Annotated in this window: 53 protein-coding genes and 1 pseudogene (1 of these 54 cut by a window edge); 30 read left to right on the top strand and 24 right to left on the bottom strand. The window is 69.2% G+C overall.

What is annotated here, in order from left to right; translation table 11 throughout:
- The 4 genes in view from H7I41_RS29145 to H7I41_RS29130 are tightly spaced (at most 29 nt apart) and all read right to left on the bottom strand, a layout consistent with a single transcriptional unit that may run on beyond the window.
- Positions 1-558, bottom strand: partial view of a bifunctional MaoC family dehydratase N-terminal/OB-fold nucleic acid binding domain-containing protein gene (locus H7I41_RS29145; protein ID WP_264016136.1) — the 5' portion only. Its footprint begins 414 nt before the window's first position; the window shows 558 of its 972 coding nt (coding positions 1-558); its start codon is at positions 556-558; its stop codon lies off the left edge, out of view.
- Positions 559-586: 28 nt separating this feature from the next.
- On the bottom strand, positions 587-1750 hold the full coding sequence (gene fadE29 / locus H7I41_RS29140; RefSeq protein WP_264016135.1) for an acyl-CoA dehydrogenase FadE29: 1164 nt from the start codon (positions 1748-1750) through the stop codon (positions 587-589).
- The gene (locus tag H7I41_RS29135) at positions 1735-2760 is read right to left on the bottom strand and encodes an acyl-CoA dehydrogenase family protein (protein ID WP_264016134.1); all 1026 of its coding nucleotides are present in this window, start codon (positions 2758-2760) and stop codon (positions 1735-1737) included. The genes fadE29 and H7I41_RS29135 overlap by 16 nt, the downstream gene beginning before the upstream one ends.
- Positions 2761-2789: 29 nt before the next feature.
- Positions 2790-4031, bottom strand: coding sequence for a cytochrome P450 (locus H7I41_RS29130; protein WP_264016133.1), 1242 nt, complete (start codon positions 4029-4031; stop codon positions 2790-2792).
- A 120-nt stretch (positions 4032-4151) separates the two neighbouring features.
- On the opposite strand from H7I41_RS29130, the gene H7I41_RS29125 reads away from it, so the two are divergent.
- The 4 genes from H7I41_RS29125 to H7I41_RS29110 are packed head-to-tail and all read left to right on the top strand — an operon-like array spanning position 4152 to position 6677.
- Positions 4152-5315, top strand: a complete 1164-nt coding sequence (locus tag H7I41_RS29125; protein ID WP_264016132.1) for a steroid 3-ketoacyl-CoA thiolase — start codon at positions 4152-4154, stop codon at positions 5313-5315.
- Positions 5315-5686 carry a DUF8021 domain-containing protein gene (locus H7I41_RS29120; RefSeq protein ID WP_264016131.1) on the top strand — a complete coding sequence of 124 codons (372 nt, stop codon included), beginning with the start codon at positions 5315-5317 and terminating at the stop codon, positions 5684-5686. Before H7I41_RS29125 ends, H7I41_RS29120 begins: the two co-directional genes overlap by 1 nt.
- A 10-nt stretch (positions 5687-5696) precedes the next feature.
- Positions 5697-6176 carry a nitroreductase family deazaflavin-dependent oxidoreductase gene (locus H7I41_RS29115; protein ID WP_264016130.1) on the top strand — a complete coding sequence of 160 codons (480 nt, stop codon included), beginning with the start codon at positions 5697-5699 and terminating at the stop codon, positions 6174-6176.
- A gap of 48 nt (positions 6177-6224) precedes the next feature.
- Positions 6225-6677 (top strand): nitroreductase family deazaflavin-dependent oxidoreductase, encoded by a 453-nt coding sequence (locus H7I41_RS29110; RefSeq protein WP_264016129.1) that lies wholly within the window; start codon positions 6225-6227, stop codon positions 6675-6677.
- Between the two features lie 37 nt (positions 6678-6714).
- Here the strand turns inward: H7I41_RS29110 and H7I41_RS29105 are convergent, their stop codons facing one another.
- Together H7I41_RS29105 and H7I41_RS29100 are read right to left on the bottom strand one after the other, a co-directional pair.
- Positions 6715-7620 (bottom strand): SDR family oxidoreductase, encoded by a 906-nt coding sequence (locus H7I41_RS29105; protein ID WP_264016128.1) that lies wholly within the window; start codon positions 7618-7620, stop codon positions 6715-6717.
- Positions 7621-7634: 14 nt separating this feature from the next.
- Entirely contained in the window at positions 7635-8411 is a 777-nt protein-coding gene (locus H7I41_RS29100) for an SDR family oxidoreductase (RefSeq protein ID WP_264016127.1), read from the bottom strand.
- Positions 8412-8478: 67 nt separating this feature from the next.
- Here H7I41_RS29100 and echA20 point away from each other — a divergent pair, with 67 nt between their 5' ends.
- The 5 genes and pseudogenes from echA20 to H7I41_RS29075 all read left to right on the top strand — a co-directional run bounded on the left by echA20 (position 8479) and on the right by H7I41_RS29075 (position 12979).
- Positions 8479-9243, top strand: a complete 765-nt coding sequence (gene echA20 / locus H7I41_RS29095) for a (7aS)-7a-methyl-1,5-dioxo-2,3,5,6,7,7a-hexahydro-1H-indene-carboxyl-CoA hydrolase (RefSeq protein WP_264016126.1) — start codon at positions 8479-8481, stop codon at positions 9241-9243.
- A complete protein-coding gene (gene ipdA, locus H7I41_RS29090; RefSeq protein ID WP_264016125.1) occupies positions 9240-10118 on the top strand; it encodes a cholesterol ring-cleaving hydrolase subunit IpdA in 879 nt (292 codons plus the stop codon). Before echA20 ends, ipdA begins: the two co-directional genes overlap by 4 nt.
- Complete coding sequence (gene ipdB, locus H7I41_RS29085; protein ID WP_264016124.1) at positions 10115-10876, top strand: cholesterol ring-cleaving hydrolase subunit IpdB; 762 nt, start codon at positions 10115-10117, stop codon at positions 10874-10876. The genes ipdA and ipdB overlap by 4 nt, the downstream gene beginning before the upstream one ends.
- The gene (gene ipdC / locus H7I41_RS29080; RefSeq protein WP_264016123.1) at positions 10873-11943 is read left to right on the top strand and encodes a (3aS,4S,5R,7aS)-5-hydroxy-7a-methyl-1-oxo-octahydro-1H-indene-4-carboxyl-CoA dehydrogenase; all 1071 of its coding nucleotides are present in this window, start codon (positions 10873-10875) and stop codon (positions 11941-11943) included. Before ipdB ends, ipdC begins: the two co-directional genes overlap by 4 nt.
- 132 nt (positions 11944-12075) lie before the next feature.
- A pseudogene (locus H7I41_RS29075) lies at positions 12076-12979 on the top strand (type IV toxin-antitoxin system AbiEi family antitoxin).
- A 27-nt stretch (positions 12980-13006) separates the two neighbouring features.
- On the opposite strand, the gene H7I41_RS29070 reads toward H7I41_RS29075, so the two are convergent.
- Entirely contained in the window at positions 13007-13210 is a 204-nt protein-coding gene (locus H7I41_RS29070; protein ID WP_264016121.1) for a zinc-ribbon domain-containing protein, read from the bottom strand.
- Positions 13211-13292: 82 nt separating this feature from the next.
- Here H7I41_RS29070 and H7I41_RS29065 point away from each other — a divergent pair, with 82 nt between their 5' ends.
- The 10 genes from H7I41_RS29065 (at position 13293) to H7I41_RS29020 (ending at position 28314) form a co-directional block, all read left to right on the top strand.
- Positions 13293-14405 carry an NDMA-dependent alcohol dehydrogenase gene (locus H7I41_RS29065; RefSeq protein WP_264016120.1) on the top strand — a complete coding sequence of 371 codons (1113 nt, stop codon included), beginning with the start codon at positions 13293-13295 and terminating at the stop codon, positions 14403-14405.
- Between the two features lie 93 nt (positions 14406-14498).
- Positions 14499-15803 (top strand): MFS transporter, encoded by a 1305-nt coding sequence (locus H7I41_RS29060; protein WP_264016119.1) that lies wholly within the window; start codon positions 14499-14501, stop codon positions 15801-15803.
- A gap of 106 nt (positions 15804-15909) precedes the next feature.
- Entirely contained in the window at positions 15910-17373 is a 1464-nt protein-coding gene (locus H7I41_RS29055; RefSeq protein ID WP_264016118.1) for a condensation domain-containing protein, read from the top strand.
- A gap of 17 nt (positions 17374-17390) precedes the next feature.
- The gene (locus tag H7I41_RS29050; RefSeq protein WP_264016117.1) at positions 17391-18782 is read left to right on the top strand and encodes a hypothetical protein; all 1392 of its coding nucleotides are present in this window, start codon (positions 17391-17393) and stop codon (positions 18780-18782) included.
- 97 nt (positions 18783-18879) lie between these two features.
- Positions 18880-20223 (top strand): WS/DGAT/MGAT family O-acyltransferase, encoded by a 1344-nt coding sequence (locus H7I41_RS29045; protein ID WP_264016116.1) that lies wholly within the window; start codon positions 18880-18882, stop codon positions 20221-20223.
- Positions 20224-20251: 28 nt separating this feature from the next.
- Positions 20252-21604 (top strand): hypothetical protein, encoded by a 1353-nt coding sequence (locus H7I41_RS29040; protein ID WP_264016115.1) that lies wholly within the window; start codon positions 20252-20254, stop codon positions 21602-21604.
- Between the two features lie 24 nt (positions 21605-21628).
- Positions 21629-22987: a WS/DGAT/MGAT family O-acyltransferase gene (locus H7I41_RS29035; RefSeq protein WP_264016114.1), complete on the top strand. Its 1359-nt coding sequence runs from the start codon at positions 21629-21631 to the stop codon at positions 22985-22987.
- A 121-nt stretch (positions 22988-23108) separates the two neighbouring features.
- Positions 23109-26051 carry an MMPL/RND family transporter gene (locus H7I41_RS29030; protein ID WP_264016113.1) on the top strand — a complete coding sequence of 981 codons (2943 nt, stop codon included), beginning with the start codon at positions 23109-23111 and terminating at the stop codon, positions 26049-26051.
- 182 nt (positions 26052-26233) lie between these two features.
- Positions 26234-27265: an alpha/beta fold hydrolase gene (locus tag H7I41_RS29025; RefSeq protein ID WP_264016112.1), complete on the top strand. Its 1032-nt coding sequence runs from the start codon at positions 26234-26236 to the stop codon at positions 27263-27265.
- Positions 27266-27492: 227 nt separating this feature from the next.
- Positions 27493-28314 (top strand): alpha/beta fold hydrolase, encoded by an 822-nt coding sequence (locus tag H7I41_RS29020; protein WP_264016144.1) that lies wholly within the window; start codon positions 27493-27495, stop codon positions 28312-28314.
- Between the two features lie 19 nt (positions 28315-28333).
- On the opposite strand, the gene fadA6 is transcribed toward H7I41_RS29020, so the two are convergent.
- The 7 genes from fadA6 to ipdE1 all read right to left on the bottom strand — a co-directional run bounded on the left by fadA6 (position 28334) and on the right by ipdE1 (position 35428).
- A complete protein-coding gene (fadA6, locus tag H7I41_RS29015) occupies positions 28334-29482 on the bottom strand; it encodes a steroid 3-ketoacyl-CoA thiolase FadA6 (protein WP_264016111.1) in 1149 nt (382 codons plus the stop codon).
- Between the two features lie 2 nt (positions 29483-29484).
- Positions 29485-30099, bottom strand: coding sequence for a TetR family transcriptional regulator KstR2 (gene kstR2, locus H7I41_RS29010; RefSeq protein ID WP_264016110.1), 615 nt, complete (start codon positions 30097-30099; stop codon positions 29485-29487).
- Positions 30100-30143: 44 nt separating this feature from the next.
- Positions 30144-31697 carry a DUF4153 domain-containing protein gene (locus H7I41_RS29005; RefSeq protein ID WP_264016109.1) on the bottom strand — a complete coding sequence of 518 codons (1554 nt, stop codon included), beginning with the start codon at positions 31695-31697 and terminating at the stop codon, positions 30144-30146.
- Positions 31694-32725: a HAMP domain-containing sensor histidine kinase gene (locus tag H7I41_RS29000; protein ID WP_264016108.1), complete on the bottom strand. Its 1032-nt coding sequence runs from the start codon at positions 32723-32725 to the stop codon at positions 31694-31696. Before H7I41_RS29000 ends, H7I41_RS29005 begins: the two co-directional genes overlap by 4 nt.
- Positions 32722-33390, bottom strand: coding sequence for a response regulator transcription factor (locus H7I41_RS28995; RefSeq protein WP_264016107.1), 669 nt, complete (start codon positions 33388-33390; stop codon positions 32722-32724). The genes H7I41_RS29000 and H7I41_RS28995 overlap by 4 nt, the downstream gene beginning before the upstream one ends.
- Before the next feature lie 101 nt (positions 33391-33491).
- Positions 33492-34280 carry a (5R,7aS)-5-hydroxy-7a-methyl-1-oxo-2,3,5,6,7,7a-hexahydro-1H-indene-carboxyl-CoA reductase gene (gene ipdF / locus H7I41_RS28990; RefSeq protein ID WP_264016106.1) on the bottom strand — a complete coding sequence of 263 codons (789 nt, stop codon included), beginning with the start codon at positions 34278-34280 and terminating at the stop codon, positions 33492-33494.
- Positions 34277-35428 carry an acyl-CoA dehydrogenase IpdE1 gene (ipdE1, locus tag H7I41_RS28985; protein ID WP_264016105.1) on the bottom strand — a complete coding sequence of 384 codons (1152 nt, stop codon included), beginning with the start codon at positions 35426-35428 and terminating at the stop codon, positions 34277-34279. The genes ipdF and ipdE1 overlap by 4 nt, the downstream gene beginning before the upstream one ends.
- Positions 35429-35475: 47 nt before the next feature.
- Between ipdE1 and fadD3 the strand changes: the two genes are divergently transcribed.
- Genes fadD3 through ipdE2 form a run of 4 tightly spaced genes read left to right on the top strand, consistent with a single transcriptional unit; the run spans position 35476 to position 40093 of the window.
- Positions 35476-37041, top strand: coding sequence for a 3-((3aS,4S,7aS)-7a-methyl-1,5-dioxo-octahydro-1H-inden-4-yl)propanoate--CoA ligase FadD3 (gene fadD3 / locus H7I41_RS28980; protein WP_264016104.1), 1566 nt, complete (start codon positions 35476-35478; stop codon positions 37039-37041).
- Positions 37042-38187, top strand: coding sequence for an acyl-CoA dehydrogenase family protein (locus tag H7I41_RS28975; protein ID WP_264016103.1), 1146 nt, complete (start codon positions 37042-37044; stop codon positions 38185-38187).
- A complete protein-coding gene (locus H7I41_RS28970) occupies positions 38184-39155 on the top strand; it encodes an acyl-CoA dehydrogenase family protein (protein WP_264016102.1) in 972 nt (323 codons plus the stop codon). The genes H7I41_RS28975 and H7I41_RS28970 overlap by 4 nt, the downstream gene beginning before the upstream one ends.
- Entirely contained in the window at positions 39152-40093 is a 942-nt protein-coding gene (gene ipdE2, locus H7I41_RS28965; RefSeq protein ID WP_264016101.1) for an acyl-CoA dehydrogenase IpdE2, read from the top strand. Before H7I41_RS28970 ends, ipdE2 begins: the two co-directional genes overlap by 4 nt.
- 54 nt (positions 40094-40147) lie before the next feature.
- On the opposite strand, the gene H7I41_RS28960 is transcribed toward ipdE2, so the two are convergent.
- The gene (locus tag H7I41_RS28960; protein WP_264016100.1) at positions 40148-41083 is read right to left on the bottom strand and encodes an NADP-dependent oxidoreductase; all 936 of its coding nucleotides are present in this window, start codon (positions 41081-41083) and stop codon (positions 40148-40150) included.
- Between the two features lie 125 nt (positions 41084-41208).
- On the opposite strand from H7I41_RS28960, the gene H7I41_RS28955 reads away from it, so the two are divergent.
- Positions 41209-41703: a MarR family winged helix-turn-helix transcriptional regulator gene (locus H7I41_RS28955; RefSeq protein WP_264016099.1), complete on the top strand. Its 495-nt coding sequence runs from the start codon at positions 41209-41211 to the stop codon at positions 41701-41703.
- A 9-nt stretch (positions 41704-41712) separates the two neighbouring features.
- Complete coding sequence (locus tag H7I41_RS28950) at positions 41713-42879, top strand: pyridoxal phosphate-dependent aminotransferase (RefSeq protein WP_264016098.1); 1167 nt, start codon at positions 41713-41715, stop codon at positions 42877-42879.
- Here the strand turns inward: H7I41_RS28950 and H7I41_RS28945 are convergent.
- From H7I41_RS28945 to H7I41_RS28935, 3 genes are read right to left on the bottom strand one after another with little or no spacing between them, the layout of a single operon-like run.
- Positions 42876-44828 carry an acetoacetate--CoA ligase gene (locus H7I41_RS28945; protein ID WP_264016097.1) on the bottom strand — a complete coding sequence of 651 codons (1953 nt, stop codon included), beginning with the start codon at positions 44826-44828 and terminating at the stop codon, positions 42876-42878. The genes H7I41_RS28950 and H7I41_RS28945 overlap by 4 nt on opposite strands.
- Positions 44825-45571, bottom strand: coding sequence for a 3-hydroxybutyrate dehydrogenase (locus H7I41_RS28940; protein ID WP_264016096.1), 747 nt, complete (start codon positions 45569-45571; stop codon positions 44825-44827). The genes H7I41_RS28945 and H7I41_RS28940 overlap by 4 nt, the downstream gene beginning before the upstream one ends.
- The gene (locus tag H7I41_RS28935) at positions 45568-46953 is read right to left on the bottom strand and encodes an MFS transporter (RefSeq protein WP_276009934.1); all 1386 of its coding nucleotides are present in this window, start codon (positions 46951-46953) and stop codon (positions 45568-45570) included. Before H7I41_RS28935 ends, H7I41_RS28940 begins: the two co-directional genes overlap by 4 nt.
- Before the next feature lie 94 nt (positions 46954-47047).
- On the opposite strand from H7I41_RS28935, the gene H7I41_RS28930 reads away from it, so the two are divergent.
- From H7I41_RS28930 to H7I41_RS28920, 3 genes are read left to right on the top strand one after another with little or no spacing between them, the layout of a single operon-like run.
- Complete coding sequence (locus H7I41_RS28930) at positions 47048-47998, top strand: LysR family transcriptional regulator (protein ID WP_264016142.1); 951 nt, start codon at positions 47048-47050, stop codon at positions 47996-47998.
- A gap of 42 nt (positions 47999-48040) precedes the next feature.
- On the top strand, positions 48041-48820 hold the full coding sequence (locus H7I41_RS28925; protein WP_264016095.1) for an alpha/beta fold hydrolase: 780 nt from the start codon (positions 48041-48043) through the stop codon (positions 48818-48820).
- A gap of 42 nt (positions 48821-48862) precedes the next feature.
- Complete coding sequence (locus H7I41_RS28920; protein WP_264016141.1) at positions 48863-49621, top strand: alpha/beta hydrolase; 759 nt, start codon at positions 48863-48865, stop codon at positions 49619-49621.
- Between the two features lie 6 nt (positions 49622-49627).
- Here H7I41_RS28920 and H7I41_RS28915 read toward each other — a convergent pair whose 3' ends face one another.
- The 5 genes from H7I41_RS28915 to hsaA form a co-directional block, all read right to left on the bottom strand.
- Positions 49628-49897: a hypothetical protein gene (locus H7I41_RS28915; protein WP_264016094.1), complete on the bottom strand. Its 270-nt coding sequence runs from the start codon at positions 49895-49897 to the stop codon at positions 49628-49630.
- Between the two features lie 377 nt (positions 49898-50274).
- Entirely contained in the window at positions 50275-50841 is a 567-nt protein-coding gene (gene hsaB, locus H7I41_RS28910) for a 3-hydroxy-9,10-secoandrosta-1,3,5(10)-triene-9,17-dione monooxygenase reductase subunit (RefSeq protein ID WP_264016093.1), read from the bottom strand.
- Between the two features lie 34 nt (positions 50842-50875).
- Complete coding sequence (gene hsaC, locus H7I41_RS28905; RefSeq protein WP_264016092.1) at positions 50876-51778, bottom strand: iron-dependent extradiol dioxygenase HsaC; 903 nt, start codon at positions 51776-51778, stop codon at positions 50876-50878.
- Complete coding sequence (gene hsaD, locus H7I41_RS28900) at positions 51775-52665, bottom strand: 4,5:9,10-diseco-3-hydroxy-5,9,17-trioxoandrosta-1(10),2-diene-4-oate hydrolase (protein ID WP_264016091.1); 891 nt, start codon at positions 52663-52665, stop codon at positions 51775-51777. The genes hsaC and hsaD overlap by 4 nt, the downstream gene beginning before the upstream one ends.
- The gene (hsaA, locus tag H7I41_RS28895; protein WP_264016090.1) at positions 52666-53850 is read right to left on the bottom strand and encodes a 3-hydroxy-9,10-secoandrosta-1,3,5(10)-triene-9,17-dione monooxygenase oxygenase subunit; all 1185 of its coding nucleotides are present in this window, start codon (positions 53848-53850) and stop codon (positions 52666-52668) included. It abuts the gene before it with no gap.
- 146 nt (positions 53851-53996) lie between these two features.
- On the opposite strand from hsaA, the gene H7I41_RS28890 reads away from it, so the two are divergent.
- Entirely contained in the window at positions 53997-55064 is a 1068-nt protein-coding gene (locus tag H7I41_RS28890) for a ferredoxin--NADP reductase (RefSeq protein ID WP_264016089.1), read from the top strand.
- A 36-nt stretch (positions 55065-55100) separates the two neighbouring features.
- On the top strand, positions 55101-55637 hold the full coding sequence (locus H7I41_RS28885) for a hypothetical protein (RefSeq protein WP_264016088.1): 537 nt from the start codon (positions 55101-55103) through the stop codon (positions 55635-55637).
- Here H7I41_RS28885 and H7I41_RS28880 read toward each other — a convergent pair.
- The coding region (locus tag H7I41_RS28880) for an acyl-CoA dehydrogenase family protein (RefSeq protein WP_264016087.1) at positions 55634-56611 on the bottom strand (978 nt) is incomplete at its 5' end. The genes H7I41_RS28885 and H7I41_RS28880 overlap by 4 nt on opposite strands.

The following is a 56611-nucleotide window of genomic DNA, read 5'->3' as shown; positions in this document are numbered from 1 at the left end:
CAGATCGTCGGGCACCGGCGCCGTGGCGGCCGCTCCGTCCTGATCAGCGGGCCTGAACTTCATGATGCGCCAGTTCATCTCGGCGACAGGATTGTCGTGGTCGTCGCCCGCGGTCCAGGTGATCTTCTGGTTGATGAAGTAGCCCTCGCCGAGCGCTGTGCGCTTCGGCCCGATCACGTCGGTGAGTTCGGCGCTGATGCTGACGTCCTCGCCGGGCCGCAGGTAGCGGTGGTAGGTCTGCTCGCAATTGGTGGCGACGACGCCGACGTAGCCCGCCTCGTCGAACAGGTTCATCATCTTGCTCAGCGGATCGTCGTCGGAGCGGCGACCGTTCAAGCCCGCCATCGTCCAGACCTGGATCATGGCCGGCGGAGCCACGATTCCCGGATGGCCTGCTGCCTGCGCCGCCGCCTCGTCGACGTAGATCGGGTTCGTGTCGCCGATCGCGTCCACCCAGTGCCGGATCATCGGCTGGTTCACCGGATCAGGTCCGACGCGCGGCTCGCTGCGGCCCGCTGCCTTGATCTCATCGATGGCAGCGGAGAAGTCGGCCGTCACCGTGTTGAACTTTCTTCGCGCAAGCGGCTCATCGTGGCACCCTCGGCACCTGCAAGCCCGCCGCCGCGATCATCTCGCGCATCACCTCGTTCACTCCACCGCCGAACGTGATGACCAGGTTGCGCTTGGTCTGGCTGTCCAGCCAGTCGAGCAGTTCACCGGTCGCGGACTCCGCCGGGTTGCCGTACTTGCCGACGATCTCCTCGGCGATCCGGCCCACCTTCTGGATGCGTTCCGTGCCGAACACCTTGGTGGCCGCGGCGTCGGCGACCAAGATGGTCTCGCCGCCGGCCGCGACCTGCCAGTTGAGCAGTTCGTTGATCCGCCAGATGGCCTTGATCTCGCCGAGCAGGCGCTTGACGTCGTCATGGTCGATCGGGGTGACGCCGTCGCCACCCGGCTTGGACGCCCACGCGTGCACCCGGTCGTAGATCGCGGCGACCTTGCCCGCCGGGCCCAGCATGACGCGCTCGTGGTTGAGCTGGGTGGTGATCAGCTTCCACCCGGCGTTCTCCTCGCCCACCAGCATGTCGGCCGGCACCCGAACATCCTCGTAGTAACTGGCATTCGTGTGGTGGGCGCCGTCGGACAGGATGATCGGAGTCCACGAGTAGCCCGGATCCTTGGTGTCCACGATCAGGATCGAGATGCCCTTGTGCTTCGCGGCCTCGGGATCGGTGCGCACCGCCAGCCAGATGTAGTCGGCGTCGTGTGCGCCGGTGGTCCAGATCTTCTGGCCGTTGACGATGTACTCGTCGCCGTGCCGCACCGCCGACGTACGCAGCGACGCAAGGTCGGTGCCCGCCTCCGGCTCGGAGTAGCCGATCGCGAAGTGCACCTCGCCGGCGAGGATGCCCGGAAGGAACTTCTTCTTCTGCGCCTCGGTGCCGTACACCTGCAGCGTCGGACCGACGGTCTGCAGGGTCACCGCCGGCAGCGGCACGTCGGCCCGGGCCGCCTCGTTGACGAAGATCGACTGCTCGACCGGTCCGAGTCCGAGTCCGCCGAACTCCTTGGGCCAGCCCATGCCCAGCTTGCCGTCGGCGCCCATGCGCTTGATGACGGCGCGGTAGGCCTCGTTGTGCCGGTCGGACTCCATCGCCTCGGCCTCTTCGGGCGTGATGAGCGTCGAGAAGTACTGGCGCAGTTCGGCTTGCAGCTGGCGCTGCTCGGGGGTCAGTTCGATGTACATTGCGCTCCCACCAGTTCGAGACGATGCGAGGGACCGCCCAGCAGCCGGGTCAGGTCCTTGATCGTGGAGTAGTAGCGGTCCATCGGGTAGGTGATGTCCATACCCATGCCGCCGTGCAGGTGATGACACGTCTGCATCACCGGCGGCGCCTGTGAGGTCAGCCAGTATCCCAGCACGTCGAGGTCGTCGTCGGCGTCCCTGCCCTCGGCCAGCCGCCACACCACCGACGTCGACGCCAAGGCCAGTGTGCGGGAGGCGATGTAGACCTCGGCGAGCTGGGCGGCGACCGTCTGGAACGTCGACAGCGGCCGGCCGAACTGGTGCCGGTTGGCCACGTAGTCGGCGGTCAGTCGCAGCGCCCCGGCGACGAGACCCGCCGCGAACGCACCCGTCGCCGCCAGCACGAGCTGGTTGACGCGGTGCACCGAGTCCGGTGTCGCGCCGAGCACGTCGGCATCGGGCACCGCCACGGCGTCGAACGTCACCGCGTACTCATCGGAGTGGTTGGCCGCTGGTGTCCTGGTCAGCGTCACCCCGTCGGCCTTCGGCGACACCACGACGACACCGCTGTCGGTGGTGACGGTCAGCCAATCCGCCTGTTCGGCATAGGGAACGCCGATCTTGGTGCCCGTCAGCTTGCCGCCGGAAAGGCGGGTCGACGGACGTTCGGGCAGCGAACTGCCCGGCTCGTTCAGCGCCGCCGTGAGCACGCCACCCTTGGCGACGCCGGCCAGGAATCGGTCCTGCTGCTCGTCGGACGCCAGATCGAGCAGCGGCAACAGCCCGAGTCCCAGCGTCGCGAGCGCCGGGCTGACGGTGCCGTGCCTACCGATCTCGGTGAGCGCGGTGGTGATCTCGGGCAGACCGAGCCCGTCACCACCGAGACGTTCGGGCACCCCGAAGGCGACGACGCCGCCGTCGACCAGCGCCTGCCAACTGTTGTCCCGGCCGAGCGCCGATGTCACCACGTCGGCGACAGCCTGCTGCCCCTCGTCTGGGCTGAAATCCACCCGAATCCTCCTTGATTCAGCGCACGGAGCTAGCGCGTGGCCCCGGTGTAATCGACCTGCCAGTGCTTGATGCCGTTGAGCCACCCCGAACGTAGCCGTTCCGGCTCACCGATGGGCTTGAGATCCGGCATGTGGTCGGCGACCGCATTGAAGATCAGGTTGATGGTCATCCGCGCCAGGTTGGCGCCGATGCAGAAGTGCGCACCGGTGCCGCCGAAGCCCACGTGCGGGTTCGGGTCACGCAGGATATTGAAGGCGTGCGGGTCCTCGAAGACCTCGTCGTCGAAGTTGGCCGAGCGGTACGACATCACCACCCGCTGCCCCTTCTTGATGGTGACGCCACCCAGCTCGACGTCCTCGTTGGCGGTGCGCTGGAACGCCGAAACCGGTGTGGCCCAGCGGATGATCTCGTCCGCCGTGGTGGACGGGCGCTCCTTCTTGTACAACTCCCACTGGTCGGGGTGCTGCGACAGCGCGATCATGCCGTGGGTGATCGAGTTGCGGGTGGTCTCGTTGCCCGCCACCGCCAGCATGATCACGAAGAAGCCGAACTCGTCGTCGGAGAGCTTCTCGCCGTCGATGTCGGCCTGGATAAGCGTCGTGACGATGTCGTCGGTCGGGTTCTTGCCGCGCTCGTCGGCCATCGCCATGGCGTACATGATGAGTTCCATCGAGGACTGCGCGGGATCGACATCGGCGAACTCGGGGTCCTCGCCGCCGGTCATCTCGTTCGACCAGCGGAACAGCTTGTCGCGATCGTCCTGCGGCACCCCGAGCAGGCCGGCGATGGCCTGCAGCGGCAACTCGCAGCTCACCTGCTCGACGAAGTCGCCGGAGCCCGCCGACGCGGCGGTCTTGGCGATGTTCTGCGCGCGCTGAGAGAGCTCCTCCTCGAGCCGCCCGATCGCCCGCGGCGTGAACCCGCGCGAGATGATCTTGCGCAGCCGGGTGTGGTGCGGCGCGTCCATGTTGAGCATCACGCTGCGCTGCAGTTCGATCTGCTCGAACTGCATCTCCTTCGGCCAGACCGGGATCGCCCCGTTCTGCCAGCTGGAGAAGACGTCACTGCGCCGCGACACCTCTTTGACGTCGGCGTGCTTGGTCACCAGCCAGTAGCCCTTGTCACCGAAGCCGCCGGTGCCGTCGGGCACCTCCACCCAGTGGATCGGCTCGGACTTACGCAGTTCGGCCAGCTGCTCGACGGGCAACGCCTCGAGGTTCACGTCGGGATCGAGGAAGTCGAAGTCGGCCGGGATGTTCGGGGGTGCCATAGGTATGCGCTCCTAATTGCAACGTGTTCTAGTGCCAGTAAAACACGGCTACACCGCAGATCAAAGGCATCAGTCGATCCCCGCTTGTCAGACTAATGAAACGTGTTCTAGCCTGGCGGAATGGGTAACCCTGTCATCGTCGAAGCCACCCGCAGCCCCATCGGCAAGCGCAACGGATGGCTCTCCGGTCTGCACGCCACCGAGCTGCTCGGCGCGGTGCAGAAGGCCCTCGTGGAGAAGGCCGGCATCGATCCTGCCGAGGTGGAACAGGCTATCGGCGGCTGCGTCACTCAGTACGGCGAACAGTCCAACAACATCACCCGGGTGGCCTGGCTGACCGCGGGGCTGCCCGAGCAGGTGGGCGCCACCACGATCGACTGCCAGTGCGGCAGCGGCCAGCAGGCAAACGGCCTGATCGCGGGCCTGATCGCCGCGGGAGCCATCGACGTGGGCATCGCCTGCGGCATCGAGGCCATGAGCCGTGTCGGCCTCGGCGCCAACGCCGGACCCGACCGGTCCAGGATCCGCGCCGAGTCGTGGGACATCGACATGCCCAACCAGTTCGAGGCCGCCGAGCGCATCGCCAAGCGGCGCGGCATCACCCGCGAGGACATCGACGCGTTCGGGCTGGACTCCCAGCGCAAGGCCGCCCAGGCGTGGGCCGAGGGCAGGTTCGACCGCGAGATCAGCGGGATCGAGGCGCCGGTGCTCGACGAGAACAAGCAGCCCACCGCCGAGCGCCATGTGGTGACCCGCGACCAGGGCCTGCGCGACACCACCGCCGAAGGCCTCGCCGCGCTGAAGCCGGTGATGGAAGGCGGCATCCACACCGCGGGGACCTCGTCGCAGATCTCCGACGGCGCCGCAGCGGTGCTGTGGATGGACGAGGCCGTAGCGCGGGCGCAGGGCTTCGTTCCGAGGGCGCGGATCGTCAGCCAGGCGCTCGTCGGTGCCGAGCCCTACTACCACCTCGACGGCCCCGTGCAGTCGACGGCGAAGGTGCTCGAAAAGGCCGGCATGAAGATCGGCGACATCGACATCACCGAGATCAACGAGGCGTTCGCGTCGGTGGTGCTGTCATGGGCCCGCGTGCACGAGCCCGACATGGATCGCGTCAACGTCAACGGCGGAGCGATCGCGCTCGGTCACCCGGTCGGCAGCACCGGCAGCCGGCTGATCACCACGGCGCTGCACGAACTCGAGCGCACCGACAAGACGACGGCGCTGATCACAATGTGCGCCGGCGGGGCACTGTCCACCGGCACGATCATCGAGCGGATCTAGTGCCCATCACCGACACCGACCGGATCGCGGCCGCGCAGTCCTACATCGACGCGCTGGTCAGCCACCGGGCCGACACCGTCCCGTTCGCCCCCGACTGCACCCGAGTCGAGATCGGCGTCAAGACCGGCTTCTCCGGAGATCATCTGCGGCGCAGCCTGAACCGCGGACCGCAGTACAAGGTGATCAAGGAGACCACCACACCCGAGTTCACCGTCGACGGAGACCGGGTGCGTGCCCGCTTCGACCTGGTGACGAAGCCCCACGTCGGCGGAGTGCGGGTGGGCGCCCACATCGACGAGACGTTCCACATCCCCGCCGACTGCCTGATCCACCGCATCGACGCCCGAATCCGCCCGTTCATCGCCAGATAGGTTGACCGGTATGGCCGAACCCTCACGTCCGCTGAGCGGAAAACAGATCGAGAGCCTGAACTCCGCCAAGGTCGGCACGGCGATCAAGTGGATGTCGAAAGCTCAGACCTGGCTGTTCAAGAAGTCCAACGGCAAGCTCGGCAACAAGTTCCTGCGCGGCGCCGAGGTCGGCATCCTGACCACCACCGGCCGCAAGTCCGGCGAGCCGCGGGACAGCCCGCTGTTGTTCCTGCAGGAGGGTCGGCGCATCGTGCTAGTCGCCTCGCAGGGCGGCCGCGCCACCAACCCGATGTGGTACCTGAACCTGAAGGCCGACCCGAAGATCAGGTTCCAGACCAAGGCCGGGGTGTTCGATCTGATCGCGCGTGACGCCACCGACGCCGAACGCGACGAGTACTGGCCGAAGCTGGACGCGATGTACGCCGACTTCGCCAACTACCGGTCCTACACCGACCGCAAGATCCCGATCGTCATCTGCGACCCGGCCTGACGCCGTTCGGGGCGTTTGCGAGCCGCCGTCACGGGCTATGTACCGGCCATGTCCGACGATTCGCACCCGATCCGTAATTCGGGCTTGGTCAAGTGGGCGATGAAGTCGTTTGCCCGCGGCCACATCTGGGTGTACCGCAACACCGGCGGACGGCTCGGCTCCCGGCTGCTGTGGTTCCCGGCGGCCCTGCTGACGACGACCGGGCGGAAGTCGGGCCTGCCGCGCACCACCCCGACGCTGTATCTGCGCGACGGCGAGAAGGTGGTGCTGCCCGCGACGTTCGGCGGGCGCGCCACCGATCCGGTGTGGTACCTGAACCTGAAGGCGAATCCGAAGGTGCACGTCCAGGTGGGGCCGCAGCAGCGGGAGATGACCGCCCGCGACGCCACCGAGGAGGAGCGCGAACGCTACTGGCGGTACCTGACGAAGATCTATCCGCCCTACCGCAATTATCGCGACGCGACCGACCGGGTCATCCCGCTGGTGGTCTGCGAACCGTGACGAACAGCCCGGGCACGGGCTTTCCGACTACCGGCGCTCAGGCGCCGAACACCGGTAGCGGCGTCCGCGACTTCGCGAGCAGATCGCTGACGACCGGGCCCAGCTCCGCAGGATCCCACCGAGCGCCCTTGTCGATCTCTGCGCCCCGCGCCCAGCCCTCGGCGACGCGGATGATGCCGCCCTCGACCTCGAACACCCGGCCGGTCACGTCCTTGGACTCGGCGCTGCCCAGCCACACCACCAGCGGCGAGATGTTCTCCGGCGCCATGGCATCGAAGTCCTTGTCCTGCGTCGACATCATGTCGGCGAACACCGTCTCGGTCATGCGGGTGCGTGCAGAGGGGGCGATGGCGTTCACACTGACGCCGTAGCGTCCCATCTCGGCGGCGGCCACCAGGGTCAGGGCGGCGATGCCGGCCTTCGAGGCGCTGTAGTTCGCCTGTCCCACACTGCCCTGCAGGCCCGCACCGGAGCTGGTGTTGATGATGCGGGCGTCTCGGGCGTCGCCGGCCTTGGACTGGGCGCGCCAGTAGGCCGCCGCGTGCCGCATGGTGGCGAAGTGACCCTTGAGGTGGACGGCGGTGACGGCGTCGAACTCCTCCTCGCTGGTGTTGGCGAACATCCGGTCTCGGACGATGCCTGCGTTGTTCACCAACACGTCGAGACCACCGAAGGCGTCGACCGCGGTCTGGATCAGGCCCTCGGCCTGCGACCAGTCGGCGACGTTCGCCCCACTGGTGACGGCTTCGCCACCGGCGGCGGTGATCTCGTCGACGACGCTCTGCGCCGCACTGCCGCCGCCCGCCGGCGAGCCGTCGAGGCCGACTCCGATGTCGTTGACCACCACGCGCGCGCCCTCGGCGGCAAACGCCAGCGCATGCGCCCGGCCGATCCCGCCGCCGGCACCCGTCACGATGACCACGCGGCCGTCGAGAAGTCCCATCCCTGTTGTCTCCCTTATCGCTTGATGTCGGCGGTGGTGGTCGCCAGATAGTGCGGCGGCTCACCGCCGCCGTGAACTTCCAGTGATGCGCCGCTGATGTAGGACGCGGCGTCCGACGCCAGGAACGCGGTGGCCCAGCCGACGTCGGCCGGGGTCGCCAGCCGGCCGAGCGGAACGTTGCGTGAGATCGCGGCGATGGAATCGGCGTCGCCGTAGAACAATTCGGACTGTTCGGTCTCGACCATGCCCACCACCACGGAGTTCACCCGCACCTTCGGCGCCCACTCGACGGCCAGGGTGGTGGTCATGCTCTCCATCCCGGCCTTCGCCGCGCCGTAGGCGGCGGTACCGGGAGTCGGCCTGCGGCCGCTGACACTGGCGATGTTGACGATCGACCCGCCGCGGTCCTGGGTCTGCATCACGGCGTTGGCGTGCGTCGAGAGCGACAGCGGGCCGAGCAGATTCAACCCGACGATCTTGGCGCTGAACTTCGCCGAGGCCTCAGCGGCCGGCACGTACGGCGATCCGCCCGCGTTGTTGACCACGACGTCGATGCGGCCGTGGCGTTCGACGATCGCGTCGATCAGGGCCTTCACCGAGTCGTCGTCGCGGACGTCGCAGGAGTGGAACTCATACGGCAGGCCGTCCACCGGACGCCGGGCGCACGTCACGACCGTGGCGCCCTGACCTGCGAACACGGCGCTGATACCGGCGCCGACTCCGCGTACCCCGCCGGTCACCAGAACTACCCGGCCGGCGAGTTGCAGGTTGATTCCAGCGGCGTCGGTCACTGTGCTAGCGTACCAAGCAAGTGCTTGCTTAGGTAGCGACCCCTATGAAGTGCAGCAGGAGTCATTGATGACCATCACGTCCAAGACCGTCGAGCCGGGCATCGTCTCGGTCACCGTCGATTACCCACCCGTCAACGCGATCCCGTCGCGCGGCTGGTTCGAACTCGCCGACGTACTGACCGCGGCGGGCCGCGACACCGCGACCCACGTGGTGATCCTGCGCGCCGAGGGCAAGGGCTTCAACGCCGGCGTCGACATCAAGGAGATGCAGAAGACCGAGGGCTTCACCGCCCTCATCGACGCCAATCGCGGTTGCTACGAGGCATTCCGGGCGGTGTACGAGTGTGCCGTGCCGGTCGTCGCGGCCGTCAACGGATTCTGCGTCGGCGGCGGCATCGGGCTGGTCGGCAATGCCGACGTCATCGTCGCGTCCGACGACGCGACGTTCGGGCTGCCGGAAGTGGAGCGCGGCGCCCTCGGCGCGGCCACCCACCTCTCGCGGCTGGTGCCGCAGCACATGATGCGCCGGCTGTTCTTCACCGCAGCGAGGGTCGACGCGGCCACGCTGCACCACTTCGGCTCTGTGCACGAGGTGGTGCCGCGCGCGGACCTCGACGAGGCCGCGCTGCGCGTCGCACGGGACATCGCGTCGAAGGACACCCGCGTGATCCGTGCCGCGAAGGAAGCGCTCAACTTCATCGACGTGCAACCGGTGAACGCCAGGTACCGCATGGAGCAGGGCTTCACGTTCGAGCTGAACCTCGCGGGTGTCTCCGACGAGCACCGAGACGCCTTCGCGGGAACGAGCAAGAAGGACGGGGGGAAACAATGAGCGACAAGACAACGACGCTCGACGAGGCCGTCGCCTCGATCGAGAGCGGCATGACGATCGGCATCGGCGGCTGGGGATCCCGGCGCAAGCCGATGGCGCTGGTGCGGGCGCTGCTGCGCACCGATGTCACCGACCTCACCGTCGTCGCCTACGGCGGACCGGACCTCGGGCTGTTGTGCTCGGCGGGCAAGGTGAAGCGGGTCTACTACGGCTTCGTGTCGCTGGACTCCCCGCCGTTCTACGACCCGTGGTTCGCCAAGGCCCGGACGTCCGGCACGATCGAGGCCCGCGAGATGGACGAGGGCATGTTGCGCTGCGGCCTGCAGGCTGCCGCACAACGGCTGCCGTTCCTGCCGATCCGCGCCGGCCTCGGCAGCGACGTCCGGGCGTTCTGGGGCGACGAACTCAAGACGGTGCGTTCGCCTTATGCGACGGACGGGGCGTTCGAGGAGCTGGTCGCCATGCCGGCGCTGAACCTCGACGCTGCGCTGGTGCACATGAATCTCGGTGACGCCGCGGGCAATGCCGCCTACACCGGCATCGACCCCTACTTCGACGACCTGTTCCTGATGTCGGCCGAGCGCCGCCTGCTCTCGGTCGAGCGGGTGGTCGCCACCGATGAGCTGGTCAAAGCCGTTCCACCGCAGGCACTCCTGATCAACAGGATGATGGTCGACTCGGTGGTCGAGGCACCCAACGGCGCCCACTTCACCACCGCCGAACCCGACTACCGGCGCGACGAGAAGTTCCAGCGGCACTACGCCGAGGCCGCCGGGTCCGACGAGAGCTGGGCGGCATTCGTCGACACCTACCTGTCCGGCAGCGAGGACGACTACCAGGCCGCGGTGCGAGACTTCAAGGAGCGGAACGCATGACCAGCCAGACAACCTCCGCGACCCGAGCCGAGGTGTGCGCCGTCGCGTGCGCCGAATTGTTCCGCGACGCCGGCGAGATCATGGTCAGCCCGATGGCCAACATGGTGTCGGTCGGCGCCCGCCTGGCGCGGCTGACCTTCTCCCCCGACATCCTGCTGACCGACGGGGAGGCCCGCCTGCTGGCCGATACGCCCGCACTGGGCGCCACCGGCGCGATCGAGGGCTGGATGCCGTTCGGCCGGGTCTTCGAGACGCTGACCTGGGGGCGCCGGCACGTCGTGATGGGCGCCAACCAGATCGACCGGTACGGCAACCAGAACCTCTCGGCGTTCGGCCCGATCCAGCAGCCGAAGCGGCAGATGTTCGGCGTCCGCGGCGCACCCGGCAACACCATCAACCACGCCACCAGTTACTGGGTCGGCGGACACAGCACCCGGGTGTTCGGCGAGTCCGTCGACATCGTGTCCGGAATCGGCTGGGACAAGGTCGATCCCGAGAACCCCGCGTACCGGTTCACCAACGTGTTCCGGGTGGTGAGCAACCTCGGGGTGTTCGACTTCAACGGCCCGGACCGGCAGATGCGTGCGGTGTCGCTGCACCCCGGCGTCGACGCCGGCCAGGTCGCGGAGAACACCGCCTTCGAGGTGCACGGCCTCGATTCGGCCGAGCCGACGCGGCTGCCGACCGACGACGAGCTGCGCCTGATCCGAGAGGTGATCGACCCGAAGTCGCTGCGTGACCGGGAGATCCGGGCATGACTCGGCTCAAGACGCGGCTCACCGAGCTGGTCGGTATCGAACATCCGGTGGTGCAGACCGGCATGGGCTGGGTCGCCGGTGCGCGGCTGGTGTCCGCGACGGCCAACGCCGGCGGGCTGGGCATCCTGGCGTCGGCGACGATGACCCTCGACGAACTGCAGACCGCCGTGACCAAGGTCAAGGCGACGACCGACAAACCGTTCGGCATCAACATGCGCGCCGATGCCGGTGACGCGAACGAACGGGTCGACCTGCTCATCCGCGAGGGCGTCAAGGTGGCCTCGTTCGCGCTGGCCCCCAAGCCCGAGCTGATCGCCCGCCTCAAGGACGCCGGTGTGGTGGTGATCCCCTCGGTCGGCGCCGCCAAGCACGCCAAGAAGGTGGCCGGCTGGGGCGCCGACGCGGTGATCGTGCAGGGCGGCGAGGGCGGCGGACACACCGGCCCGGTCGCGACCACGCTGCTGCTGCCGTCGGTGCTCGACGCCGTCAAGGACACCGGCATGCCGGTGATCGCGGCCGGCGGGTTCTTCGACGGCCGCGGGTTGGCCGCGGCCCTGTCCTACGGCGCGGCCGGCGTGGCGATGGGCACCCGTTTCCTGCTGACGTCGGATTCGACGGTGCCCGAAGCGGTGAAGAGGCGCTACCTCGAGGCCGCACTGGACGGCACGGTGGTGTCGACCCGGGTGGACGGGATGCCGCACCGGGTGCTTCGCACCGGACTGGTCGAGAAGCTCGAGAGCGGTTCTCCCGTGCGGGGCCTGGCCGCAGCGGTCGGCAACGCGCAGAAGTTCAAGAAGATGACCCAGATGAGCTGGCGGTCGATGATCAGCGACGGTATGGCGATGCGGCACGGCAAGGACCTCACCTGGTCGCAGGTGGTGATGGCCGCCAACACCCCGATGCTGCTCAAGGCCGGCCTGGTCGAGGGCAACACCGATGCCGGTGTGCTGGCGTCGGGTCAGGTGGCCGGGATCCTCGACGACCTGCCGTCGTGCGCGGAGCTGATCGACACCATCGTCGGCGACGCCGTGAAACACCTGCAGGCCGCGGTCTCCTACGTGCAGTAACCGCTCGAGTGTGAACCTCACGACGTTCTCGGGTCGAAATCGTCGTGACGTTCACACTCGCGGCTCTCGACCTGTGGACAACTCCCTCACCTGACGCCGTCGGTGTCGGTGGCGGTCCGCAAGCTGCAACACATGTCCGCCCCGTGCCGCCCGATCGTCGGTGCCGAAGCCGTCGCAGCGAGGGTGATCCCGGAGCGGACGCTGCGCCGCCGATACCGGCAGCTCTATCCGGGCGTCTACGTGCCGGCGGGCTCCGAGCCGTCCGCACGTGAGCGCGCTGAGGCGGCCTGGCTGTGGTCCAAGCGCCGAGGGGTCGTCGCCGGCCTGTCTGCAGCAGCGATGCTCGGGACCAAATGGATCGACGGGCGGCAGCCGGCCGAGCTGGTCCACGACAACCGCAAGACACCGCCGATGCTGATCGTCCGTTCCGATGTACTCCTCGACGACGAGCGCATCGAGATCGACGGCATGGCGGTGACCGGTCCGGCGCGCACGGCCTTCGACATCGGGCGGCACACCATTCACCGCGTTCAGGCTGTTCAGCGGCTTGACGCGCTGGCCTCGGCCGCGAGGCTCGACCCTGCGGCCGTCGAGGCGCTGGCGGCGGCGCACCCCGGCGTGCGCGGCCTCCGGCGATTGCGCGCCGTCCTGCCACTGGTCGACGGCGGCGCCGAGTCGCCACAGGAGACCGTCGCGCGGCTCGCACTGGTCGATGCCGGGCTGCCTGCACCCCGAACCCAGGTCAACGTCTTCGACGAATGGGGGACGTTCGTCGCCCGGTTGGATCTGGCCTACGAAGGGGTCAAGGTCGGCATCGAGTACGACGGTCCGCAGCACTGGACGGACCCCGCCGTGCGACAACGGGACATCGACAAGCAGTTCGAGTTGACGGCACTGGGCTGGAACGTGATTCGTGTGAGCCGCGACCTGCTCCGCTACCGCCGCGACCTACGTGCTGCGGGTCGAGGAGGCGCTGCGGGCCCGCGGCTGGCCCGAGTGTGACCCTCACGACGTTTTCGGGCCGAAATCGTCGTGACGTTCACACTCGGCGACCGGGAGGACGCTAGACCGCGACGGCGGCGCCGCAGATGCCGCAGGCCTCGAAGTTCCGGCGGTTCCACCGGGCCACAGGCACGAAGAACAGCGTGAACTGCTTGAACTCCCGCATCCGTGCCCACTGCGTGGTGTTGTGGCAGCGCGGGCAGGTCCGCATCTCCCCCGCGCCGACGTGCTTCTGCTTGGTGCCGAAGCCGAAGATGAAGAGCATCACTTCACCCTGGGATTCGCGCGTTCCGTCGGTGTCACGCAAACGGCTATGCCCCGCGCTGCACGTTCCTACACTCGCCAGCATGAAGATGGACGCCGCGGTCCTGTGGGAAGTCAATGGCGATTGGACGGTCGAGGAGGTCGACCTCGACCCACCGCAGGACGGCGAGGTCCTGGTCTCGTTCGAGGCGACCGGCCTGTGCCACTCCGACCACCACGGCCGCACCGGCGACTTCCCCGGCCCGATGCCCGTGATCGGCGGGCACGAGGGCGCGGGCATCGTGCAGGAGGTCGGCCCCGGCGTTCGCGACCTGAAACCCGGCGACCACGTGGTGGCGTCGTTCCTGCCCGCCTGCGGCCGCTGCCGATGGTGCGCCAGCGGCAGGCAGAACCTGTGCGATCTGGGCGCGCTCATCCTCAACGGCACCCAGCTCGACGGCACCTACCGGCGACACATCGGCGACGTGGACGTCAACGTGGCGCTGCTGCTCGGCACGTTCGCCCAGTACGGCGTGGTCTCCGAGGCGTCGGTGGTCAAGATCGACGACGACCTGCCGCTGTCGCGGGCCTGCCTGATCGGCTGCGGCGTGACCACCGGCTGGGGCTCCGCGGTCAACACCGCGGACGTCCGGCCCGGCGACACCGTGGTGGTCATCGGCCTCGGCGGGGTCGGCAGCGGCGCGGTCCAGGGCGCCCGGTTGGCCGGCGCGGAGCGGATCGTCGTCGTCGACATCGTGGCCGACAAGCGGGAGAAGGCGCACGAGTTCGGCGCCACACACTTCGCGACGTCGATGGCGGAGGCCACCGCGCTGGTGGCGGACCTGACCAAGGGCGTCATGGCCGACTCGGCGATCCTCACCGTCGGGCTGGTCGAAGGGCCGATGATCGGCGAGGCCCTCGACATCATCCGCAAGGGCGGCGCGGTGGTGCTCACCGGCATCGCCGCGATGGCCGACGTGACGCCGACGCTGCCGATGGCGATGTTCACGCTCTTCCAGAAGCGGCTGCTGGGCAGCCTGTACGGCGAGGCCAATCCGCGCGCCGACATCCCGCGGCTGCTGAGCCTGTACCGGTCAGGACAGCTGCTGCTCGACGAGACCGTCACCCACGAATACAAGCTCGGCGAGATCAACGAGGCCTACGACGACATGCTGGCCGGGCGGATCATCCGCGGCGTCGTGGTGCACGACCACTAGCTGAGCGAAACGCGCACAACTCGCAGATCGCCCGCTACGCGGGTTGTGCGCGCAACCACGACGTGCGTCGGCGCCGCCCATAACTTGAGCCGCATGACCACACTGACCAGTCCGGCGTCAATGAAGCGCGTGGCCGTCGCGAGCTACGTGGGCTCGGCGATCGAGTACTACGACTTCTACGTCTACGGCACCGCCGCGGCGCTGGTGTTCCCCCGGGTGTTCTTCCCGCACCTCAGTACCACGATGGCGACGGTCGCGTCGATGGCCACCCTGGCGGCGGCGTTCGTCTCGCGTCCGGCCGGCGCTGCATTCTTCGGTCACTTCGGCGATCGGTTGGGCCGCAAGGCCACGCTGACCGCCACGCTGCTCATCATGGGCCTGTCGACGGTCGCGGTCGGGCTGGTGCCCGGCGCCGCGACCATCGGCGTGGCGGCGCCGGTGCTCCTGCTGGCATTGCGACTCGCGCAGGGCTTCGCCGTGGGCGGGGAGTGGGCGGGCGCCGCGCTGCTGGCCACCGAACACGCGCCGGCCGAAGCCCGCGGACGGTACGGCATGTTCACCTCGCTGGGCGCGGGCAGCGGGTTGACGTTGAGCAGCCTGGTGTTCCTCGCGGTCAACTCGACGATCGGCGAGACCAGCCACGCCTTCCTCGACTGGGCGTGGCGAGTGCCGTTCCTGTTCAGCATCGTCCTGGTCGCGGTCGCCCTGTACGTACGCCTCAACGTCGCCGAGACGCCGGTGTTCGCCGAGCAGCTGTCCCACGACGGGCCCGCGAGGACTCCCGTCGCCGACCTGTTCACCCATCAGCGCCGTGAGGTGCTGCTGGCCGCGGGCAGCATGGTCGGGTTCTTCGCATTCGGCTACATCGCGAACGCGTACCTGACCGGTTATGCCCATACCGGGCTTGGCTTCTCACCTGACCTGATCCTGGGCATCAACGTTCTCGGCGGTGTCACGGCGATGACGTTCTGCGCACTGGCGGCGACAGCCTGCGACCGCTTCGGGCGCCGCCGCGTCATCATGGGTGCGTTCGCCGCGGGCGTGCCGTGGGCAATCGTGCTCTTCCCGCTCGTCGACACCGGCGACACCGTCTGGTACACCGTGGCGATCGTCGGCACGTACGCGATCGCGGGTGCGGCGTACGGCCCGATGGGGGCCTTCATCACCGAGACGTTCGCGACCCGGTACCGGTACAGCGGCGCGGGTCTGGCACTCAACATCGCCGGGCTGGTCGGTGGCGCGATACCCCCGCTGATCGCCGCACCGCTGACCGCCACCCTCGGCGCCGTCGGGATCGGCACCCTGCTCGGTGTCCTCGTCGTCACCAGCCTCGTCAGCACCTACCTGCTGCCCGAGACGATGGGCGCCGCGCTGAGCACAACGCACGAAAGCAGTTAATCGCCCACTTCGCGACTAGTGCGCACAAGCGAGCCACAGCTCATCGAGCGTCCTAGGTTCAGACCAGAAGCACACGCAAACGCACTCGGAGTCAGGGAGATTCGACATGGTCGCACTGGGCAACATCAATGGCTGGCAGCCGTCGAACGGCCCGGTCACCACGTGGATGGCCTCACCCGCCTCGCGCGCCGCCGCCCTGACCGCCGGCCGCAGCGACATCCCGCCGACCTACCAGCGGGCCCATCACCTCCAGAAGGCCTACGACAGCAAGGCGACCGGCAGGCAGCTCCCCCGCCTGATGGTGGTGGCCTGGGATGTCCACGGCGTCTGCGACATCGCGGCGATGACGACAGCGATCAACGCGCACGTCCGCAGGCACGACGCCTACCACGACTGGTTCGAGTACCAGGACGGCGCCTTCGTGCGCCGGATGATCGAGGATCCTGAGGCCATTGATCTCGTGCCGGTGGAGTTCGGCTACATGAACGAAGGCCAGGTGCGCACGCACGCGCTGACGACGACACCCGAGACCCTGCAGTGGGATTGCTTTACCTTCGGCATTGTGCAGCACGCCGGGCACTTCACGTTCTACGCCAGCATCGACCACCTCCACATCGACGGCGTCTCCGCCGGGCTGATCTTCTTCGACATCCACCTGCTCTACCACCACCTCGCATCGGGCGGCGGGCAGGTGGACGGCGAACTCGCCCCGGTGAGCAGCTACCGCGACTTCGCCGTCCGCCAGCACGCCGCGCTGGACGCCATGACCGAGTCCTCGACCGAGGTGCAGGAGTGGATCGACTTCGCGCAGGACGCCGACGGCGACTGGCCGAGTTTCCCCCTGCCGATCGGTGACACCCACGGCGACAACACGGGCAGCTTCGTGACGGTCGAGATGCTGAACGACACCGCCACCGAGGCGTTCGACACCGCGTGCCGGGCCGCAGGCGCGCGCTTCGTCGGCGGCATGATGGCCTGCGCCGCAATGGCCGAGCGTGAACTGGCCGGAACCGAGACCTTCCGCGGCTTCACGCCGTATGACACCCGCACGCCGGGCGTCGACGCGATGACGGTGGGCTGGTTCGCCAGCCTGTTCCCCGTCACCGTCCCGGCAGCGAGCCGCGTGTTCTCCGATGCGGCACGGGCGGCACAGGCATCGTTCGACGCGGCCAAACACCTCGCCGGCGTGCCGATCGACCGCGTGCTCGAACTGGCGGCAGCGGCAGGCATCGAGATCAAGGCACCGAAACGGCCGCTGATGATGCTGTCGTACATGGACTTCCGCAAGATCCCGGTCGCCGCCCTGTGGGACGAGACCAACTTCGGCACCTACGGCGACAACCTGAACTACGGCGAGATCAACATCTGGATCAACCGGCACGCCACCAAGACCACGATCACCGTGTCGTATCCGGACAACGCCGTCGCGCGAAAGTCGGTGCACCGCTACATCGCGACCCTGAGCCGGGCGTTCGCCGATGCCGCTCAGACCACCGCGGAGTGGATCGAGCAGGTCGCCCATCACGCCAACACGAGTGACTCGTGCGTCGTGTGCACGGGCGCGAACTGACAGGAACGGAACAAGACATGGACGCCGAAGAGAAGACCAACGTACTCGACCTGGTGGACCACACCATCTTCAGCCTCGAGCGGGCCGCCGGGACCACCAGCCTCATCCAGTGCGTGTGGGCGTACGACCGGCCGGTCGACATCGCCGGACTGCGGCGGTTCCACCACCATCTGCAGCGGGGCCGGCTGGCGCGTCGCATCGAGGTCTCCCCGCTGCCGTTCGGCCGGTACCGCTGGGTCTCCCCCGGCGGGCACTCCGGGTTGGAGGTCGTCGCGACGCCGCGGCCCCGGGCCGCGTTCGACGGCTGGCTTACCGAGCAGGCCGAGGCCGCCCTGGATGCCGAACACGGACCCGGGTGGCACCTCGCCGTGCTGCCGTTCACCGACGGCGGCACCGGGATCAGCCTGGCCGTCTCACACTGCCTCACCGACGCCGTCGGCCTGTGCGAAGCGGTCGCGGACGCGGCCTCCAGCGCCGCCACCACACTGAACTGGCCCCCGGCACAGTCGCGTACGCGCTGGCGCGCCATCCGCGAGGACGCCGGCCAGACCCTTCGCGACGTGCCGGGTATCGCTCGCGCCGCCGCCGCCGCGGCCCGGTTCATCAGAAGTAGCTCCGGCGCAGCAGAGCAGGCCGACGCGCCGGTCGCCCCCGCGGCGGAGGTCGATGAACCCGTCACCGTCCCCTCGGCCACGGTCTTCGTCGACGCCGCCGACTGGGATGCCCGCGCAGCATCACTCGGAGGCACCAGCAACACGCTGCTCGCGGCCGTCGCCGCCCGCCTCGCCCAGCGGGTGGGCCGCGTCGCGGCGGACGGTTCGGTCACCCTGACGATGCCGATCAGCCGGCGGTGCGCCGGCGACACCCGCGCCAACGCGATCACCAACGTCGACATCGTCGTCGACCCCGCACCCACGGCGACGGATCTGCGCCCGATCCGCACCGCGACGAAGCGGGCGCTGACACGCTCGGCAGATCAGCCGGACGAGCGGTGGACACTGCTGCCGCTCATTCCCCTCACCCCTGAGCGCCTCCGCAGGCAATGGGTGGGCGCCGCCACCAACAGCGCGGCGAGCGTGGGCGCATCGAATGTCGGCCTCGTCGCTGCGGCCGTCAATCGTCCCGACGGCACCGACGCCGACCACTTCGCCATGCGATCGCTGCAGTCGGGGATGACCACCGCGATGCTGCACCGGCAGGGCGGCGTGCTGTCGGTGCTGTCCGGACGCGCGGGCGACCGGGTCTTCATCTCGGTGGTGGGCTATCAGCCGCAGCAGCCGGGCTCGGATGAATCGCTGCAACAGCACATCTCGGACACACTCCGCGATTTCACGCTGACGCCGACCGCTGGATGGCACCGGGCGCCGGCCGCCGCGCAGAATGCGCACAACCGCGGGAATCGAGACTAATCCCGACTATCGCCCACAAGCGCGACCCGGGGACCAGACCGCCGTAGGTTCGAAATCACTTGAACGAAACCGGTTCACCGGAAGGGACTTACGGAACATGAGCAACGTCCTCGATCTCTACGACCAGACGACCTTCGCCGGTGAGCGCGCGACCGGCACCACCAACATGCTGCAGTGCATCTGGATGTACGACCGCGCCCTCGACACCGACGGGCTCCACCGCTTCTACCGCAACCTCCGTCAGGGTCGGCTGTCGCGCCGCATCGAACCGTCTCCCCTCCCGTTCGGCCGCCACCGCTGGGTGTCGGCGAGCGGCCGCTCCACCCTCGAGATCGCCGAGACGCCACGGCCGCGGGCAGATCTCGACGCGTGGCTGGGTGAGCAGACCGCGACCGTCCTCGACGCCGAGGACGGACCCGAATGGCACCTCGCCGCCCTGCCGTTCACCGACGGCGGCGCCGCCGTGAGCCTGGTCATCTCCCACTGCCTGACCGACGGTGTCGGGCTGTGCGAGGCGCTGGCGGACGCGGCGTGCGACCGCCCCGACCCGATCGCCTGGCCGGCCGCCGGTGCGCGGCCGCTGTGGAGGGCACTGGCCGAGGACGTCCGCCAGACCGCACGCGACATCCCCGCCGTCGGCCGCGCCGCCGTCTCCGCAGCACGCTTCGCCACGCGCAGCAGTGCCTGCGACGCACCGGCCGCCGCGCCCTGCACCGGGTCCGACCAGCCCATCGCCTTCCCGAAGGCCACCGTCTTCATCGACGCCGACGACTGGGACACCCGCGCCGAGTCGCTCGGGGGCACCAGCAACGGGCTGCTCGCCGGCCTGGCGGCACACCTGGCCCAAGGAATGGGACGCGTCAACCCTGATGGCGCAGTCGATCTGACGTTGCCCGTCAACCGGAGGGAGGCCGGTGACACCCGCGCCAACGCGATCACGAACGTCGACTTCACCGTCGACCCCGCACCGGTCGCGAGCGATCTGCGAGGAATCCGGGCGTCGATCAAGCAGGCGTTGACCCGCTCACAGGAGGAGCCGAACGAACGGTTCGAACTGCTGCCCCTGGCTCCGCTGCTCCCGCAGTGGCTCATCAGGAAGGTGGTGAGCGTGTCGGCCGGCAGCCCCACCAGCGTCGTCTCGTCGAACCTCGGCGAGATCGACCCGGCCGCCCACCGGCCGGACGGCACACCCGCCGACCGCTTCGTCATGAGGTCACTGGGCAAGGGCGTGACCGAGGCGGTCATGCACCGTCTCGGTGGCCTGCTGGTGCTGCTGTCGGGACGCACGGACGACACCGTCTTCGTCTCGGTGCTCTCCTACCAGCCGGGCCGGGACAACTCGAACGACGTCCTCCACGAGCACATCTCGAATGCCCTCAACGACTTCGGCCTCACCGCCTCGTTCGCATGGCCGGCCGGACTGTCCCGACTCTCCGCATAACCCACGACTCAGAAAAGGAACGACGACGATGAGCAACCTACTCGACCTGGTCGACCAGGCGGTCTTCGACTTCGAACGGGCCACCGGCGCCAACAGCCGCGGCCAGGTGGTCTGGATCTACAACCGTGCCGTCGACATCGACGGTGTGCGCCGGTTCCACCACCACCTCGCCAACGGCAGGCTGTCCCGCCGCATCGAACGTTCGCCGCTGCCCTTCGGCCGGCACCGCTGGGCCTCGAGTGCGCAGTCGGACCTCGAGATCGTCGAGAGCCCGCGCCCCCGTGCGGAATTCGATGCGTGGCTCGCCGAGCAGGCGAACCGTCCGCTGGACATCGAGCACGGGTCCCCATGGCATCTCGCCGTGCTGCCCTTCACCGACGGCGGAGCCGGTGTCAGCCTGGTCGTCTCGCACACCGTCGCCGACGGCATGGGCGGCTGCCTGGCCATCATGGAGGCCGCGTCGGGCTACGACAGCGCGATCGACGCGCCCGCGGCCGGCTCACGCCGGCGCTGGCGGGCGGTGCGCGAGGACGCTCGTCAGGCCGTGCGCGACGTCCCGGCAGTCCGCCGGGCCCTGGTCGCCGCAGCGCGTTCGGCCCGCGCAGCCCGTCGCGACCGCGCCGGTGCCGGAGCACCCACCCCGCCGTCGCCGACCAAGGGTGCGGAGGAACTCATCACCCTCCCGACTGCGACCATCTTCGTCGACGCCGACGACTGGAATGCCCGCGCCGCCGAACTGGGCGGCACCGGCAACTCACTGCTCGCCGGCGTCGCCGCCCGGCTCGCCGAACGGGCCGGACGGGTCACCGCCGAGGGTTCGGTCACGTTGGGGGTGCCCGTCAACCAGCGGACCGCCGACGACACCCGCGCCAACGCGGTCACCAACGTCGACGTCACGGTCGACGCGACGCGTGCGACCACGGACCTGCGCGAGATCCGGTCGGCGACGAAGCAGGCGCTGATCCATCGCCAGGACACGCCCGACGAGCGGATGGCGCTGCTGCCACTGGTTCCGCTGCTGCCCAAACGGCTCGTCCGGCGCTGGGTGAATGTGTACACGCCCAGCACCACCAGCGTGGCCTCGTCCCAGCTCGGCGCGGCGCCCTCGATCGTCGCCAGCCCGGACGGCACCGCGGCCGACTACATGTCCCTGCTGTCGGTCTGCCCGGGCGTCACCAAGGCGACCGTGCAGCTGTCCAACGGGATGATGGCGCTGATCTCGGCGGAGGTGAACGGACGGGTGTTCGTCTCGGTCCTCGCCTACCAGCCCGGCAGCGTCACCACCAACAGCGGACTGCGCCAGACCCTTTCGCTCATCATGGACGACTTCGCACTGCCCGCCACCATCGGCTGGCCCACCACCGCGCCCGCAACGCACTGACCGAACAGACAGACAGGAAAGATCATGGACACCACACTCGGCCTCTTCGACCAGGCCTTCTTCACCGGCGAACGCGTCACCGGCGCCACCGGTCTGCTGCAGACCGTCTGGGTCTACGACCGCGCGATCGACCTCGACGGTGTGCGCCGGTTCCACCACCACCTGCAGCGCGGCCGAATCTCCCGCCTCATCGAACGCTCACCGCTGCCGTTCGGGCGGTACCGCTGGGTCGCGGCCGACACCCACTCGGACCTCGAGATCGTCGCGACCCCGCGGCCGCGCGAAGAGTTCGACGAGTGGCTGCGCGAGCAGGCCGGCACTCCGCTGGATGCCGAGCACGGCCCCGCATGGCACCTCGCCGTGCTCCCGTTCACCGACGGCGGAGCCGGTGTGAGTCTACTGATCTCGCACAGCCTGACCGACGGTGTCGGGCTGTTCCGGGCACTGGCCGACGCGGCGTGCGGTCGTGACGACACCATCGCCTGGCCCGCCGCCGGCTCGCGTGCGCGATGGCGGGCGGTCCGCGAGGACGCCCGCCAGACCGCCCGCGACGTCCCCGCCATCGGCCGCGCCATCGTCACCGCCGCACGCATGGCCCGGCGGGCCCGCACCGCCGGCCAGGGGACAGCCGCGGCGCAGACCACCGGCCCGGCCGGGCAGTTCACCGGAGACGACGAGGCCATCACGCTGTCGACGGCGACGGTCTTCGTCGACGCGGCCGACTGGGACGCCCGTGCAGCATCACTCGGCGGCACCAGCAACAGCATGCTGGCGGCGGTCGCCGCGGGTCTGGCCCAACGCGCGGGGCGAATCACCGCCGACGGTGCGGTCACGGTCGGGATGCCCGTCAACGAGCGCACGGCCGACGACACCCGCGCCAACGCCGTGACCAATGTCGACTTCACGGTCGACCCCGCGCTCGCGACAACCGATCTGCGCGCCATCCGCGCCGCCACCAAGCAGGCGATCACGCAGCGCGAGGAGAATCCCGACGAGCGCTGGGTGCTGCTACCCCTGGTGCCGCTGATCCCCCGCTGGCTGCTCAAGCGGATGGCCGGGGTGGCCGCCGGAGCCGCAACGGGTGTCGTCGCATCCAACCTCGGTGAGGTCGACCCCGACGTCTACCGGCCCGACGGCACCGCCGCCGACAGCTTCGTCATCAAGTCCAACTGCCCCGGCATGACCCGCTCGCTCATGCACCGCACGGGCGGCATGATGGCCATGCTCGCGGGACGGGTGGGCGGACGGATCTTCCTCTCGGTCGCCGGCTACCAGCCGGGCCGGACCAACTCGACCGCCGAGGTGCGCCGGCAGCTGGCGGACACGTTGAGCGACTTCTCGCTCACCGCCGTCGACACCTCACCGGCACCGGTGGCCCGCTGAGCGCAATGCGCACAACACCGTAAACGTCGCTTGTCGCGACTAAGGCTCACAAGCGCGACCGGGGGGTACATGGCGCCATACCTTCGCTCTACCAGCACATACCGCAGCGAAAGGTCGCACCGTGTTCACAAAGTCCGGCACCCACAGGGCCGAGTCCAAGCCATCCGGTGACGCGTTCTCCGCGCTGGGCCGGTTCGTCGTACGCGCGCCGTGGGTCATGATCGGCGCCTGGGTCGCGCTGTTGATCGTGCTGAGCGTGTTCTGCACTCCGCTGGCGAAGGTGGTGCAGAGCCAGCAGGTTCAGCCGCTGCCGCCCGCGGCGATGGCGGCGACCAATCAGATGGCCAAGGAATTCGGCGAGTCCGCCCAGAACATCATGGTCGTCGTCCTCACCGACAAGGACAAGAAGGACCTCGGGCCCGCCGACGAGGCGACCTACCGCGAGGTGGCCACCACGCTGCGCGCCGACACCGACCAGGTGGCGAGTGTGCAGGACTACCTCACCACGCCGCCGCTGCGTCAGCTGATGGTCAGCAAGGACAATCAGGCGGCGTACATGGCGGTGATCCTCAAGGCGCCTGCCGGCTCGCCCGAGTCGTCGGCCGCCTACAAGCAGATCACCGAGACCGTCAAGCACACCACCGAAGGCACCGGGCTGTCCGCCGACGTCACCGGCCAGGCCGCGATGATGGGCGACCTGTCGAACATCGGTGAGCACGACATGCACATGATCGAACTGGCCACCATGATCCTGGTGCTCTCGATCCTGCTGGTGATCTACCGGCGGCCCGTCACGGTGTTGCTGCCGCTGATCGTGATCGGCGTCTCGGTGACGGCGGCCGAAGGCGCGGTCTCGGCGCTGACCCACGCGGGCCTCAGCGTCTCGCTGTTGACGATGGTGCTGATGACCACGATGGTGGCCGGCGCGGGCACCGACTACGCCGTCTTCCTGATCAGTCGCTACCACGAGTACATCGGTGACGGAATGGATTCCGACGCCGCGGTGCGCAAGGCGCTGAGCTCGATCGGCAAGGTCATCGCCGCGTCGGCGGCCACCGTCGCGGTCACCTTCCTCGGCATGATCTTCGCCAAACTGCCCTGGTTCACCAGTGTCGGCCCGGCCCTCGCCGTCTCGATCGCCGTCGCCCTGCTGGCAGCGATCACCCTGCTGCCCGCGGTGCTCGTGCTCGCAGGCAGGCGCGGCTGGGTGAAGCCGCGGCGCTCACTGACCGGCAGGTTGTGGCAGCGCTCGGCCGTGCACATCGTCCGCAAGCCCAAGATCCACCTGGCGGCCAGCCTGGTGGTGTTGATCTCGCTCGCGAGCTGCGCGGCGTTCCTGCATCCCACGTTCAACGACCGGCTGCAACTCCCGCAGTCGGCGGAGAGCAACGTCGGCTTCTCGGCGATGCAGGACCACTTCTCGACGAGTGCCCTGCTGCCGCAGTACATCTACATCCACTCGCCGCACGACCTGCGGACCGCGCAGAGTCTCGCGGACATGGAGCAGATGGCACAACGGGTGTCCCAGCTGCCGAACATCGCCGCGGTGCGCGGTATCACCCGACCCGACGGCAAGCCACTGGACCAGACCAAGCTGAGCTACCAGGCCGGCCAGGTCGGCGACGCGCTGCACGGCGCATCGACGCAGATCTCGGACAAGGACCGCGATCTCGATGCGCTGACCAGCGGCGCCGACCAGTTGGCCGCCACCCTGGCCTCGGTGCGCGATCAGGTGCACAGTGCCAGTGGCTCGGTCAGTGGGCTCACCTCGACACTGGGCCAGGTGCAGGGTCAGCTCAACACCGCGGCCAACCTGGTCGATTCGATTCGCGGGATGGCGAATTCGAGTACCGCGGCACTCACCCAGGCCTCCGGGACGGTGAATCAGGTGCAATCTGAACTGAACGGGCCGCAGTGCACCGCCAATCCGCTGTGCAGCGCCGGGCGCTCCGCTCTGGGCCAGGTGATCCCCGCCGGGAACTCGACGGCTGCGCCGGGCATGCTCTCGACGGTGCAGAATCTGACCGGCCAGTTGGACACCGCGATCAACACGCTGCGCAACGCGGCCGGCGGTGGCGCCGCGACCATCCAGTCCGAGGTGTCCCGGGTGCAGAGCGGCGCCGACCAGTTGGCCGACGGCAGTGCGAAACTGGCCGCGGGCGTGCACACGCTCGTCGACCAGACCAAGAAGATGGGTGCGGGCCTGAACCAGGCGTCCGACCTGCTGCTGTCGATGAAGCAGAACGCGACGTCGCCCGCCATGGCCGGCATGTACATCCCCAGCCAGGTGCTCGACTCGAACGACTTCAAGAAGGCGGCGCAGCTGTTCATCTCACCCGACGGGCATTCGGCGCGGTACACGGTCGAGACGACGTTCGACCCGTTCAGCACCCAGGCGATGGACCAGGTGTCGTCGATCCTGGACACCGCCCGCGGTGCACAGCCCAACACCTCACTCTCGGACGCCACCATCTCGATGGTCGGCACCACCGCGATGTACAGCACGATCCGCAGCGACTACAACAGCGACGTCGAGCTGATCATCGCCGTCACGCTGGCCGTGGTGTTCATCATCCTGGTGCTCCTGCTGCGGGCGCTGGTGGCGCCGCTGTACCTCATCGTGTCCGTGGTGCTGTCCTTCCTCTCGGCGATGGGCACGGGGGTGCTGTTCTTCCAGGTCCTGCTCGGTCAGTCGATCCACTGGAGTGTCGCGGCGACGGCGTTCATCGTGCTGGTGGCCGTCGGTGCGGACTACAACCTGCTGTTGATCACCCGAATCCGCGAAGAGTCGGGCTCGGGGATCCGCACCGGCATCATCCGGGCCATCCGGTCCACCGGTGGTGTCATCACCTCAGCCGGGATCATCTTCGCCGCATCGATGTTCGGTCTGCTGTTCGGCAGCCTCACCACCATGATGCAGACCGGGTTCATCATCGGTGTCGGCCTGCTGATCGACACCTTCGTGGTGCGGACGATCACCGTGCCTGCCCTGGCCACGCTGCTGGGGCCGGCGAACTGGTGGCCGGCGAGGCCGGGCACGGCGGCGGCCCGGCACCGGAGGTGAACGAGTCGGCCGGATAGCCGGTCACAGCACAGGAGGGCCGCCACCAGGCGGCCCTCCTTTCGTGCGTCGAGCGCAATGCGCAGAAGCGCGGTTTCGCCGTAAACGTGGGTTGTAAGCACAAGCGCGACGGCGTGATACGAGGAGCCTACGTTCGAGACATCAACGATGTCGAGGAGCCCACCATGTCGATCGCACCCGAGGACGAGCTGTCGCCCAATGCTTTTCGATCCGGCACGCCGGGTGGCGACGGCCCTGTCGAGCGGATCGTCGTCACGAGTGACGGCGTGCGGTTGTCGGTGCATGACCACCGTGCCGACCAGGCCGACGCACCGACGGTCGTCCTGCTGCACGGTCTCCTCTTGTCGCAGCAGAGTTGGTCTCCCCAGGTGCGCCGGCTGCGCCGTAGGTGGGGCGGCAGGGTCCGCATCATCACCTACGACCACCGCGGCCACGGCCGCTCGGCCGCCGCCCCGATGCCGACCTACCGGATCGACCGGCTGGCAGCCGATCTCGCCGAGGTCCTGGCCACATCGGACATCACCGGCCCGCTCACGATCGCCGGCCACTCGATGGGTGGGATGACGGCGCTGGCCTACCTTGCCCGGCCCGCCGCCGACCGCCCCGTCAGTCCGCGCGCCCTCGTCCTGGTCGGCACCGCCGCGGGCGGACTGTCCGGACGCGGCCTGCCGCGCCTGCTGGCGACACCCGCCACCGGAGCCCTGTTCGGACTCGTCCGCCGCATGCCTGCGGTGGACACGGCCGTCCAGGCGCTCATGCGGCCGCTGGGCGACGCACTCGGGATGTTCGCCGGCGACCACACCACGGTCAGCGGCGTGACCGCTGCCGCCGTCAGCCGGACACTGCTGAGCACGGCGGCGGGCTTCCTGCCGAGCCTGCGGAGCTACGACGTGACCCGGTCCCTCGGGTCGATCGCCGCAAGGACGTTCGTCATCAGCGGCGGCGCCGACATCCTCACCCCGGCCGCACACTCCCGTGAGATCGCCGCCGCCATCCCGGGCGCGGTCCATCTGCACCACCCCACCGCCGGGCACCTGCTGCTGCAGGAGGCCGCCGAGTGCGTCAGCGACGTCGTCGGCCGCGCCATGGAGATGCGCCGCGCAACCTCGGATTTCGCGCCAGGCAGGAAGAAGCGGCACCTGACGCTCGTCGCGCACAATGCACAGAACGCGGACATCGCTGCTTGTGGCCGGTAGTGCGCACAAGCGAGAAACATTGCCGGACAACACTTAGCGTGAGAGCTGATCGAACAGCGTTCCCCTCGAGGGGAACCCGCACGAATCGGAGCAACCGCATGAACGCCATCAAGAGCCTGCTGGTCGGCGCAGCCGCGTGCGCAGCCTTTGCGGCGGCCCCGGCCGTCGTGTCGCTGCCCGGGCGTGACGCCCAGCCGGCCGCCGTGATCAGCGCGGCCGACGAGCGGCTGAAGACCATGACGTTGCATGGTGACCGCCTGGCGTACCGCGACGAGGGCACAGGCGATGTGCTGCTGCTGGTGCACGGTATGGGCGGAAGTTCCAACACCTGGAGCGCGGTGATCCCGCTGCTCGCAGGCAAGTACCGTGTCATCGCGCCGGATCTGCTGGGCCACGGTTCATCCGACAAGCCGCGCGGCGACTACTCGGTGGGCGCCTTCGCGGTACTGCTCCGCGATTTCCTGGACGCACTCGGCGTCTCGCGCGTCACTGTCGTCGGCCACTCGCTCGGTGGCGGCATCGCGATGCAGTTCGCCCATCAGCACGGCGAGTACTGCGACCGGATGGTGCTGATCAGCAGCGGCGGTTTCGGCGACGACGTCGGCCGCGTGCTGCGCCTGCTGTCGCTGCCGGGCGCCGAACTGGTCCTGCCGGTCGTCGCATCACGGGCTGCTGTCTTCGCCGGCAACGCGGTGCGTGCGCTGACGGGATCCTCCGACCGCTTCACCGCCCGCCCGTCGCTCTCGGACCGGGATCACCGGCAGGCCTTCCTACGGACCCTGCGATCGGTCGTGGACTTCCGCGGTCAGGCGGTGTCCGCCCTGAACAAGCTGTGCGACACCATGCCTGCGCTGATCATCAGCGGCGACGACGACCGGGTCATCCCCGTCGAGCATGCCCGCGCAGCTCACCGGCTGCTGCCGAACAGCCGGCTGCACATCATGCCCGGCGTGCACCACCATCCGCCGACCGAACGGCCCGAGACGGTGGCCGGCCTGATCGACGAGTTCGTCGCCGCTGCCGCCGCGGACATGCCCGTCGCGGCCTGACCACTCCCGGCGAGCGGGACTAGAGGCGCTCGATGATGGTGACGTTGGCGGTGCCGCCGCCCTCGCACATCGTCTGCAGGCCGTAACGGCCGCCGGTGCGCTCGAGCTCGTTGAGCATCGTGGCGAACAGCTTGGCGCCGGTGGCGCCGAGCGGGTGGCCCAGTGCGATGGCGCCGCCGTTGGGGTTGACCTTCTCCGGGTCGGCCTTGGTCTCCTTGAGCCACGCGAGCACCACGGGCGCGAAGGCCTCGTTGATCTCGACGACGTCGATGTCGTCGATCGACAATCCCGTCTTCTCCAGCGCGTAGCGGGTGGCGGGGATGGGGCCGGTGAGCATGAACACCGGGTCGGCGCCGCGAGCGCTGATGTGGTGGATGCGGGCGCGCGGGGTCAGATTGTGCTCCTTGACGGCCTGCTCCGATGCGAGCAGCACCGCGCTCGCGCCGTCGGAGATCTGGCTGGCCACCGCGGCGGTCAGCCGGCCGCCCTCGGCGAGCGGCTTGAGCGAAGCCAGCTTCTCCAGCGTCGACTCCCGCGGGCCCTCGTCGATGCGGAAGTCCCCCACGGCGAGGATCTCGTTCTCGAAGTGACCGCCGCGGATCGCGGCGAACGCCCGCTGATGGCTGGTGTAGGCGAACTGCTCCATCTCCTCGCGGGAGATGTCCCACTTCTCGGCGATCATCTCCGCGCCGCGGAACTGCGAGATCTCCTGGTCGCCGTAGCGGTGCCGCCAGTTCTCCGATTCGCCGGTGGGCGAGGTGAATCCGAACTCCTTGCCGACCACCATCGCCGACGCGATCGGGATCTGGCTCATGTTCTGCATGCCGCCGGCCAGGATGACGTCCGCCGTTCCGGACAGGATCGCCTGCGCGCCGAACGAAATGGCCTGCTGGCTGGATCCGCACTGCCGGTCGACCGTGACGCCGGGGACCTCCTCGGGGTAGCCGGCGGCCAGCCAGGCGTTGCGGCCGATGTTGCCCGCCTGTCCGCCGATGGCGTCGACGCAGCCGACGATGACGTCGTCCACCGCGCCGGGGTCGACGTCGTTCCGGTCGAAGATGCCGCGGAACGCGTGCACCCCGAGGTCGATCGGGTGCACGCCGGCGAGCGAACCGCCGCGCTTGCCGACGGGGGTGCGCACAGCGTCGATGACGTACGCCTCAGCCATGTTCAGCTCTCTTTCGTGGTGTTCGTTGTGCCCGCGACGGTGATGCCGCCGAGGACGATGTCGAGGTATTGCCGGCCGACCTCCTGGGCGGTGAGCGGTCCGCCGGGCTGATACCAGCGCACCGAGACCCAGGTGGTGTCGCGGATGAAGCGGTAGACCAGGTCGACGTCGAGGTCGGGGCGGAAGCAGCCCTCCTCGATGCCCTGGTTGAGCACGCTCATCCACATCCTGCGCTGCTCCTTATTGCGCTCCTCGACGTAGGAGAAGCGCGGGTGCGCGGAGAGTCGTTTGGCCTCGTCCTGGTAGATGACCACCTGCGCATGGCGGTGCTCGATCGCCTCGAACGACGCCATGAACAGCCCCTTGAGCCGTTCGAGCGGAGTGGGTTCGGTGTCGACGATCTGCTGGTAGCGGTCGAACAGCCAGTCCAGGAATCCGCGCAGCACCTCGTCGACCATCTCCTCCTTGGAGGCGAAGTGGTGATAGAGGCTGCCGGAGAGGATTCCCGCCGAGTCGGCGATGTCGCGCACGGTGGTGGCCCGCAGCCCGCGGTCGGCGAACATCGTCGCGGCGAGCTCGAGCAGCTCCTCGCGACGCGTCGGCGCCACCCTGTCCATCAGTGCAGACTACCAACCAAGCACTTGCTAGGTCGAGTCCGCCGTCAGTACCGGTACTCGTCCCATCCGTACTGCAGGCACAGCTCCGGCCGATCGGTGTCCATCGGCCGGTCCGCCCGCGACCGCGACAGATTGAACAGGTACCAGGGTTCCGGGTCGCGGTGCGGCGACGGCACGCAGAGCTGCACCTGCTCGGGCAGCCGGTGCACGGCCGGGTCGATGTCCGACGACAGCGTCGACAGGTACTCCGCGTCGAGTTCGCCGGTCCGCTCGAAGCGGTCGATGTTCCGGTCGGCGACCAGCCGCTCGGGATCGAGCGCCGCCAACCCGAGCAGCGCCAGCACACCGGCCACCAGCACCGCCTGCGGCAGCCACCGCGCCGTCATCCGGACACCCGCGGCCGCCACGAGCAGGAACACCGCACCCAGCCACAGCTCGATGGTGATCACCATCAGCCGCTGGACACTGAACCCGTAGGCCTCCTGGTACAGCCACATCCGGTGGATCGCCGAGATGACCACGACAACAGATGTGGCGCACAGGATTCCGACGAGAACCCGCAGCACCCGGCGGTCGGCGCCGGTCACCCGGGCCGCCACCCTGATCACCGCGGCAAGCACCAGCAGCGTCAGCGCCGACACCCAGAGCAGCTGCCAGAATCCCTGCCGCGCGTACTCCGCGTAGGTCAGCCCCTCGGTCTCCAGCACATGGGCATGCCCACCGAACAGCACCGTCGCCTGCACGGCGACGAACACCAGGAACAGCGCGTCGAGCACTCCGAGCGGTACCGCCCACTCCCAGCGCCGCACCGGCTTGCCCGGCGCGGGCGCCAACGCGTCCAGCCGCGGCGGGAATCGCAGCAGGTACCCGCCGCCCAGCACGAAGGCCGCGACGATCAGGAAGACTCCGCTGCGCGCGACGAACTCGTCGACCTGCAGCGCCGGGGTGACGCTGCCCAGCACGTGCGCGAACGCGACGTCGGCCGCCGCGAACAGACCGCCGAAGACCAGTGCGACGGCCACGGTCACGCCCGCCACCACGGCCACCCGGCCGATGTCGGGGATGCGTCCGTGCGCCACCGAGCCACTCGCACCGCGCCGGACCCAGCCCAGCACCCGCGCGGGCGAGGCCCACGGCACGAACGGTCCGGTGAACACCGCGGTCCAGGTGTGTCCGCCGACGATCGTCAGCCACCCGGTGATCCAGGCGGTCATGATGCACAGCACGCCCAGCCACTCCGCAGCGAGCAGTCCCGGCACCGCCAGCAGCGCCATCGTCAGGGCGATGCCGCACCACTCCCGCCGGGTGGGCCTGCGCTGCGCCGTCGCATACACCACCCCGAAGACGATCAGCCCGGTCACGAGATAGCCGATGCTGAGCACCGACGGACGCCACAGCGCAGTGCCCAGCAGGGCCGCCACCGTAGCGGCGGCCAGCAGGCGGGGCGGCGCCGCGGCCAGCGGGTCGACCGGCCAGACCTTGCGCGACCACACCGACCAGCCGGGCTCACCGTGGCGCGGCAGCAGCGGACCGAGCAGCGGTGGCGGGGGCGGCATCAGCTGCATGCCGGGAACCATCTGTGTCATGCCTGAGGTCATGTGGGCACCTGTTCTCTCGGTTCGGGGATCGTGACGCTGATCCGGCAGCCCGTCCGGACGTCGGCGACGGAGATGGCGCCGCCGTGCAACTCGACGGCCCACCGGGCGATGGCCAGGCCCAGCCCGGTGCCACCGTCGGAGGTGGCGCCACGGGTGAATCGCTGGAACACGCGCTCGCGCTCTGCAGCCGGGATGCCGGGCCCCTCGTCGCACACGTCGAGCCGGATGCCCGACGGCGCCGCCGCGCACGCCAGCACCGACACCCGGCCGCCCGGCGGGCTGTGCCGAATGGCGTTCTGCACCAGGTTGACCACCACCTGCCGTAACCTCGCCGGGTCGGCAACCGCGGTCAACGCCTGCGGGGACACCCGCACCTCGACGATCGCCTGACCCGCCGCCACATGGGCCACCGCGTCGCGCAGGAACGCGTCGACGCCGAACCGCTCCTGGCGCAACGGGATCGCGCCGCCCTCGACGCGGGACAGGTCGAGCAGATTGGTGACGAGCTCGCCGAGGCGTTCGGTCTGCGCCAACGCCATCCGCATGGTGTCGGAGTCGGGCTGGGCGACACCGTCGATCACGTTCTCCAGCACCGCGTGCAGCGCGGTGATCGGCGTCCGCAACTCGTGTGAGACGTTGGCGATCAGACCGCGCCGGTACTCGTCGGCCGCCCCGAGGTCGGCCGCCATCTGGTTGAACGCCGTTGCCAGCTGCCCGATCTCGTCGCGCGATGTGGCGCGCACCCGGATGCTGTAGTCGCCGCGGGCCATCGCCCGCGCCGCGGCGGTCATCTGCCGCAGCGGCGACGTCATCCCGTGGGCGAGGAACTGCGTCACCACCAGGGCGGTCACCAGCGCGGCGAGCAGCGCGTACCGGAACTGCCAGCTCGCGCCGATCCAGAACGTGAACGACGCCAGCGTGATGGCGCCCGCCACCAGCAGCGCGGTCTTGACCTTGAAGGACGCGAACGGGTCCAACGGCCTCGGCAGCCGCTCCCAGAAGGCGACGGCCCGGCCGCGGACGGTCACCGCGGCGTCTCCAGGGCGTACCCGACGCCGTGCACCGTCCTGATCAGTTCCGCACCGAGCTTGCGCCGCAACGCCTTGACGTGGCTGTCGACCGTGCGGGTCTCCACCCCGGAGGCCCAGCCCCACACCTGTTCTAGTAGCACGTCGCGGGACACCACGGCCCTGGGCCGGCCGATGAGAAACGCCAGCAGGTCGAATTCGGTCCGGGTGAGATGGATCTCGTCGTCGCCGCGGTGCACCCGCCGCGCCTGCAGATCGATGCGGCAGTCGCCCACCAGCAGCGGCTGCGGGTCGTCGCCGGCGCGGTCCATCCGGCGCAGCAGCACCCGCACCCGCGCGACGAGTTCGCGCATGCTGAACGGTTTGGTCAGGTAGTCGTCGGCGCCGATGCCCAGCCCGATGAGCATGTCGGTCTCGTCGCTGCGGGCGGTGAGCATCAGCACCGGGACGGGACGTTCGGCCTGGATCCGCCGGCACACCTCGAGCCCGTCGAACCCGGGCAGCATCACGTCGAGCACCACGAGGTCGGGTGCGGTGGCGGCGGCGGTCTCCACTGCCGACGGCCCGTCGACCGCTGTGACCACGGTGAACGCTTCAGCGCGCAGCCGGGTGGCGACCTGGGCCAGGATGGTCGGCTCGTCGTCGACCACCAGGATGCGCTTCACATGTCCGACTGTAAGGGCCGGTTGTGGGGCTTCCCGGCAGCGATTGTAAAGATTCGGTGGAGAAGCTCGGGCGAGCGAAGCGACGGGGGAGGAAACTCGGGCTACGCGCGCTGGCTGGACACCGAGATGACCTCGCCGGTCAGATAACTGGAATAGTCGCTGGCGAGGAACGCGATGGTGGCCGCGACCTCCCACGGTTCGGCGGCCCGGCCGAAGGCCTCGTCGCCCGCCAGCCGGTCCAGCAGCTCCGAGGAACTGGTCTTCTCCAGGAACTTGTGCCGCGCGATGCTCGGCGACACCGCGTTGATGCGCACGCCGTACTCGACGGCTTCGATTGCGCTGCAACGGGTCAGGGCCATCACCCCGGCCTTGGCCGCGGCGTAGTGTGACTGCGAGTGCTGCGCGCGCCAGCCGAGCACGCTGGCGTTGTTGACGATGGCGCCGCCGTGCGGGGCGTCGCGGAAGTACCTCAGCGCCGCGCGGGTGGCCCGCATGACCGAGGTCAGGGTCACGTTCAGCACGCGGTCCCATTCGTCGTCGTCCATGTCGACCACCGGCGTCTGACCGCCCAGCCCGGCATTGTTGACCAGGACGTCGAGCCGGCCCATCTTGTCCACGGCCGTGCTGATCAGCGCATCGACCGCCGCGGTCGACGTCACGTCGCACACCACGGCGTCGACACGGCCGAGCCCGAGCGCCGCGAGCTCGTCGCGCGTCTCGCCCAGCCGGCGTTCGTGGTAGTCGGAGACCACCACGTCGGCGCCCTCCGCCAGTGCCCGGCGGGCGACCGCCGAACCGATCCCGGTGCCCGCCGCGGCGGTGACCACCACCACCCTGCCTGTCAGAAGTCCGTGCCCGTCGATCTCCTTCGGCGCTTCGGTCAGCGTCATGTTCCCTTTGGCTCCCGCGGTAGGCCGAGCACCCGCTCGGCGATGATGTTGCGCTGGATCTCGTTCGACCCGCCGTAGATGGTGTCCGAGCGGGAGAACAGATACAGCCGCTGCCACTCGTCGAATTCGCCGCCGGGCAGCGTCAGACCCTCGCCGCCGACGATCTCCATCGCCAGCTCACCGAGGTCGCGATGCCAGTTGGCCCACAACAACTTCGAGACGGAATCTTGCCCGGGCTGCTCGACGTCCATCGTCGCCAGTGCGAACGACCGCATCGTGCGCAGGCCGACCCACGCGCGGGTCAGCCGCTCCCGGATCAGCGGGTCGTCGGCGGCGCCGGTGCGCTTGGCCACCTCGGCCAGCGCGGACAACTCGCGGGCGTATTCGATCTGCTGGCCGAGCGTCGAGACGCCGCGCTCGAACGTCAGCGTGCCCATGGCCACCCGCCAGCCGTCGCCCGGCTCGCCGACCACCATCGAGGCGTCGGTGCGGGCGTCGTCGAAGAACACCTCGTTGAACTCGGAGTCGCCGGTCAGCTGGATGATCGGCCGGATCTCGACACCGGGCTGGTCGAGCGGCACCAGCAGATAGGACAGGCCGGCGTGGCGCTTGGAGCCCTTCTCGGTGCGCGCGATGACGAAGCACCACTGCGCCCAGTGCGCCAGCGACGTCCACACCTTCTGGCCGTTGATCACCCACTGGTCGCCGTCGAGCTCGGCGGTGGTCGACACGTTGGCGAGATCGCTGCCCGCGCCGGGCTCCGAATAACCCTGCGACCACAATTCGGTGACGTCGAGGATCCTGGGCAGGAACCGCTGCTGCTGCTCGGGGGTGCCGTACGCGATCAGCGTCGGGCCGAGCAGTTCCTCACCGAGGTGGTTGACCTTGGCCGGCGCGTTGGCGATCGCGTACTCCTCGTAGAACGCCACCCGGTGCGCCACCGTCAGGCCGCGGCCGCCGTGCTCCTCCGGCCAGCCAAGGCACGTCAGGCCGGCCTCGGCGAGACGGCGGTTCCACGCCAGCCGCTCCTCGAAGGCCTCGTGCTCGCGGCCGGGCCCACCGAGGCCTTTGAGCGCGGCGAAGTCACCGACCAGGTTGTCGCTGAGCCACTGCCGGACCTCGGCCCGGAACTCCTGGACCTCTATCACCCCTGTAGGCTAACCTACCAAGCACTTGCTTTGTTAGAGGAGCATCGATGACGACGCCCGGCGGGCAAGACCGGTCCGACGGCAGGACCATTCCCCAGGTCCTCGACCGGATTGCCGACCAGTTCGCCGACCACGACGCACTGGTCACCGACGACCGGCGGATCACCTACGCCCAGTTGCGGGATGACGTCCGCCGTGCCGCGGCCGCCATGATCGACCTCGGCGTCGCATCCGGTGACCGCGTTGCCATCTGGTCCCCCAACACCTGGCACTGGGTGGTGGCCTGCCTGGCCACCCACTACGCCGGCGGCGTCCTCGTGCCGCTCAACACCCGCTACACCGCCAGCGAGGCCGCCGATGTCCTCGGCCGCACCGGCGCACCGCTGCTGTTCGCGTCGGGGGAGTTCCTCGGCGCCGACAAGGCGGCATCCCTGGACGGTGCCGATCTGCCCGCGCTGCGGCACATCGTCCGGGTGCCCGTCGACAAGGCCGACGGCACCTGGGACGACTTCGTCGCCCGCGGAACCGACCTCGCGGCGGTAGACGCCCGCGCCGCCGCGGTCCGGCCCGAAGACGTGTCCGACATCCTGTTCACCTCGGGCACCACCGGGCGCAGCAAGGGTGCGCTGTGCGCCCACCGGCAGTCCCTCGACGCACCCGCCGCGTGGGCCGCGTGCGGCGAGCTCACCAGCGACGACCGCTACCTGTGCATCAACCCGTTCTTCCACAACTTCGGCTACAAGGCGGGCATCCTGGCCTGCCTGCAGACCGGCGCCACGCTGATCCCGCTGCTGACGTTCGACCCCGAACGGGCGATGGCCGCCGTGGCGGAGCACCGCGTGACCGTGCTGCCCGGACCGCCGACGATCTACCAGTCGCTGCTGGACCACCCCCGGCGGGCCGAGCACGATCTGAGCTCGCTGCGGTTCGCGGTCACCGGCGCCGCCGTCGTGCCGGTGGTGCTGATCGAGCGCATGCAGGCCGAACTCGACATCGACATCGTGCTCACCGGCTACGGGCTCACCGAGGCCGCCGGCTTCGGCACCATGTGCCGGCCGGACGACGACGCGATCACCGTCGCCACCACCTGCGGGCGGCCGATCGCCGACTTCGAACTGCGCATCGACGGCGAGGGCCCCGAGGGCGAGGTGCTGCTGCGCGGCCCGAACGTGATGCTCGGCTACCTCGACGACCCCGAGGCGACCGCGGCGGCGATCGACGCCGACGGCTGGCTGCACACCGGCGACGTCGGCACCGTCGACGAGGCGGGCAACCTGCGGATCACCGACCGGCTCAAGGACATGTACATCTGCGGCGGGTTCAACGTCTACCCCGCCGAGATCGAACAGGTGCTGGCGCGCCTCGACGGGGTGGCGGAGTCGGCGGTGATCGGGGTGCCCGACGAGCGGCTCGGCGAGGTCGGCAAGGCGTTCGTCGTCGCCCTGCCCGGCTCGTCCCTCGATGCGCAGACGGTGATCGCCCACACCCGTGAGCATCTCGCCAACTTCAAGACACCACGATCGGTGGAGTTCCTCGACGCGCTGCCCCGCAATCCCGGGGGCAAGGTGGTCAAGCCTGCGCTTCGAGCGATGTCCGAGAAGGAAGAAGCCTGAATGGACCTGACATTCGACGAATCCGCCGAGGACTTCCGCGCCGAGGTGCGCGAGTTCCTTGCGGCGAACCGCGATTCGTTCCCGACGACGTCCTACGACAACGCCGAGGGTTTCGCCCAGCACCGGCAGTGGGACAAGGTGCTGTTCGACGCCGGCCTCTCGGTGATCACCTGGCCGGAGAAGTACGGCGGCAGGGACGCCTCGCTGCTGCAGTGGGTGGCGTACGAGGAGGAGTACTTCCGCGCCGGTGCGCCGGGGCGGGCCAGCGCGAACGGCACCTCGATGCTGGCGCCGACGCTATTCGCGCACGGCACCGCCGAACAGCTGGACCGCATCCTGCCGAAAATGGCCAGCGGGGAAGAGATCTGGGCGCAGGCCTGGTCTGAGCCGGAGTCGGGCAGCGACCTGGCCTCGCTGCGCTCGACGGCGACACGTACCGACGGCGGCTGGCTGCTCAACGGTCAGAAGATCTGGAGTTCCCGGGCGCCGTTCGGCGACAGGGCGTTCGGGCTGTTCCGTTCCGACCCGGAGGCGCAGCGCCACAAGGGCCTCACCTACGTGATGTTCGACCTGAAGGCCGACGGCGTCACCGTTCGGCCGATCGTCCAGCTCGGCGGCGACACCGGGTTCGGCGAGATCTTCCTCGACGACGTGTTCGTACCCGACGCCGACGTGATCGGTGAGGTCAACGACGGCTGGCGGGCCGCGATGAGCACGTCGAGCAATGAACGCGGCATGTCGCTGCGCAGCCCGGCGCGGTTCCTGGCGCCGGCCGAACGACTGGTCTCGGAATGGACTGAGCGTGGGCGCCCTTCGGCGATGGCCGACCGGGTGGCTGACGCCTGGATCAAGGCGCAGGCCTACCGCCTGCACACCTTCGGCACCGTGACCCGCGTCGCCGGTGGCGGCGAGCTGGGCGCGGAATCGTCGGTGACGAAGGTGTTCTGGTCCGACCTCGATGTCGAGCTGCACCAGACCGCGCTCGACCTGCACGGCGCCGACGCCGAACTCGCAGGCTCCTGGACCGACGGACTGCTGTTCGCGCTCGGCGGGCCGATCTATGCGGGCACCAACGAGATCCAGCGCAACATCATCGCCGAGCGGCTGCTGGGTCTGCCCCGCGAGCCGAAAGGGCAGGCCAAATGAACTTCGAGATCGACGAACAGCAGCGTGATTTCGCCGCCAGTATCGACGCGGCGCTCGGCGCGGCCGACGTGCCGGGTGCGGTGCGTGCCTGGGCTGCCGGTGACGCCGGACCCGGCCGCAAGGTGTGGGCGCAGCTGGCCGACCTCGGCGTCACGGCGCTGCTTGTCGCCGAGGAGTTCGACGGCATCGACGCCCACCCGGTCGACCTCGTGGTGGCCGCCGAGCGGCTGGGCCGCTGGTGTGTGCCGGGGCCGGTGACGGAGTCGATCGCGGTGGCGCCGGTGCTGCTGGCCGGTGACGAGCGCAGCGCCGCGCTGGCGTCCGGTGAGCTGATCGCGACCGTCGCCCTGCCGCCTCAGGTGCCGCGGGCCGTCGACGCCGACACCGCGGGTCTGGTGCTGCTCGCCGACGACGCGGGTGTGCGTGACGGGTCCGCCGGCGCACCGCACGAGTCCGTGGACCCGGCGCGAAAGCTGTTCGACGTCACCGCCACCGGTGATTCCCGCGCCGCCGACGTCGCCCGCGCCTACGAATTCGGCGCGCTGGCCACCGCCGCCCAGCTGGTCGGCGCCGGACAGGCGATGCTCGACCAGTCGGTGGAGTACGCCAAGCAGCGTCACCAGTTCGGCCGTGCGATCGGTTCGTACCAGGCGATCAAGCACAAGCTGGCCGACGTGCTCATCGCCGTCGAACTGGCCCGCCCGCTCGTCTACGGTGCGGCCCTGTCGCTCGGCGACGGATCCGCGGACACCGCACGGGATGTCAGCGCCGCCAAGGCCGCCGCCTCCGACGCCGCGCTGCTGGCCGCGCGCTCGGCGCTGCAGACCCACGGGGCGATCGGCTTCACCCACGAACACGACCTGTCGCTGTGGCTGCTGCGGGTGCAGGCGCTGCGCTCGGCGTGGGGTGACCCGGCGTGGCACCGCAGGCGCGTGCTGGAGGCACTGACCGAGGGGGCCGGCGAATGAGTGAAGAGCGGGAATTGCTGCGCGACACGGTCGCCGCACTGGTCGACAAGCACGCCTCCCCCGTTGCGGTGCGCGAGGCGATGGCGTCCGACCGCGGTTACGACGAGTCGCTGTGGAAGCTGCTGTGCGAGCAGGTGGGTGCGGCCGCGCTGGTGGTGCCCGAGGAGCTCGGCGGCGCCGGCGGTGAACTGGCCGACGCGGCGGTGGTGATCGAGGAGCTGGGCCGGGCGCTGGTGCCGACGCCGCTGCTGGGCACGACCCTGGCCGAACTCGCGCTGCTCGCCGCCGACGAGCCGGACACCGACGCCCTCGAGGGGCTGGCCGAGGGCACCCGCATCGGCGCGGTGGTGTTCGACCCGGAGTACGTGGTGAACGGCGACGTCGCCGACGTGGTGATCGCCCTCGACGGCGACCGGCTGGTGCGGTGGGCCGACGTGTCCGTCGAGGCGCACGTGCCGATGGACCCGACGCGGCGGCTGGCGCGGGTGCGGGGCCGGGCCGACGCTGACGTCGGGGCCGATCCGGGGCTGGCCGACATCGCGGCGCTGCTGCTGGCCGCCGAGCAGATCGGCGCCGCGGCGCGGTGTCTGGAGCTGACGGTCGCCTACACCAAGGACCGGGTGCAGTTCGGCAGGCCGATCGGCAGTTTCCAGGCGCTCAAGCACCGGATGGCCGACCTCTACGTGCTGGTGCAGTCGGCCAAGGCCGTGGTGACCGAGGCGATCGCCGAGCCGTCGGCCACGTCCGCGGCGCTGGCCCGGTTCACCGCGAGCGAGGCGTTCAGCGCGGTGGCGGGCGAGGCGATCCAGCTGCACGGCGGCATCGCGATCACCTGGGAACACGACATCCAGCTGTACTTCAAGCGCGCCCACGGCAGCGCCCAGCTGCTCGGCCCGCCGCGCGAACATCTGCGTCGCCTCGAGTCCCAGGTCCTCTAGCGGCGATTTCGGCGCGGAAACGTTCGCTGAGCGAGCGTTTCCGCGCCGAAATCACTATGTACCGGGGATGAGGATGGTCTTGCCGGGCAGCCGTCCGGCGTCGGACTCGTCGTGCACCGCGGCGACCTCGGCCAGCGGGCGGCGATCGGCGACGTCGATGTGCAGTTCGCCGGCGTCGACGCGGCGGACGAGGCCGGCGAGTTGCGCGGCGTCGCTGCGGACGAAGACCCGCTGCGTGCGCACCCGGGAGTTCTCCTCCCCCGACGTCATGGTGCCGACGTGGAAGCCACCCTCCGCGATGACGCCGACCAGCGCCGCCGTCTCCTCCGGTGAGGTGCTCACCAGGTTGAGCACGACGTCGAACGGTTGCCCGTCGACGGCGAACGGCTTTGTCGCGTAGTCGATGTGGTCGATCAGCCGGTCGACGCCGTAGCGGCGCAGCCGGCTCGCGCTGCGCGCGGATGCGGTCGCGGTGACGACGGCCCCGGCGCGCTTGGCGAGCTGGACGGCGTACCCGCCGACCGCGCCGCCCGCGCCGTTGATCAGGATCGTCTGGCCCGCCTTCAGCCCGGCGATGTCGAACAGCGCCTGCCAGGCCGTCAGCCCGACCGTCGGCAGGGCGGCGGCGTCGGCCAGGGCGACCGAGTGTGGCGCGGCGGTCAGCGCCTCGGCCGGTGCGACGACGTACTCCGCGGCGGCTCCGTCGGCATCGAGTGCAAGCATGCCCACGACGGCGTCGCCGAGCTGCCGGCCGTCCACCCCTTCGCCGAGCTCGGCGACCGTGCCCGCGACGTCGATGCCCGGCGTGTGCGGGAACGCGATGGCGTACACCTCGGACAGGTAGCCGCCCCGGATGCCGGCGTCGACGGGGTTGAACGAGGTCGCGGCGACCTTCACGAGAACCTCGCCTGCGCCCGGCGTCGGCCGCTGGACGTCCTCGTAGCGCAGCACTCCGCTGTCGCCGTACCGGTGGTAGATCGCAGCCTTCATGATGTCCTCCTTCGTCGGTTGCTTCGATATCGAAGCAGTTGCACCCGGAGTAACTTGCTTCGAACGCGAAGCATTCCCGACTCGCAGAAGTAATTGTTTCGAGCTCGAAGCACTATGCTGGCGACATGGCCGAAGCCCTCGGACCCGCACAGATGCGGACCTACTTCGCGCTCACCGAGGCGGTGAGCTTGCTGCAGTACGCCGTGCGGCAGCAGCTGCAGGCCGAGGGCGACCTGAGCTACGTGCAGTTCGAGGTGCTGGCCACACTGGCCGACGCCGACCGGCCACTCACCATGACCGAGCTGGCCGACGGCGTGGTCTACAGCCGCAGCGGCCTCACCCATCAGGCCGGCCTGCTGGAGAAGGCGGGCCTCATCACCCGCACCGCGAGCCCGCACGACCAGCGGGCCACGGTCGTCGACATCACCCGGGCGGGCCGGAGCCGGGTGGAGAAGGTCCTGCCCGGCCACATCGAGGTGGTACGCGACCTGCTCTACGGCGCGCTCTCCGACTCCGACGTGCAGACCCTCGGCGACCTGATGAGCCGGGTCCGCGACCACATGCGCGACCGGCCGCCCCGCTCGGCCGCCTCGCGCAAACAGCACAACCCGCTTCAGTAGCCTGACGCAATGAGTGACCGGGTGGCACTGAGGGCAGGCATCCCGCCGTTCTACGTAATGGACGTCTGGCTGGCCGCCGCGCAACGGCAGCGCTCGCACGGCGACCTGGTGAACCTGTCGGCGGGTCAGCCCAGCGCCGGCGCACCGACGGCGGTGCGCGAGGCGGCCGTGGCCGCACTGCAGGGCAATCAGCTCGGCTACACCGTCGCACTGGGGATCCCGGAACTGCGGGCCGCGATCGCGCAGCGCTACGACGACCGCTACGGCCTTGCCGTGCAGCCCGACGACGTGGTGATCACCACCGGCTCGTCGGGCGGCTTCCTGCTGACGTTCCTGGCGTGCTTCGACGTCGGCGACCGGGTGGCGATCGCCAGTCCCGGCTATCCCTGCTACCGCAACATCCTCTCGGCGCTGGGCTGCGAGGTGGTCGAGATCCCGTGCGGGCCGGACACCCGGTTCCAGCCCACCGCCCGCCAGCTCGCCGAACTCGATCCGCCGGTGCAGGGCGTCATCGTGGCCAGCCCCGCCAACCCCACCGGAACGGTGATCGCCCCCGACGAACTCGCGGCCATCGCCTCGTGGTGCGCCGCCTCAGGTGTGCGGCTGATCAGCGACGAGGTGTACCACGGCCTGGTGTACGACGGCGCCCCCGCCACCAGCTGCGCCTGGCAGACCTCGCGGGATGCCGTGGTGGTCAACAGCTTCTCGAAGTACTTCGCGATGACGGGATGGCGGCTCGGCTGGCTGCTGGTGCCCGAGGAACTCCGGCGCGCGGTCGACCGGCTGACGGGCAACTTCACCATCTGCCCGCCCGCGCTGGCCCAGCACGCGGCCGTCGCCGCCTTCACCCCGGAATCCATCGCGGAGTCCGACGGCCTGCTGCGGCACTACGCCGACAACCGGCGGCTATTGCTCGACGGCCTGCGACAGATCGGCGTCGACCGGGTCGCACCCACCGACGGCGCGTTCTACGTCTACGCCGATGTGTCCGACCACACCACCGACTCGATGTCGTTCTGTTCGAAGCTGTTGGCGGACACCGGCGTCGCCATCGCACCGGGAATCGACTTCGACACCGTGCACGGCGGCTCGTTCGTCCGGCTCTCCTTCGCCGGCCCCACCGGCGACATCACCGAGGCGCTGCGCCGGATCGGGCCGTGGCTGGCCGGACGCTAAGGCTTCTGCTGCGCGTACCACTGCAGCAGCGCCGGGTCGTCGACCGCACTCGGGTTGACCACCTTCGCCGGATCGGCGCCCTGCAACAGCTTCTTGACCGGCACCTCCAGCTTCTTGCCGGTGCGGGTGTGCGGGATGCCGGGCGCGAGCACGATCTGGTCCGGCACGTGGCGCGGCGACACGTCGGCCCGGATGGTGTCCTTGATCGTGGCGCGTAGCTCGTCGGTGAGTTCACCGCCGTCGGCGAGGGTGACGAACAGCGGCATCCAGTAGCCGCCGTCGGATTGTTCGATGCCGATCACCAGCGCCTCGGCGATCTCCGGCAGCCCCTCGACGGCCTGGTAGATGTCCGCGCTGCCCATCCGGATCCCGTGCCGGTTGAGGGTGGAGTCCGAGCGGCCGTGCACCACGACGCTGCCCCGCTCGGTGCGGGTGATCCAGTCGCCGTGCCGCCACACCCCCGGGTACATCTCGAAATAGGCGTCGCGGTAGCGGCTTCCGTCGTCGTCGTTCCAGAACGACACCGGCATCGACGGCATCGGCTTGGTGATGACGAGCTCGCCGACCTCGCCGCGGACGGGCTGACCGGATTCGTCCCAGGCGTCGAGCGCGACACCGAGGAACGGCGCTGACAGCTCACCCGGCCACACCGGCACCGTGCGGACCCCGCCGGCGAAGGCCGACACCACGTCGGTGCCGCCACTGATCGACGACACCTGCACGTGCTCACCGACGTTGTCGTGCAACCACATCGACGACGACGCGGGTAGCGACGATCCGGTGATGCCGACCGTCTTGAGCGCCGAGAGGTCGTGGTCCCGGCGAGGCACCGCCCCGGCCTTGGCGCAGGCCAGCACGTAACCGGGGCTGGTGCCGAGCACCGTGACGCCGAAGCGGGCCGCGACCTTCCACAGCGCGTCGGGTGTCGGGCAGGTGGGGCTGCCGTCGTAGCAGATGATGGTCGCCCCCACGAGCAGGCCCGCCACCTGGTAGTTCCACATCATCCAGCTCGGGCTGGTGTACCAGAAGAACACGTCGTCGGCGCCGATGTCTGACTGCAGCGCAACGGCTTTGAGGTGCTCCACCAGAACGCCGCCGTGCCCGTGCACGATGCCCTTCGGCAGGCCGGTGGTGCCCGAGGAGTACAGCACCCACAGCGGGTGGCCGAACTCGACCTGCTCGGTGTTCAGCTCGGCGTCACCGGGAGCGCTGACGGCGGCCCAGTCCAGCCAGTCGTCGGGGGCGTCGAGACCCAGGCGCGACACCAGGACGGCGGCCTTGCACGTCGGCAGCCCGGCTCGCAGCGCACTGATCTCGTCCCGTTTGTCGTGCACCTTGCCGTTGAACCGGTAGCCGTCGGCGGCGACGAGCACGGTCGGCTCGAGCTGGCCGAGGCGGTCGAGCGCGGCCCGTGCGGTGTAGTCCTGGCCGCAGGCGCTCCAGACGGCGCCGATGGCCGCGGTCGCCAGGAATGCCACCACGGCCTCGGGGACGTTCGGCAGATACCCCGCGACGCGGTCGCCGGGGCCGACACCGAGGTCGCGCAGCGTCTGCGCGAACGCCGCAGCGCGACCGAGGAGTTCGTCCCACGACATCTCGGTGCCGTTGCCGTCCTCGTCGACGTAGATGACGGCGGTGCGGTCACCGCGCGCCTGCCGCCTGACCTGGTCGACGTAGTTGCAGCGGGTGCCGGGGAACCACTGGGCCCCGGGCATCTCGTCGTCGGCGAGCACCTGGGCCGGTGCGTCGCCCAGCTCGAAGTACTCCCACAGCACCGACCAGAAGCCGGCGAGATCGTCGACCGACCACTGCCACAGCGTCTGGTAGTCGGGCATGTCGCGTCCCGTGCGGGCGGCGACGAATCCCGCGAAGTCGGTGATGGCGGACCCGGCGACGTCCCGGTCGGTGGGGACCCACTGCGGTTCGACCGCGTCGGAGTCGTCGGTCATCGTGCGCTCCACCCGCCGTCCATCGTGTACGAGGCGCCGGTGACCATGCCGGCCTGCGGGCCGGTGAGCCAACCCACCAGCGAGGCCACCTCGGCGGGTTCGACGAGCCGTTTGATCGCGGCCTCCTTGAGGAGTATCTGTGTCACCACCTCATCCTCGGCGATGCCGTGCGCCTTGGACTGATCGGCTATCTGTTTGGTGACCAGTGGCGTGCGAACGTACCCGGGGTCGACGCAGTTGCTGGTCACCCCGCGCGGGCCGCCTTCGAGCGCCGTCACCTTCGACAGCCCTTCGAGCGCATGCTTGGCGGTGACGTAGGCGGACTTGAACTCCGACGCCCGAAGGCCGTGCACCGAGGAGATGTTGACGATCCGCCCGAAGCCCCGCTCGTACATGTGCGGCAGCGCCGCGCGGATCAGCAGGAACGGCGCCTCCACCATGAGCGCCAGGATGAAGCGGAACTTCTCGGGCGGGAAGTCGGTGATCGGGCTGACGTGCTGCACACCGGCGTTGTTGACCAGGATGTCGACGTCGAGCGTCAGGCCCTCGAGTGCGGTGACATCGGAAAGGTCCACCGCCCAGGCCTTTCCGCCGATCTCGTCGGCGACCGCCTTCGCGGCGACGTCGTCGAGGTCGGCGACGGTGACCGTCGCGCCGTTGGCCGCGAGTTCCCGTGCGCAGGCCGCGCCGATGCCGCTCGCGCCGCCGGTGACCAGGGCGCTGCGCTCGTCGAGATCGGTCATGGGCGGGCGGCCTCGGCTTCCCGGGCGAGGTCCGCGCGGTCGGCCTCGTCGAGGGACTCGAGATCGATGCCCCGGGTCTCCCTCGTGTAGAACACCGCGACCAGGGTGACCGCGCACGCCGCGGCCAGATATATGGCGACCGGCACCGAGGAGCCGTAGATGTCGAGCAGCTTGACCGCGATGAGCGGCGCGAGCGAACCGGCGACGATCGAGGTGACCTGATAGCCCAGGGACACACCGGAATACCGCATCCGCGTCGGGAACATCTCGGCCATGATCGCCGGCTGCGGGGCGTACATCAGCGCATGGAACACCAGGCCGATGGTGACGGCCGCCGTGACGACCACGTAGTTCGCGCTGTTCATCATCGGGAAGGCGAAGAACCCCCAGGTGGCGCCGGTGATCGCGCCGACCATGTACACCGGCCTGCGGCCGTACCGGTCGGACAGCCAGCCGACGAGCGGCACCACCGCGAAGTGCACAGCGTGCGCCACCAGCAGGTACCAGAGGATGGACGTGGTGTCCGCGCCGACCTGGGTCTTGAGGTAGGTGATGGAGAACGTGACCACCAGGTAGTACATGATGTTCTCGCCGAAGCGCAGGCCCATCGCGGTGAAAACGCCACGCGGGTAACGCTTCAGCACCTCGAGCACGCCGAACGAGGTGGCCTTCACCCGCTCCACCTCCTGCTGGGCGGCGAGGAAGATCGGGGCGTCGGTGACCTTGGTCCTGATGTAGTAGCCGACCAGCACCACGACGGCCGACAGCCAGAACGCCACGCGCCAGCCCCACGACAGGAATGCGGAGTCCGGCAGCGTCGTGGTGAGCACCAGCAGCACCACGGTGGCCAACAGGTTGCCTACCGGCACACCGGCCTGCGGCCAGCTGGCCCAGAATCCACGCTGGCGGTTGGGGCTGTGCTCGGCGACCAGCAGCACCGCACCGCCCCATTCACCGCCGACCGCGAAGCCCTGGATGAACCGCAGCGTCACCAACAGCCCCGGCGCCCAGTAACCGATCTGCCCGTACGTCGGCAGGCAGCCCATCAGGAACGTCGCCGCACCGACCAGGATCAGGCTGAACTGCAGCAGCTTCTTGCGGCCGTACTTGTCGCCGAAGTGGCCGAACACCACGCCGCCGACGGGCCGCGCCACGAACCCGACCGCGTAGGTCGCGAACGCCAGGAAGATCGCGTTCAGCTCACTGGTGGTCTCGGAGAAGAAGATCTTGTTGAACACCAGTGTCGCGGCAGTGCCGTAGAGGAAGAACTCGTACCACTCGACGACCGTGCCGGCCATCGACGCCACGACGACGCGTTTGAGCCCCTGGGTGATCGAGCCGGGGGTACTGGTGTCCGGCTGTGCCGGTTCCTGCACGCTCATCGCACGCTCCGTTCATGACGCAGGACATAGGGAGGCCGCACTGTGACCGACCGCACTCTGCAGGTGAGTATTCATGCACGTCGACCGCGCCGCAATGGTCAAATCTGCAGCTTCGATCTGCAAAACTGCAGACGTGAACGTCCCCGGCCGCCGTCCCAGCGCAGACGACCTGCTGGTGCTGCTGGCCGTCGGACGGTCCGGCCGGTACACCACCGCGGCGGAGGAACTCGGACTCAACCACACCACCATCTCGCGGCGGATCGCCGCGCTCGAACAGTCGATGGGTGGCCGGGTGCTCACTCGGGTGGCAGGCGGCTGGGAACTCACCGACCTGGGCAGGGCCGCGCTGTCCGCGGCCGAGGCGGTCGAGACGGCGGTGCGCTCACTCGACGCCGATCCCGGCGGCGAGCGGGCACTCGAGGGCGTGGTGCGCCTGTCGGCGACCGACGGCTTCAGCGCCTACATCGCCGCGCCCGCGGCGGCCCAGGTGCAGCGGCGCCATCCGCGGGTGGCGGTGGAGATCGTCGCTGCCACCCGGCGGGCCACCCAGCAGCGATCGGGCCTGGACATCGAGGTCGTCGTCGGTGAGCCGCAGGTGCACCGGGCCGAGGCGATCCGGCTCGGCGACTACTGTCTCGGGCTCTACGGCGCACGCTCCTATCTGGCCGAGCACGGGACGCCGCGCGGCATCGACGCGCTGACCGACTATCCGCTGGTGTACTTCATCGACTCGATGCTCCAGGTCGACGACCTGGACGTGGCCACCAGTTTCGCTCCGGCGATGCGCGAGTCGGTGACGTCGACCAACGTGTTCGTGCACGTCGAGGCCACCCGGGCGGCCGCCGGCCTCGGACTGCTGCCGTGTTTCATGGCCGACCGCCACGACGACCTGGTGCGGGTGTTGCCCGACGCCGTCGCCGTCCGGCTGAGCTACTGGCTGGTGACTCGGGCGGAGACGATGCGCCGGCCCGAGGTCTCGGCCGTGGTGAGCGCGATCCGGGCCCGGGTCACCGAGCAGAGCGACGTGCTGCTGGGACGTTCATAGGATCGTCACCGCCGTGTCCGGCGGTGTGGGTAGACCACCTCCATGCATTTCCGTCGGTATGGCTCCGGTCCGCCACTGCTGCTGGTCCACGGCATCTCGCAGCTGCACAACTGGGATCCCGTCGTCCCGGCGCTGGCCGCCCGGCGCGAGGTGGTCGCCGTGGATCTGCCCGGCTTCGGCGCCAGCGCCCCGCTGCCCGGTGAGGTCACCGTCGCGGCGCTGACCGATGCCGTGCAGGACTTCGTCGTCGAACAGGACCTCGGCGACGTCAGCGTCGTCGGGAGCTCGATGGGCGCGCGCATCGCACTGGAGATGGCGCGGCGCGGTCACGGTGGTGCGGTGGTCGCACTGAACCCGGGCGGGTTCTGGACCGACGCCCAGGCGCGGATATTCGGCGCGACGGTCGGCCCGTCGCTGAAGCTGGTGCGTGCCATCGACCCACTCATCCCCGCGTTGGCCGCTACCCCGCTGACCCGAACGGCGCTGCTGCTGCAGTTCTCCGCCAGACCCTGGCGCCTGCCCGCAGATTTGGTGCGCACGGAATTGCGGGCGTTCAAGCGCTCCCCCAGCCTGGATGCGGCGATGCATGCTCTGGTGCACGGGCCGAGGCAGCAGGGGGCACCCGCTGGAACGCTGCGGGCTCCGGTGGTGATCGGTTGGGGTCGAAAGGATCGGGTGACGCCACCGAGTCAGGCCGCCCGCGCCCAGGAGCGTTTTCCCGATGCCACGATGCACTGGTTCGACGACTGTGGGCACTTTCCGCACTGGGACCGACCGCACGACACGGTGCAGCTGATCCTCGACACGGCACAGCGGCACTGACGACACCTTGCGCCCACGGTTGCGCGCGTGGTGCAGTCAGCCATGCCCTTCCTCGACCACGATCGCGGCCGCGCGTACTACCGGCACTGGGCCGTTGACGAGCCCCGGGCGGCCGTCGTCTTCCTGCACGGCTTCGGCGAGCACACCGGCGTCTACCACCGCTACGGCTTCGCCCTGAATGCCGCGGGCATCGACCTGTGGGCGGTCGATCAGTTCGGTCACGGCCTGAGCCCGGGCGACCGTGGTGACTTCGGCTCGATCGAGGACAGCTCGGCCCTCGCCGATTCGCTGACCGCACTGGCCGCTGAGGCCGGTGTGCCGGTGATCGCGCAGGGCCACTCGTTCGGCGCGATCGTCACCCTGTTCCGCCTGCTGGGCGGTGACGCCCGTGCGGCCGCAGCGGTGATCTCGGGCGCACCGCTCGTGCCCGTCGCCGAACTGCTCGATGCCGACACGTCCGTGCAGCTGGACCCGGATTGGCTGTCGGCCGACCCGTTCTATCTGGATACGCTGGAGAACGATCCGCTCGCGTTCATCGACGCCGACACCACAGCGCTGGCCCGCGAACTCGACCGCGGCTGGGACAGATTCGGCGCGGACCTACCGGGCCTCGAGGTGCCGACGCTGGCCGTGCACGGCACCGCCGATCCGATCGCCTCGATCGGCGCTGTCCGGGCGTATGCCGAACAGATCGATCCGCTACAGCTGCAAGAGTTCCCGGGTCGCCACGACATCCTCAACGAGACCGCGCACCGCGAGGTGGCGGCGGCGATAGTCGACTTCATCGACGCGCAGCTTTAGTCGGCATCAGAGCCGGTGCATCTCCCGCGACATCGCGGCGTGCTCCATGTAATCCGCACGCCGAGAGGGGCGGTGGCGCCGATGCGGCTTGCGCGGCGTCCGCATCGTGGCCAGCCAGGACCACGGCCGCCGGCGCGACACGACGACCTCGGCTGCCGCCGTTGCGAATCGCACTTGCTGTTCTGTGATGAGCACCGGCATCGCGGCGACGGCAGGGAACTCGACGGTGTCGTCGACTTCGCCCGGCTCCTCGGATCGAGTTGTGATGCTTGTCATTTCGTGTCCCCCGCGCTGTCGTGTCGCCGCTCCTGTCGCACCAAGGTTGACAGCAGCGTGAAGTCGGCACAAGCGACAGAAGCACCACTGGCCGTTGGTGTTTGCACCATCCAGCATGTGGATGACCGCTGGACCGAGCGAGCGCTTCGCCCAGGCACGTAGATCCGTATGACAGCGCGGTTACGCGCAAGCGTCACCGTGGCGACGCCCCAGCAGGGACGGCTTCCCTTAAGGGCAGCAGTGTGCCGAATCAATCAACGCCGCGCCGGCGACGGATTTGCCGGCCCCGATCGCCGGCGCCGCGCGAGCGTGCACATTTGCTGGAGTCCGCGCGGCGTGTCGCCGGCAGACACGCACCCTCGCGGAAAACGGGTGCGCTAGAGCCAGGTGTCGGGGGTGGTGGCGGTGAGGAAGGCCTCGAGGTCGTCGCGCCACTGCGCCGGCGAGTTCTTGTCGGGCTCGATGCCGGTGTACTCGCCGCGGTAGAACAGCAGCGGCCGCGGCTTCTTCTTCGGCACCTCGGAAAGCGAGTGCACCGCGCCGAACACCACGAAGTGATCGCCACCGTCGTGCACCGAGGCCACCGTGCAGTCGATGTGCGCGAGCGTGCCGTCGATCACCGGCGAGCCGAGCTTCGAGAGCCGCCAGTCGATCCCGGCGAACTTGTCCGGAGTCTTCGACCCGAACCGCGCCGAGACGTCCTTCTGCTTCTCGTGCAGCACGTTGACGCAGAACTTGCCGCTCGCCTCGATCGCCTGCCAGGACCGCGACACCTTCGTGGGGCAGAACAGCACCAGTGGCGGGTCGAGCGACAGCGCCGCGAAGGACTGGCACGCGAAGCCGACCGGCTCGTCGTCGTGCACCGTCGTGATGATCGTGATGCCAGTGCAGAACTGGCCGAGCACATGCCGGAATGTGCGCGGGTCGATGGGCTCGGCGGCCATCAGTGTCCTCGGCTCTTCGCGCGGACGCTCATCGCTACTTGAAGCCGACGCTGAAGTCGTGCCCCCACAGACTGACCGCGGTGCTCTCGCGAGCGATCCACGTGGCGTCATCCTCCACTTCGAGCCCCTCACAACCGAACTCGACGTCGAAGCCGCCGGGAGTCTTCATGTAGAACGACAGCATCTTGTCGTTGACGTGCCGCCCCAGGGTCGCCGACATCTTGACCTTGCGCCGCAGCGCCCGGTCCAGGCACAGGCCCACGTCGTCGGCGTTCTCGACCTCGACCATGAGATGCACGATGCCGCTTGGGGTCTCGCCGGGCATGAACGCCAGGCTGTGGTGCCTCGGGTTCACGCCGAGGAACCGCAACCACGCCGGCGCGCCGTCGGCGGGACGGCCGACCAGCTGCGGTGGCAGTCGCATCGAGTCGCGCAGGTGGAAGCCGAGCACATCGCGGTAGAAGTGCAGCGTCTCGGCGTCGTCGCGGGTGGTCAGCACCACGTGGCCGAGGCCCTGCTCCTCGGTGACGAACTTGTGGCCGTAGGGGCTCACGACACGGCGATGCTCCAGTGCCACCCCGTGGAACACCTCGATGGTGTTGCCCGACGGGTCGTCGAAGACGATCATCTCGTCGACGCGACGGTCGGCGAGTTCGGCGGCCGTGGCCTCCTTGTACGGCGTCCCCTCGATGTCGAGACGGTTGCGGATCTCCTGCAGCGCAGCGGCGTTCGCGGTCTCCCAACCCGACGACAGCAGCCGGTCACGGTCGCCGGGCACGATCACCATGCGGGCCGGGAACTCGTCCATCCGCAGGTAGAGCGCGCCCTCGGTGGGGCCCTTGCCCTCGACCATGCCGAGCACCTTCAACGCGTACTCGCGCCAGGCGCCGACGTCGGCGCTCTCGATGCGCAGGTACCCCAGAGAACGGATGCTCATCGTGTACCTCCCAGGAAATCGATGGTGAGCTTGTTGAATTCGTCGAACTTCTCCAGCTGGGCCCAGTGGCCGCACTGCCCGAAGACGTGCAGCTGCACCCGGGGGATCTGCTTGAGCGCCACCAGGGCGCCGTCGAGCGGGTTGACCCGGTCCTCCCGGCCCCAGATCAGCAGTATCGGCTGGCGCAGCTTGTACACCTCGCGCCACATCATGCCGAGCTCGAAGTCCGCCCCGGCGAACGACTTCCCCATCGCCCGCGCGGCGGCCAGCGACTCCGGCTGGCTCGCGATCGCGAACCGCTCGTCGACCAGTTCGGGCGTCACCATCTTCTGGTCGAAGACCATGATGCGCAGGAAGCGCTCCATGTTCTCGCGGGTGGGATCCGCGGTGAAGCGGCCCAGCAGCTTGACGCCTTCGGTGGGATCAGGGGCGAACAGGTTGACGCTCAGACCCCCGGGCCCCATCAGCACCAGCCGGCCCGCCCGCTTCGGATTGTCCAGCGCGAAGCGCACAGCGGTGCCGCCGCCGAGCGAGTTGCCCACCAGCGCAGCGCGTTCGATGCCGAGGTGGTCGAACAGGCCGAGCAGCGCGTTGGCGCTGTAACGGTTGTACTGCTCGTGCTCGGTGTGCTTGCTCGAGTGGCCGTAGCCCGGCTGGTCGACGGCCAGGACGTGGAAGTGCCTGGCCAGCACCGCGATGTTGCGGCCGAAGTTCGACCAGCTCGACGCGCCGGGACCGCCGCCGTGCAGCAGCACGATCGTCTCGCCGTTGCCGACGCCCGCCTCGTGGTAGTGCAGCTTCATGTCGTCGGCCACCTGCGCGTAGCGCGACGTCGACTCGAAGGTGACCTCGGCCTGCGTCTCGACCTGTTTGATGTACGACGTCATCTAGACCATCGTGTCCTGCGGTGGCAGCCCGAATGCGTCGTTGCCGAAGATCAGGTAGGCACGCTCGGGCTCGTTGGCGGCGTGCACCCGGCCGGCGTGGGCGTCGCGCCAGAACCGCTGGACGGGCTGGTCGAGATTGAGCGCGGTGGCGCCCGAGGCCTCGAAGAGCAGGTCGATCGACGCGATGGCGCGGGCGGTGGCGCGCACCTGGTCGCGGCGGGCCCTGGCGCGCAGCTCGAACGGGATGTCCTGGCCGGCCTGCAGCAGCTGGTACTCGTCGCGGACGTTGCCGATCAGCTGACGCCAGCCGGCGTCGATGTCGCTGGCCGCCTCGGCGATCCGGATCTTGGCGAACGGGTCGTCCTTGGACTTCTCGCCCGCGAACGCCGCACGCACGCGCTTGCCCTGATGCTCGACGTGCGCGTCGTAGGCGCCGTAGGCCATTCCCATGATGGGCGCACTGATGGTGGTGGGATGCATGGTGCCCCACGGCATCTTGTAGACCGGCGCGGTGTTGTTCTCGTAGCCACCCGCGGTGCCGTCGTTCATCGCCCGATACGACAGGAACCGGTGGCGCGGGACGAAGACGTCCTTGACCACGACGGTGTTGCTGCCGGTGCCCTTGAGCCCCACCACGTTCCAGACGTCGTCGATGCGGTAGTCGCTGCGCGGGATCAGGAAGCTGCCGAAATCGACCGGCCTGCCGTCCTTGATCACCGGGCCGCCGAGGAACGCCCAGGTGGCGTGGTCACATCCGGACGACCACTGCCACGCACCGTTGACCAGGTAGCCGCCGTCGACCACGGTGCCCGCACCCATCGGGGCGTACGAGGACGACACCCGGACCGTCGGGTCACTGCCCCACACCTCGTCCTGGGCCTGCTGGTCGAACAGCGCCAGATGCCAGTTGTGCACGCCGATGATCGAGCTCACCCAGCCCGTGGAACCGCACGCGCTGGCGATCCGCCGGACGGCCTCGTAGAAGGCGGTCGGGTCGCACTGCAGGCCGCCCCACTGCTCGGGCTGCAGCAGCTTGAAGAAACCGACCTCGTCGAGTTCGTTGATCGTCTCGTCGGGGAGGCGCCGCAGTTCCTCGGCGGATTGGGCGCGCTTGGCGATCAGCGGCAGCAGATCGTCGATGCCGGCTAGGACCGACTGCACGTCACGCTGTTCAATGGACGTCACTGGAGTGCCTCCCGGAAGTAGGGCTGGACAAAGATTAGAACACGTTACGATTTGTGTCGAGCAGCGTATTCCTGTGGCGGCTGGACCTGCGCACATGCATTTCTGTAACCTGTTCTAATTCTACGCGACGGAAGGGTTGAGGCGACGTGACCGACGAGCCGCTCGGCAGCCACGTGCTCGAGCTCGAAGTGGCCGACGTGGTCGAGGAGACCGCCGACGCACGTTCGTTGGTGTTCAAGGTGCCAGACGGGCCCGGTGACCCGGAGATTCCCGCCGAGCGGTTGCGCTACGCGCCGGGGCAGTTCCTGACCCTTCGGGTGCCCAGCGACCGCACCGGTTCCGTCGCCCGCTGCTACTCGCTGTGCAGTTCGCCGTTCACCGACGATCCGCTGACCGTGACGGTCAAGCGCACCGCCGACGGCTACGCGTCGAACTGGCTGTGCGACCACGCGCACCCCGGCATGAAGCTGCACGTGCTGGCGCCGTCGGGCACGTTCGTGCCCAAGACGCTGGACGGCGATTTCCTGTTGCTGGCCGCGGGCAGCGGGATCACGCCGATGCTGGCGATCCTGAAGTCGGCGCTGGTGAAGGGCAGCGGCAGGGTGGTCCTGCTCTACGCGAACCGCGACGAGAAGTCGGTGATCTTCGGCGGCGCGTTGCGCGACCTGGCGGCCGAATACCCCGACCGGTTGACCGTCGTGCACTGGCTCGAGACCGTGCAGGGCCTGCCCGACCCGGCCGCGCTGGCGGGCCTCATCGCGCCCTATGCCGGCCACGACGCGTACATCTGCGGGCCAGGACCGTTCATGACCGCCGCCGAGAAGGCCCTGCGCAGCGCAGGCGCCGCCGACAACCGCATCCATCTCGAGGTGTTCAAGTCGCTCGAATCCGACCCGTTCGCCGCAGTGGTGATCGAGGAGGACGACAGCGACGAAGGCCCCGCGACCGCGGTGGTGACACTCGACGGCGCCACTCACGAGGTGACGTGGCCGCGCAAGGCCAAGCTGCTCGACGTCCTGCTCGACAAGGGACTCGACGCGCCGTTCTCCTGCCGCGAGGGCCACTGCGGCGCGTGCGCGGTGCTCAAGAAGAGCGGGGACGTCGAGATGCCGATCAACGACGTGCTCGAGCAGTCCGATCTCGACGAGGGCCTGATCCTGGGATGCCAGGCGCTGCCGCGTTCGGAATCGGTTGAAGTCACTTACGACGAGTAGCGAAGGGCTATCATTCGCCGCACCGAAGGGAACAACGTGACCAAGCGATTGACAGGCTGGCTGGCGGGGATATCGGCGTTGATGTTCATCGCACCGAATCCGGCCGCATCCGCTGCGATCGACACGGCCCACTCCTCTATTCCGGTGAACCCCACCACCACGCTCGAGATGCACGTCACCGCGAACTGCATTGCGGCCGAATCGAACTGCCTGTGGAACACTGCCGCCAACCTGCGCTCCCCCGAGGGTGTGATCGGGTTTCCCGGCGACGCGTACGGCCGCCAGACCACGACGGTGCGAACCATGGACCGCGGGGTCTGGGTCGAGACTCAGTTCGTTTCGCCGAACACCCGGCTGTTCAAGTCGCAAACTTACGTCGAGTTGTCGACGGTTTACTTCGGCGGCGGGCCGCCCGAGAAGTTCACTGTGCAGGGCAACACCTGGCCCACGGACTGGCGGACGGGACAGCACAGGAACGACGTCCCGCTGATCGTGTGCGCCCACATCCAAGTCGTGTACGCAGGCGTCAACTTGACGTCGCCGGACGCCTGCGCGCAGGCCTCGTTCAACTAGCGCGGCAGGCCCAGCAGGCGCTCGCCGGCGAGCGTCAGCAGGATCTGCTCCGTGCCGCCCGCGATGGTCAGGCAGCGGGTGTTGAGGAACTCGAACACCTGGGGGCTGTGCACGGCGCCGGCACCCTCCGACAGGTCCATCTTGAACTCCGCCAGCGCCTGACGGTGCCGCACCCCGATCAGCTTGCGGACACTGGACTGCGGACCGGGATCCTGACCGCCCACCGCGAGTTGGGCGATCCGCTGGTCGAGCAGCGCGCCGATCTGGGCGGACAGGATCAGGGTGCCGAGGCGGTCCTGCTCGGCGACGTCGAGGTCGAGTTCGGTGACGGTGCGCAGCAATTCCTCCATCGGATTGCCCAGCGCGGTGCCCGCTGCCATCGCGACGCGCTCGTTGGCGAGGGTGGTGCGCGCCAGTCGCCAGCCGTCGTTGACCGAGCCGACCACCATCTCGTCGGGCACGAACACGTCGTCGAAGAACACCTCGTTGAACAGTTCGTCGCCGGTGATCTCGCGCAGCGGCCGGATCACGATGCCGGGCGAGGCCATGTCGACGAGGAAGTAGGTGATGCCCTTGTGCTTCGGAGCGTCGGGATCGGTGCGCGCCAGGCAGACTCCCCACTGCGCCCGGTGCGCCGAGGACGTCCACACCTTCTGTCCCGTCAGCTTCCAACCACCTTCGGCACGAACGGCTTTGGTGCGCAAGGCCGCGAGGTCGGAGCCGGCGCCCGGCTCGGAGAACAACTGGCACCAGATCAGCTCGCCACTCAGGGTGGGCGGCACGAACCGCTCGACCTGCTCGGGGGTGCCGTGCTCGAGGATCGTCGGGGCCGCCCNCCAGCCGATGACCAGGTCGGGCCGGTCGACCCCGGCCGCGGCCAGCTCCTGGTCGATCAGCAGCTGCTCGGCCGGACCGGCCCCGCGCCCGTGCGGCGGCGGCCAGTGTGGCGCCTGCAGGCCGGCCTCGGCGAGCGC

The organism is [Mycobacterium] manitobense (genome assembly GCF_025821665.1).
In the GTDB taxonomy this organism is placed as follows: domain Bacteria; phylum Actinomycetota; class Actinomycetes; order Mycobacteriales; family Mycobacteriaceae; genus Mycobacterium; species Mycobacterium arseniciresistens.
The sequence above is the reverse complement of the archived record's forward strand: the minus strand, read 5'-3'. Positions and strand labels throughout refer to the sequence as shown.

Excerpts from the sequence above, each read along its gene's own strand:
- fadE29 (WP_264016135.1), bottom strand. The coding sequence starts at position 1,750 with ATGTACATCGAACTGACCCCCGAGCAGCGCCAGCTGCAAGCCGAACTG.
- H7I41_RS29130 (WP_264016133.1), bottom strand. The coding sequence starts at position 4,031 with ATGGCACCCCCGAACATCCCGGCCGACTTCGACTTCCTCGATCCCGAC.
- H7I41_RS29125 (WP_264016132.1), top strand. The coding sequence starts at position 4,152 with ATGGGTAACCCTGTCATCGTCGAAGCCACCCGCAGCCCCATCGGCAAG.
- H7I41_RS29115 (WP_264016130.1), top strand. The coding sequence starts at position 5,697 with ATGGCCGAACCCTCACGTCCGCTGAGCGGAAAACAGATCGAGAGCCTG.
- H7I41_RS29110 (WP_264016129.1), top strand. The coding sequence starts at position 6,225 with ATGTCCGACGATTCGCACCCGATCCGTAATTCGGGCTTGGTCAAGTGG.
- H7I41_RS29105 (WP_264016128.1), bottom strand. The coding sequence starts at position 7,620 with ATGGGACTTCTCGACGGCCGCGTGGTCATCGTGACGGGTGCCGGCGGC.
- echA20 (WP_264016126.1), top strand. The coding sequence starts at position 8,479 with ATGACCATCACGTCCAAGACCGTCGAGCCGGGCATCGTCTCGGTCACC.
- ipdA (WP_264016125.1), top strand. The coding sequence starts at position 9,240 with ATGAGCGACAAGACAACGACGCTCGACGAGGCCGTCGCCTCGATCGAG.
- ipdB (WP_264016124.1), top strand. The coding sequence starts at position 10,115 with ATGACCAGCCAGACAACCTCCGCGACCCGAGCCGAGGTGTGCGCCGTC.
- ipdC (WP_264016123.1), top strand. The coding sequence starts at position 10,873 with ATGACTCGGCTCAAGACGCGGCTCACCGAGCTGGTCGGTATCGAACAT.
- H7I41_RS29070 (WP_264016121.1), bottom strand. The coding sequence starts at position 13,210 with ATGCTCTTCATCTTCGGCTTCGGCACCAAGCAGAAGCACGTCGGCGCG.
- H7I41_RS29065 (WP_264016120.1), top strand. The coding sequence starts at position 13,293 with ATGAAGATGGACGCCGCGGTCCTGTGGGAAGTCAATGGCGATTGGACG.
- H7I41_RS29060 (WP_264016119.1), top strand. The coding sequence starts at position 14,499 with ATGACCACACTGACCAGTCCGGCGTCAATGAAGCGCGTGGCCGTCGCG.
- H7I41_RS29055 (WP_264016118.1), top strand. The coding sequence starts at position 15,910 with ATGGTCGCACTGGGCAACATCAATGGCTGGCAGCCGTCGAACGGCCCG.
- H7I41_RS29050 (WP_264016117.1), top strand. The coding sequence starts at position 17,391 with ATGGACGCCGAAGAGAAGACCAACGTACTCGACCTGGTGGACCACACC.
- H7I41_RS29045 (WP_264016116.1), top strand. The coding sequence starts at position 18,880 with ATGAGCAACGTCCTCGATCTCTACGACCAGACGACCTTCGCCGGTGAG.
- H7I41_RS29040 (WP_264016115.1), top strand. The coding sequence starts at position 20,252 with ATGAGCAACCTACTCGACCTGGTCGACCAGGCGGTCTTCGACTTCGAA.
- H7I41_RS29035 (WP_264016114.1), top strand. The coding sequence starts at position 21,629 with ATGGACACCACACTCGGCCTCTTCGACCAGGCCTTCTTCACCGGCGAA.
- H7I41_RS29025 (WP_264016112.1), top strand. The coding sequence starts at position 26,234 with ATGTCGATCGCACCCGAGGACGAGCTGTCGCCCAATGCTTTTCGATCC.
- fadA6 (WP_264016111.1), bottom strand. The coding sequence starts at position 29,482 with ATGGCTGAGGCGTACGTCATCGACGCTGTGCGCACCCCCGTCGGCAAG.
- kstR2 (WP_264016110.1), bottom strand. The coding sequence starts at position 30,099 with ATGGACAGGGTGGCGCCGACGCGTCGCGAGGAGCTGCTCGAGCTCGCC.
- H7I41_RS29005 (WP_264016109.1), bottom strand. The coding sequence starts at position 31,697 with ATGACCTCAGGCATGACACAGATGGTTCCCGGCATGCAGCTGATGCCG.
- ipdF (WP_264016106.1), bottom strand. The coding sequence starts at position 34,280 with ATGACGCTGACCGAAGCGCCGAAGGAGATCGACGGGCACGGACTTCTG.
- fadD3 (WP_264016104.1), top strand. The coding sequence starts at position 35,476 with ATGACGACGCCCGGCGGGCAAGACCGGTCCGACGGCAGGACCATTCCC.
- H7I41_RS28975 (WP_264016103.1), top strand. The coding sequence starts at position 37,042 with ATGGACCTGACATTCGACGAATCCGCCGAGGACTTCCGCGCCGAGGTG.
- H7I41_RS28970 (WP_264016102.1), top strand. The coding sequence starts at position 38,184 with ATGAACTTCGAGATCGACGAACAGCAGCGTGATTTCGCCGCCAGTATC.
- ipdE2 (WP_264016101.1), top strand. The coding sequence starts at position 39,152 with ATGAGTGAAGAGCGGGAATTGCTGCGCGACACGGTCGCCGCACTGGTC.
- H7I41_RS28960 (WP_264016100.1), bottom strand. The coding sequence starts at position 41,083 with ATGAAGGCTGCGATCTACCACCGGTACGGCGACAGCGGAGTGCTGCGC.
- H7I41_RS28955 (WP_264016099.1), top strand. The coding sequence starts at position 41,209 with ATGGCCGAAGCCCTCGGACCCGCACAGATGCGGACCTACTTCGCGCTC.
- H7I41_RS28950 (WP_264016098.1), top strand. The coding sequence starts at position 41,713 with ATGAGTGACCGGGTGGCACTGAGGGCAGGCATCCCGCCGTTCTACGTA.
- H7I41_RS28945 (WP_264016097.1), bottom strand. The coding sequence starts at position 44,828 with ATGACCGACGACTCCGACGCGGTCGAACCGCAGTGGGTCCCCACCGAC.
- H7I41_RS28940 (WP_264016096.1), bottom strand. The coding sequence starts at position 45,571 with ATGACCGATCTCGACGAGCGCAGCGCCCTGGTCACCGGCGGCGCGAGC.
- H7I41_RS28935 (WP_276009934.1), bottom strand. The coding sequence starts at position 46,953 with ATGAGCGTGCAGGAACCGGCACAGCCGGACACCAGTACCCCCGGCTCG.
- H7I41_RS28930 (WP_264016142.1), top strand. The coding sequence starts at position 47,048 with ATGGTCAAATCTGCAGCTTCGATCTGCAAAACTGCAGACGTGAACGTC.
- H7I41_RS28925 (WP_264016095.1), top strand. The coding sequence starts at position 48,041 with ATGCATTTCCGTCGGTATGGCTCCGGTCCGCCACTGCTGCTGGTCCAC.
- H7I41_RS28920 (WP_264016141.1), top strand. The coding sequence starts at position 48,863 with ATGCCCTTCCTCGACCACGATCGCGGCCGCGCGTACTACCGGCACTGG.
- H7I41_RS28915 (WP_264016094.1), bottom strand. The coding sequence starts at position 49,897 with ATGACAAGCATCACAACTCGATCCGAGGAGCCGGGCGAAGTCGACGAC.
- hsaB (WP_264016093.1), bottom strand. The coding sequence starts at position 50,841 with ATGGCCGCCGAGCCCATCGACCCGCGCACATTCCGGCATGTGCTCGGC.
- hsaC (WP_264016092.1), bottom strand. The coding sequence starts at position 51,778 with ATGAGCATCCGTTCTCTGGGGTACCTGCGCATCGAGAGCGCCGACGTC.
- hsaD (WP_264016091.1), bottom strand. The coding sequence starts at position 52,665 with ATGACGTCGTACATCAAACAGGTCGAGACGCAGGCCGAGGTCACCTTC.